This is a genomic window from Rhodococcus sp. 05-340-2 (assembly GCF_002258915.1).
In the GTDB taxonomy this organism is placed as follows: Bacteria; Actinomycetota; Actinomycetes; order Mycobacteriales; family Mycobacteriaceae; genus Rhodococcoides.
On sequence record NZ_NOYU01000005.1, the window covers coordinates 113,778 to 168,187 of the forward strand.

At 64.9% G+C, this 54,410-nt stretch carries 50 protein-coding genes (1 of these 50 only partly in view); 22 read left to right on the forward strand and 28 right to left on the reverse strand.

Features of this window, described 5'->3' with window-relative positions:
• A protein-coding gene (locus CH271_RS01165; protein ID WP_094632172.1) for a CCA tRNA nucleotidyltransferase crosses the window boundary here: on the forward strand, positions 1-1,452 show its 3' portion. 15 nt of this gene lie to the left of the window's left edge; the window shows 1,452 of its 1,467 coding nt (coding positions 16-1,467); its start codon lies off the left edge, out of view; it ends in the stop codon at positions 1,450-1,452.
• Between the two features lie 19 nt (positions 1,453-1,471).
• On the opposite strand, the gene CH271_RS01170 is transcribed toward CH271_RS01165, so the two are convergent.
• The 3 genes from CH271_RS01170 to CH271_RS01180 are packed head-to-tail and all read right to left on the reverse strand — an operon-like array spanning position 1,472 to position 5,097.
• Positions 1,472-2,797, reverse strand: coding sequence for a DUF4185 domain-containing protein (locus tag CH271_RS01170; protein WP_094632174.1), 1,326 nt, complete (start codon positions 2,795-2,797; stop codon positions 1,472-1,474).
• Between the two features lie 59 nt (positions 2,798-2,856).
• Entirely contained in the window at positions 2,857-4,143 is a 1,287-nt protein-coding gene (locus CH271_RS01175) for an MFS transporter (RefSeq protein ID WP_094632176.1), read from the reverse strand.
• Positions 4,144-4,167: 24 nt separating this feature from the next.
• The gene (locus tag CH271_RS01180; protein WP_094632178.1) at positions 4,168-5,097 is read right to left on the reverse strand and encodes an NAD-dependent epimerase/dehydratase family protein; all 930 of its coding nucleotides are present in this window, start codon (positions 5,095-5,097) and stop codon (positions 4,168-4,170) included.
• Between the two features lie 118 nt (positions 5,098-5,215).
• Here CH271_RS01180 and CH271_RS01185 point away from each other — a divergent pair, with 118 nt between their 5' ends.
• Both CH271_RS01185 and CH271_RS01190 read left to right on the forward strand, forming a co-directional pair.
• A complete protein-coding gene (locus CH271_RS01185) occupies positions 5,216-5,908 on the forward strand; it encodes a TetR/AcrR family transcriptional regulator (protein WP_094632180.1) in 693 nt (230 codons plus the stop codon).
• Positions 5,909-5,956: 48 nt separating this feature from the next.
• Entirely contained in the window at positions 5,957-6,574 is a 618-nt protein-coding gene (locus tag CH271_RS01190) for a YqgE/AlgH family protein (RefSeq protein ID WP_037195706.1), read from the forward strand.
• A gap of 109 nt (positions 6,575-6,683) precedes the next feature.
• Here the strand turns inward: CH271_RS01190 and CH271_RS01195 are convergent, their stop codons facing one another.
• The 5 genes from CH271_RS01195 to CH271_RS01215 form a co-directional block, all read right to left on the reverse strand.
• Positions 6,684-7,877: a ferredoxin reductase family protein gene (locus CH271_RS01195; protein WP_373453596.1), complete on the reverse strand. Its 1,194-nt coding sequence runs from the start codon at positions 7,875-7,877 to the stop codon at positions 6,684-6,686.
• 282 nt (positions 7,878-8,159) lie between these two features.
• A complete protein-coding gene (locus CH271_RS01200) occupies positions 8,160-9,521 on the reverse strand; it encodes a glutamate decarboxylase (protein WP_094632182.1) in 1,362 nt (453 codons plus the stop codon).
• Between the two features lie 36 nt (positions 9,522-9,557).
• Entirely contained in the window at positions 9,558-10,559 is a 1,002-nt protein-coding gene (locus tag CH271_RS01205) for a bile acid:sodium symporter family protein (RefSeq protein WP_094632184.1), read from the reverse strand.
• Positions 10,560-10,568: 9 nt separating this feature from the next.
• Complete coding sequence (locus tag CH271_RS01210) at positions 10,569-11,549, reverse strand: DUF1648 domain-containing protein (RefSeq protein ID WP_094632186.1); 981 nt, start codon at positions 11,547-11,549, stop codon at positions 10,569-10,571.
• A gap of 4 nt (positions 11,550-11,553) precedes the next feature.
• On the reverse strand, positions 11,554-11,958 hold the full coding sequence (locus tag CH271_RS01215) for an SdpI family protein (RefSeq protein WP_094632271.1): 405 nt from the start codon (positions 11,956-11,958) through the stop codon (positions 11,554-11,556).
• Between the two features lie 68 nt (positions 11,959-12,026).
• Here CH271_RS01215 and leuS point away from each other — a divergent pair, with 68 nt between their 5' ends.
• Entirely contained in the window at positions 12,027-14,849 is a 2,823-nt protein-coding gene (gene leuS / locus CH271_RS01220) for a leucine--tRNA ligase (protein ID WP_094632188.1), read from the forward strand.
• An 81-nt stretch (positions 14,850-14,930) separates the two neighbouring features.
• Entirely contained in the window at positions 14,931-16,205 is a 1,275-nt protein-coding gene (locus CH271_RS01225) for a lipase family protein (protein WP_094632190.1), read from the forward strand.
• A gap of 20 nt (positions 16,206-16,225) precedes the next feature.
• Here the strand turns inward: CH271_RS01225 and CH271_RS01230 are convergent, their stop codons facing one another.
• The 4 genes from CH271_RS01230 to CH271_RS01245 form a co-directional block, all read right to left on the reverse strand.
• Complete coding sequence (locus CH271_RS01230) at positions 16,226-16,651, reverse strand: pyridoxamine 5'-phosphate oxidase family protein (RefSeq protein WP_094632192.1); 426 nt, start codon at positions 16,649-16,651, stop codon at positions 16,226-16,228.
• A 150-nt stretch (positions 16,652-16,801) separates the two neighbouring features.
• Positions 16,802-18,226, reverse strand: coding sequence for a phenylacetate--CoA ligase family protein (locus CH271_RS01235; protein ID WP_094632194.1), 1,425 nt, complete (start codon positions 18,224-18,226; stop codon positions 16,802-16,804).
• Between the two features lie 128 nt (positions 18,227-18,354).
• On the reverse strand, positions 18,355-20,229 hold the full coding sequence (locus CH271_RS01240; protein WP_143545986.1) for an ATP-binding protein: 1,875 nt from the start codon (positions 20,227-20,229) through the stop codon (positions 18,355-18,357).
• A 46-nt stretch (positions 20,230-20,275) separates the two neighbouring features.
• Positions 20,276-21,463, reverse strand: coding sequence for a TetR family transcriptional regulator (locus tag CH271_RS01245; protein WP_143545987.1), 1,188 nt, complete (start codon positions 21,461-21,463; stop codon positions 20,276-20,278).
• Between the two features lie 283 nt (positions 21,464-21,746).
• Between CH271_RS01245 and CH271_RS28330 the strand changes: the two genes are divergently transcribed.
• Positions 21,747-22,121, forward strand: a complete 375-nt coding sequence (locus CH271_RS28330; protein ID WP_141216638.1) for a LuxR C-terminal-related transcriptional regulator — start codon at positions 21,747-21,749, stop codon at positions 22,119-22,121.
• Between the two features lie 74 nt (positions 22,122-22,195).
• On the opposite strand, the gene CH271_RS01255 is transcribed toward CH271_RS28330, so the two are convergent.
• Positions 22,196-22,867: an SDR family oxidoreductase gene (locus CH271_RS01255; protein ID WP_094632200.1), complete on the reverse strand. Its 672-nt coding sequence runs from the start codon at positions 22,865-22,867 to the stop codon at positions 22,196-22,198.
• Positions 22,868-22,889: 22 nt separating this feature from the next.
• Positions 22,890-23,405 (reverse strand): DinB family protein, encoded by a 516-nt coding sequence (locus tag CH271_RS01260; protein ID WP_094632202.1) that lies wholly within the window; start codon positions 23,403-23,405, stop codon positions 22,890-22,892.
• Positions 23,406-23,513: 108 nt separating this feature from the next.
• Between CH271_RS01260 and ggh the strand changes: the two genes are divergently transcribed.
• A complete protein-coding gene (ggh, locus tag CH271_RS01265) occupies positions 23,514-24,851 on the forward strand; it encodes a glucosylglycerate hydrolase (protein WP_094632204.1) in 1,338 nt (445 codons plus the stop codon).
• A 9-nt stretch (positions 24,852-24,860) separates the two neighbouring features.
• Here ggh and CH271_RS01270 read toward each other — a convergent pair whose 3' ends face one another.
• Positions 24,861-25,547 (reverse strand): thioesterase domain-containing protein, encoded by a 687-nt coding sequence (locus tag CH271_RS01270; RefSeq protein ID WP_037195692.1) that lies wholly within the window; start codon positions 25,545-25,547, stop codon positions 24,861-24,863.
• Between the two features lie 195 nt (positions 25,548-25,742).
• On the opposite strand from CH271_RS01270, the gene CH271_RS01275 reads away from it, so the two are divergent.
• A complete protein-coding gene (locus CH271_RS01275; RefSeq protein ID WP_094632206.1) occupies positions 25,743-26,453 on the forward strand; it encodes a glycoside hydrolase family 25 protein in 711 nt (236 codons plus the stop codon).
• A gap of 114 nt (positions 26,454-26,567) precedes the next feature.
• Here CH271_RS01275 and CH271_RS01280 read toward each other — a convergent pair whose 3' ends face one another.
• The 5 genes from CH271_RS01280 to CH271_RS01300 form a co-directional block, all read right to left on the reverse strand.
• The gene (locus CH271_RS01280) at positions 26,568-28,625 is read right to left on the reverse strand and encodes a PhoX family protein (RefSeq protein WP_094632208.1); all 2,058 of its coding nucleotides are present in this window, start codon (positions 28,623-28,625) and stop codon (positions 26,568-26,570) included.
• A gap of 80 nt (positions 28,626-28,705) precedes the next feature.
• Entirely contained in the window at positions 28,706-29,434 is a 729-nt protein-coding gene (locus tag CH271_RS01285) for an amino acid ABC transporter ATP-binding protein (RefSeq protein ID WP_037195243.1), read from the reverse strand.
• 1 nt (position 29,435) lies between these two features.
• The gene (locus CH271_RS01290) at positions 29,436-31,244 is read right to left on the reverse strand and encodes an ABC transporter substrate-binding protein/permease (protein ID WP_094632210.1); all 1,809 of its coding nucleotides are present in this window, start codon (positions 31,242-31,244) and stop codon (positions 29,436-29,438) included.
• 85 nt (positions 31,245-31,329) lie between these two features.
• Positions 31,330-32,094 (reverse strand): LLM class F420-dependent oxidoreductase, encoded by a 765-nt coding sequence (locus tag CH271_RS01295; RefSeq protein WP_094632212.1) that lies wholly within the window; start codon positions 32,092-32,094, stop codon positions 31,330-31,332.
• A gap of 52 nt (positions 32,095-32,146) precedes the next feature.
• Complete coding sequence (locus CH271_RS01300) at positions 32,147-32,656, reverse strand: TIGR04338 family metallohydrolase (RefSeq protein WP_037195237.1); 510 nt, start codon at positions 32,654-32,656, stop codon at positions 32,147-32,149.
• Positions 32,657-32,754: 98 nt separating this feature from the next.
• On the opposite strand from CH271_RS01300, the gene CH271_RS01305 reads away from it, so the two are divergent.
• Genes CH271_RS01305 through CH271_RS01325 form a run of 5 tightly spaced genes read left to right on the forward strand, consistent with a single transcriptional unit; the run spans position 32,755 to position 38,754 of the window.
• The gene (locus CH271_RS01305; protein WP_094632214.1) at positions 32,755-33,480 is read left to right on the forward strand and encodes an ATP-binding cassette domain-containing protein; all 726 of its coding nucleotides are present in this window, start codon (positions 32,755-32,757) and stop codon (positions 33,478-33,480) included.
• Complete coding sequence (locus CH271_RS01310) at positions 33,477-34,226, forward strand: ABC transporter ATP-binding protein (RefSeq protein WP_094632216.1); 750 nt, start codon at positions 33,477-33,479, stop codon at positions 34,224-34,226. The genes CH271_RS01305 and CH271_RS01310 overlap by 4 nt, the downstream gene beginning before the upstream one ends.
• On the forward strand, positions 34,223-35,737 hold the full coding sequence (locus CH271_RS01315) for an ABC transporter substrate-binding protein (protein WP_094632218.1): 1,515 nt from the start codon (positions 34,223-34,225) through the stop codon (positions 35,735-35,737). Before CH271_RS01310 ends, CH271_RS01315 begins: the two co-directional genes overlap by 4 nt.
• A gap of 3 nt (positions 35,738-35,740) precedes the next feature.
• Entirely contained in the window at positions 35,741-37,492 is a 1,752-nt protein-coding gene (locus CH271_RS01320) for an ABC transporter permease subunit (RefSeq protein ID WP_218828528.1), read from the forward strand.
• Positions 37,489-38,754, forward strand: a complete 1,266-nt coding sequence (locus CH271_RS01325; protein WP_094632220.1) for an MDR family MFS transporter — start codon at positions 37,489-37,491, stop codon at positions 38,752-38,754. The genes CH271_RS01320 and CH271_RS01325 overlap by 4 nt, the downstream gene beginning before the upstream one ends.
• A 156-nt stretch (positions 38,755-38,910) precedes the next feature.
• Here the strand turns inward: CH271_RS01325 and CH271_RS01330 are convergent, their stop codons facing one another.
• Positions 38,911-39,228 carry a nuclear transport factor 2 family protein gene (locus CH271_RS01330; RefSeq protein ID WP_094632222.1) on the reverse strand — a complete coding sequence of 106 codons (318 nt, stop codon included), beginning with the start codon at positions 39,226-39,228 and terminating at the stop codon, positions 38,911-38,913.
• A gap of 70 nt (positions 39,229-39,298) precedes the next feature.
• On the opposite strand from CH271_RS01330, the gene CH271_RS01335 reads away from it, so the two are divergent.
• Positions 39,299-40,111, forward strand: a complete 813-nt coding sequence (locus CH271_RS01335) for a MerR family transcriptional regulator (protein ID WP_094632224.1) — start codon at positions 39,299-39,301, stop codon at positions 40,109-40,111.
• Here the strand turns inward: CH271_RS01335 and CH271_RS01340 are convergent, their stop codons facing one another.
• Positions 40,112-40,930: a DUF2786 domain-containing protein gene (locus CH271_RS01340; RefSeq protein WP_037195659.1), complete on the reverse strand. Its 819-nt coding sequence runs from the start codon at positions 40,928-40,930 to the stop codon at positions 40,112-40,114.
• A gap of 188 nt (positions 40,931-41,118) precedes the next feature.
• Between CH271_RS01340 and CH271_RS01345 the strand changes: the two genes are divergently transcribed.
• From CH271_RS01345 to CH271_RS28655, 4 genes are read left to right on the forward strand one after another with little or no spacing between them, the layout of a single operon-like run.
• Positions 41,119-42,399, forward strand: coding sequence for an ABC transporter substrate-binding protein (locus CH271_RS01345; protein WP_037195231.1), 1,281 nt, complete (start codon positions 41,119-41,121; stop codon positions 42,397-42,399).
• Positions 42,400-42,413: 14 nt separating this feature from the next.
• Entirely contained in the window at positions 42,414-43,460 is a 1,047-nt protein-coding gene (locus tag CH271_RS01350) for a carbohydrate ABC transporter permease (RefSeq protein ID WP_179274771.1), read from the forward strand.
• Positions 43,457-44,278 (forward strand): carbohydrate ABC transporter permease, encoded by an 822-nt coding sequence (locus tag CH271_RS01355; protein ID WP_027495053.1) that lies wholly within the window; start codon positions 43,457-43,459, stop codon positions 44,276-44,278. The genes CH271_RS01350 and CH271_RS01355 overlap by 4 nt, the downstream gene beginning before the upstream one ends.
• Complete coding sequence (locus CH271_RS28655) at positions 44,275-44,448, forward strand: hypothetical protein (protein ID WP_179274772.1); 174 nt, start codon at positions 44,275-44,277, stop codon at positions 44,446-44,448. The genes CH271_RS01355 and CH271_RS28655 overlap by 4 nt, the downstream gene beginning before the upstream one ends.
• On the opposite strand, the gene CH271_RS01360 is transcribed toward CH271_RS28655, so the two are convergent.
• Together CH271_RS01360 and CH271_RS01365 are read right to left on the reverse strand one after the other, a co-directional pair.
• Positions 44,432-45,316, reverse strand: a complete 885-nt coding sequence (locus CH271_RS01360; RefSeq protein ID WP_094632226.1) for a LysR family transcriptional regulator — start codon at positions 45,314-45,316, stop codon at positions 44,432-44,434. The genes CH271_RS28655 and CH271_RS01360 overlap by 17 nt on opposite strands.
• On the reverse strand, positions 45,307-45,726 hold the full coding sequence (locus tag CH271_RS01365) for an MmcQ/YjbR family DNA-binding protein (protein WP_094632228.1): 420 nt from the start codon (positions 45,724-45,726) through the stop codon (positions 45,307-45,309). The genes CH271_RS01360 and CH271_RS01365 overlap by 10 nt, the downstream gene beginning before the upstream one ends.
• 108 nt (positions 45,727-45,834) lie before the next feature.
• Between CH271_RS01365 and CH271_RS01370 the strand changes: the two genes are divergently transcribed.
• Entirely contained in the window at positions 45,835-46,185 is a 351-nt protein-coding gene (locus tag CH271_RS01370) for a nuclear transport factor 2 family protein (RefSeq protein ID WP_094632230.1), read from the forward strand.
• 95 nt (positions 46,186-46,280) lie between these two features.
• On the opposite strand, the gene CH271_RS01375 is transcribed toward CH271_RS01370, so the two are convergent.
• The 3 genes from CH271_RS01375 to CH271_RS01385 form a co-directional block, all read right to left on the reverse strand.
• Positions 46,281-47,363, reverse strand: coding sequence for an inositol-3-phosphate synthase (locus CH271_RS01375; RefSeq protein WP_032396939.1), 1,083 nt, complete (start codon positions 47,361-47,363; stop codon positions 46,281-46,283).
• Complete coding sequence (locus CH271_RS01380; protein ID WP_094632231.1) at positions 47,356-47,946, reverse strand: PadR family transcriptional regulator; 591 nt, start codon at positions 47,944-47,946, stop codon at positions 47,356-47,358. Before CH271_RS01380 ends, CH271_RS01375 begins: the two co-directional genes overlap by 8 nt.
• Before the next feature lie 264 nt (positions 47,947-48,210).
• Entirely contained in the window at positions 48,211-48,741 is a 531-nt protein-coding gene (locus CH271_RS01385) for a GNAT family N-acetyltransferase (RefSeq protein ID WP_094632233.1), read from the reverse strand.
• Positions 48,742-48,911: 170 nt separating this feature from the next.
• Here CH271_RS01385 and CH271_RS01390 point away from each other — a divergent pair, with 170 nt between their 5' ends.
• From CH271_RS01390 to CH271_RS01405, 3 genes are all read left to right on the forward strand, one after another.
• Positions 48,912-49,343 (forward strand): DUF5318 domain-containing protein, encoded by a 432-nt coding sequence (locus CH271_RS01390; protein ID WP_170945834.1) that lies wholly within the window; start codon positions 48,912-48,914, stop codon positions 49,341-49,343.
• Between the two features lie 726 nt (positions 49,344-50,069).
• On the forward strand, positions 50,070-52,178 hold the full coding sequence (locus tag CH271_RS01400) for a transglycosylase domain-containing protein (protein ID WP_094632235.1): 2,109 nt from the start codon (positions 50,070-50,072) through the stop codon (positions 52,176-52,178).
• 113 nt (positions 52,179-52,291) lie between these two features.
• A complete protein-coding gene (locus CH271_RS01405; protein WP_094632277.1) occupies positions 52,292-53,755 on the forward strand; it encodes a glycosyltransferase family 87 protein in 1,464 nt (487 codons plus the stop codon).
• Here CH271_RS01405 and CH271_RS01410 read toward each other — a convergent pair.
• Positions 53,730-54,410, reverse strand: a 681-nt coding sequence (locus CH271_RS01410) for a TerD family protein (protein ID WP_143545988.1), incomplete at its 5' end; no start/stop codon positions are given. The genes CH271_RS01405 and CH271_RS01410 overlap by 26 nt on opposite strands.

Sequence of the window (54,410 nt, forward strand, 5' to 3'; positions counted from 1 at the left end):
CTGTCCTCCGTTTCCGCCGAGCAGACCGATGCCCGCCGGGAGAGGTTGCTGGCGGGAGCTGCTGTGACGCTGCGCGAACTCGCTCCGGTGTTGACGCCGCTGGGTGCACTGTTCGCGGCGGCGGGGCACGAGCTCTTCCTCGTCGGTGGCACGGTGCGCGATGCAGTTCTCGGTCGACTCGGAACCGACTTGGATTTCACCACCGACGCCAGGCCCGAGGACGTGCAGAGGTTGCTGTCGGGCTGGGCGGACCATCAGTGGGACACCGGCATCGCGTTCGGGACCATCAGTGCGGCCAAGGACGGCCAGACGATCGAGATCACCACCTATCGCACCGACTCCTACGATCAGGTCTCCCGCAATCCCGAGGTGCAGTACGGCAACAGCCTCGAAGAAGATCTCGTTCGACGCGATTTCACCGTCAACGCCATGGCAGTACGTCTCGGAGCGGACGGGGCTCAGGAGTTCGTCGATCCACTCGGCGGGATGGATGCGCTGCTCGAGGGCGTTCTCGATACCCCGTCGGCACCGGAGGTGTCGTTCGGAGACGATCCACTGCGGATGCTGCGGGCCGCGCGGTTCGTCTCCCAGTTGGGATTCACGCTGATGCCTCGGGTGCACCGAGCCATCGAGGACATGGCGGAGCAGATCGACCGCATCACCGCCGAGCGAATCCAGGTGGAGTTGGACAAGCTGTTGCTCGGCGCGCACCCGGTCGACGGCATCGACGTGATGTGCGAGACGGGATTGGCGCAGCGGATCGTTCCCGAGGTGCCCAACATGAAGCTCGAGATCGACGAGCACCACCAGCACAAGGACGTGTACACCCACTCGCTGACGGTGCTCGCGCAGGCGATCGATCTCGAGGACGGCGATCCAGACCTCGTATTGCGTTGGGCCGCACTGCTGCACGACATCGGCAAGCCCGATACCAAGCGAAACGAGCCGGGCGGCGGAGTCAGCTTCCATCACCACGAGGTCGTCGGTGCCAAGCTGGTCCGAAAGCGCATGCGCGCCTTGAAGTATTCCAAGAAGATGATCGAGGACGTCTCGCATCTGGTGTTCCTGCATCTGCGTTTCCACGGCTACGGCAAGGGTCAGTGGACCGACTCTGCCGTCCGTCGCTACGCCACCGATGCCGGCGAGCTACTGCCCAAGCTGCACAAGCTGGTTCGGGCCGACTCGACCACGAGGAACAAGCGTCGAGCTGCGGCGCTGCAGGCCACCTACGACGACCTGGAAGAACGTATCGCCCGCATCGCCGAGCAGGAGGACCTGGCGCGGGTGCGGCCGGACCTCGACGGTAACGCCATCATGGAGTTGCTGAACATCCCGGCCGGACCCGACGTGGGCAAGGCATGGAAGTTCCTGAAAGAACTGCGCCTCGATCGAGGACCGCTCTCCCGCGAGGACGCCGAGGCCGCGCTGCTCGAGTGGTGGCCCACGCAGTAGGCGCGTCCCGCGCACGTGCTCAGGACGAGCGAAGCTCGGCCTTGACGAGGTAGACGTTGTAGCTGTCCCACTCGGAGATGGTGAAGTACAGCTCGTTCGAGGTCGACCACGGGTGAATGAAGCCGCCGTACGCCTTCGGATACTCGGCAGTGTCGATCAGCGTGCTGGGCGCGGTCCACTCCCCTTGGGGTGAATTCGCCTCTCGCAGCACGAGATCCCCGCGGATCGGATCGAGATACGTCATCTGCCACAGGCCGCGGGACTCGTCGTGACGGACCGACAGTTCCCCGGCCATACCGTCGGCGATGGGGGTGGCCTCGTTCGATCCGACGGGAGCCCAGGTGCCGTTCACCCAGTACTGGTAAGCGGTCTTGTTCAGTACGTCGGTTCTCGGGACGCGAGCGAGACCGACCTGTCCGACGCGTCCGTTGACGGTGCCGAACATGTAGACGTACTCCCCCGCCGGGACCATTGTGGACACCTGGAACTTGGAGAAGCCGAAGACGTTGTCCCACTTGGCATGCTCGTCCTTGACCCAGGTGGAACCGTTGTCGTCGGAATAGGCGATGCCGCCGTAGTTGGTCCACCACAGGCCAGGAATCGTGCTCCAGCGCCTGATGGACATGTACGACATGTACTGCCGGTCATCGATCGCGAAACCGGAGGTGGGAATGACCGTGGTCTCCCAGTTCTTCACCTTGCGCGAGGGTAGTAATTCTGCTGCGTGACAACGGGAATCCTGCACCACCGAATCCAGGGTCATACCGTCGGACAGGTCGGTGTCGGTGCTGTGGCCGAGCGCGTTGGAGCGCCAGTCGTCGCCGCCGACGACGCCGAACTCCCATCCCTTACCGAAGGAATCGCCGAATGCGACGGCGGGTGCGGGTGGCGGCGTTGCCGGTGCGCCGCCCGGGCCGGGAATCGGGATGGGAATGGTTTCGGGCTGCGGGTCGATCTCGATGCGGGGGAACGGCAGATGATCTGCAGAGCCCGTTGCCGGCGTCGGTGAATCGGTGTCGTCGGTGAGATCGGGGCACGGGTCCGCACACGGGTCGGTCAGCGGTTCGGCCTGCACGCGAGTGTTGTTCGGGGCGGGGTCGGGAACCGGCACGAGTTCGATCGACGGATACGGCACGGGGATCACCACACGATCCGGCAACGGCGGCAGCTGCGGCGGATTGCCCGGCCCGGTGGGCTCGGGTGGGTAGTCCTTGGGGTCGAATCCTGTTTCGCCACAGGAGTTCACCGGCGGAGGCGGTGCTGCGAACGCCGGGGGCGCAGCAAGAACGGCCGTACCTGCGGCAACCGCGAGTATGCACCCGAGCGACGTCGTGCGGCCGTACATGCGGTGCCCCCGTGTTCTCCGACGAAACCTGTCGGTCCGATACGGAAAGGTACACCACGTCAGCGGCGTGTGCGCCCGGTGTTCATCACCGCCGCGGCCAGGCCGAGAGCGTAGATACCGGCCCCGACGAACACCAGGATGTGCGCGGTGGGGTCCTGGCTCAGATCGGTCGTGTCCGGGCCGACCGCGGCCGCCGCAGCAGCGAGGGCAGCGACGAACGCGACGTTGAACACGGTGTCCTGCAACGCGAAAACGCGTCCGCGATGGGCGTCGTCGATCTCGATCTGCATGGCAGCGTCGCCACTGAGTTTGACGGTCTGCCCGGCGATGCCCAGAAGGAAGGCTCCGATCAGCAGACTGGTCTGCGTCAGACCCGATACGGCACCGAGCTGCGCCACGATGGCGAGCACAAGCGCGGCGGCGATCGTGCGGGTGCGCCCGAAACGGGGAACGGCGAAGGGGGTGATCAGGGCGGCGAGGAACATGCCGATCGCCGTGGCACCGACAGCGATGCCGAAGCCGGCGAGGCCGCCGGGCAGTGTGCTGCCCGTAGTCTCGCGAAGAATCAACACCATGATCAGCGTGTTGATGCCGAACACGATGCGGTGCGCACCGATGCCGAGCATCGCGGTCGTGACACCGGCGGAGCGCCAGACGGCCTGTGCGCCTGATTTCAGCCCTGCAGCAACGTCTTTCAGCGGACTGTCGGTGCGGCTCTCGACGCCCGGTCCGAGTGACCGTGGTCGGAAGCGGGCCGCAGCGATCGCTCCGACGATCGATCCGGTGGCGGCGAGACCGACTGCGATGCCCGAACCGAGATCCCCTGCGCCGACGAGACCGATCACCGCGACCGCGAGGCCCGCGCCTGCCGCTGCGAAACCGGATCCGACGGTCGCCAGTACCGAGTTCATCGGCACCAGCCACGATTGCCGAATCACGTGTGGCAAGGACGCCGAGGCGCCGGCCAGTACGAATCTGCTCAGCCCTACAGTGGCCAGCGCCAGCAGCAACAGCGGTGTCGAGTCCACTCCGGCACACAGCAGCAGCGCGGTGGCCATGATCAGGACAATGCGGATCAGATTGGCCCACAGCAGGACCGACCGCCGATCCCATCGATCCAGTAGAGCTCCGGCGAACGGCCCCACGAGCGAATACGGGACGAGCAGCACCGCGAACCCGGCCGCGATCTCGGCAGGATTCGTCGCACGCTCCGGGTTGAACAGAATGGCACCGCTGAGCGCGGCCTGGAACAACCCGTCGCCGAACTGACCGGCGAACCTGATGGTGGTCAGCTTGCCGACCCCCGGAGATTCGCGTAGCCGGGTACGGAAGGAAGCGTCGCTCACCGACGGGACTTTAGCCCCCGCCCGTCATACGGAGACGGCGGGAGTCGCGGCCCACCACGCCATCGTTGCGGCAGTGCCGTCGACGAGTGACGTCGGCTGGTGCCCGAGGATCGCCTCGCTGCTGCCCGAATCGAGAACGTAGGGGTAGCGGAACTGGTAGAGGGTGTCGCCGAGTTCCTTCATCGGTCCGGGCACCGCGCTCAGCAGTCGCAGTGCCCAGGCCGGAATGATGCCGACCTTCGGAGACGGTAATTGTGCTGCAGCCGAGAACATTTCGATCATTTCTCGCTGTGACACCGCAGGCGCGGTGGGCGCATGCAGGACGGTGTTCCACAGCGACGGCGACGCCGCGGCCGTGATCATCGCGGCTGCCAGATCCGGGACGTAGGTGAACGAGTGGGGCAGATCGGCAGAGGCCAAGACGCGGACCGGTTTGCCGGCCAGAATCGGCGCGATCACCCGCTCACCCATGTGCGAGGTCAACACACGCGGCCCGTAGAAATCCGAGGCAGCGACGCTGACGGTGGGTGTCGAGTGCGCGTCGCGTGCGGCCAACAGTTGGGTGCGCACCCCCAGCTTGCGGAACGTCGCGTCTCGGGGCGAATCCTCGCGGATCGGTCCGTCGACCCGGCCGTAGGCGTACAGACTTTCTGGGAACGCGACGACGGTGCCCGCGGCCGCGTCGAGCACGCGGTTCTCCATGGCGACGAGCTTGTTCCGCCACACCGTGTTCTCGTACGCGACGTGGGTGCAGTGGTAGATGGCCGTGGCACCGCTCAGGTGCGGTCGAAGGTCGTCGGATTCGATGTCCACAACGCGGCGTTCGATCATCGGGTGCTCGGGGCCGCTGCCGGATCGAGTGAGGACTCGCGCCGAATGACCCTGTGCAGCAAGCTGTTCGGCGACCGTCCAGCCGACAGGTCCGGCTCCGGTGACGACGTGAAGTTCGGTCATGATCGCTCCATTCGAGGTAAACGAGAGCGGTGCTCTCTGATACGTCGAGTCTGCACCCATGGCTGCACAAAAGCAAGAGCACTGCTCTCTTAAAAGAGCAGGAGTTACTGTGAGGGCCATGGCGAGCACTCCCCGCACCCGAGCCCGCGCTCAGACCCTGGCCGACATCACGCGCATCGGACGCGAACACCTGGCCGCCGACGGCGCCGCGGCCCTGTCGTTGCGCGCCGTCGCGCGGGACCTCGGAGTCGTGTCCTCGGCCGTCTACCGATACGTCGCCAGTCGCGACGAGCTGCTGACCCTGCTCGTCGTCGACGGATACACCGAGCTCGGAGACGCCGTCGACGCAGCGGTGGACGCAGCGGACGGACCCAAGGAGAAATTCCTCGCGCTCGGCCGGACGGTGCGGCAGTGGGGATTGCGGGAGCCGGCGCGCTACGCGTTGCTCTTCGGCAGCCCGGTGCCCGGCTATCACGCCCCCGCGGAGCAGACCACCGGGCCGGGCACCCGAGTGATCACCACGTTGGTGGCCGTCCTGCACTCGGCGTGGCAGACACGTCGACCGGACGTCGAGGCCGATCCGCCCGAGCTGGCGTCACTGCACGGCAGCTTCGAGGACATTCGTGCACAGATGGAGATGGATCTGCCCGACGAGCTGATCGCACTGGGAGTCATGGTGTGGGCGTCACTGTTCGGGGCCATCAGCTTCGATGTGTTCGATCAGTACGGAGCCACGACGTTCGCCAGCAGGGACGATCTGTTCGAGTACCAGTTGGGACTTCTTACCGATATCGCCGGACTCGACTCATGAGGACTGGCCGTATCGCTTGCGCCACATCCGCGGGTGCTCGGTGCCACAATGATGAGCGTGGCATCGCATGCGGAGGAACCCGAGGACCAGACGGCGTCGGCCTTGCGCGATGTTCGTCCCGGCAGTCTGTTGGTGTCGTCCATCGAACTCGTGGAGCCCACGTTCAGGCGCACCGTCATCTACATCATCGAACACAACGATGCGGGCAGCCTCGGTGTCGTGATCAATCGTCCCAGTGAGACGGCGGTGCAGAACGTACTGCCCAACTGGTCCGAGCTGGCAGCCAAGCCGCAGGCGTTGTACGTCGGTGGCCCGGTCAAGCGCGATTCCGCCCTGTGCCTGGCGACGTTGCGGACCGGTGTGTCGATCGACGGCGTTCCCGGTCTGCGCCGCGTCGACGGCCGAGTGGTGATGGTCGATCTCGATTCCGATCCAGCCGATATCGGCCCACTCATCGAGGGTGTACGCATCTTCGCCGGATACTCGGGCTGGACGTTCGGTCAACTCGAAGGCGAACTCGATCGCGAGGACTGGATGGTGGTGTCGGCGTTGGCATCCGACGTGATCGGTCCGCCGCGAATCGACTTGTGGGCGCACGTTCTACGCCGGCAGCCGATGCCGTTGGCACTGCTCGCGTCCCACCCGATCGATGTCGAACGGAACTGATTCTCGATTATTGGGTCGCCAGTCCGAACCAAGCGGCAGCTCCGAGCAACAGCAGCGCGATGACGAAGACGGCGCGGGTCGTATAGACGTGTCTCACGATGGCATCCGATCAGACGAAGGTGAAGCGTTCGGTGTGTACTCGCGGTGCGGGCACGCCGAGGGCTATCAACGAGTCCTCGATCGCGTCGAGCATGGGCCCTGGGCCACAGGCGAAGTACTGCATGGCGTGGCGCCTTTCGGGCAGATGACGAGCGAACATCTCACGATCGAGAAATCCCGATTCGCCGGTCCAGTCCGGCGGTGGATTCTGCAGAATGTGGATGATGGTCAGATCCAGGTGCTCGCGTAGATCGTCGAGTTCGGTCTCGAAGGTGATGTCCTTTTCCGATCTGCTGGCATAGAACAGCACATAGGGTCGGCGATCGTGACGGTCGGCCATGGTGCGCAGGATGCTGATCATCGGCGTGATGCCCACTCCACCGGCTATCAGTACGAAGCCGGGGCCTTCGTGTCGATCCGGACCGAAGGCACCGTGGGGCCCGTCCAGATAGGCCCGCGAACCTGGGGTCAGTGTCGGCACCGTGGAAGTGAAATCCCCGAGATTCTTGATCGTCATCTGCACGGTTGCGGTGTTCTCGGCGCTCGAGGAGAACGAGAACGGATGTGCGGTGACGGCGAAGGGTGATCGCTCGACCATGATCCAGCCGAACTGTCCGGGCTCGAAGCGGAAGCCGTTGTGTCCCACTGGGCTCAGCGTCACGGTACAGGCGTCACCGCGCTCGGGTCGGACAGAATCCACCTGCCAGGGGCGTTGGATACGCCGAATCGGTCGGGCTACCCGTACCCACAGCAGCAACGACACCAGACCGATGGACATGATCAGCCAGAGCGCCTTCTTGACCGTGCTGTCCACGTAGTAGCCGACGAGAAGAACATGCGCCAACGCGAAGGCGACGACCACCACCGAGATCACCCCGTGCACGATCTGCCACACCTCGTAGCGCATCCGTAGCTTGCGCCGCCAGATCGACGTGCCGACGAGGACAAGCAACAACACTGTGGAGGTCACGGCGAACCGGGCCCGCCACGGTGCCTCGACGAGGTTGAGCAGGCCGAGGATGTCCGTTCCTGCGATCTGCAGCAGGATCGGATGAGCGAGGATGAACGCCAGCGCCACGGCCGAGGATGTCCGTTCCTGCGATCTGCAGCAGGATCGGATGAGCGAGTATGAACGCCAGCGCCACGTAGGACACCTGGCGATGGAACTGCACGAGCGCGTCCTCGCCGAATGGGGCTGCGGCAGCCTGGAATCGAGCGACCAGGGCGAACTGCATACCCATCATCGACAACCCGATGAATCCGAGGGCAACGGAGAAGTCGGTCAGGAATCCTCGTCCGGGACCTGGGTGTCCCATCACCGCGAATATCAAGGGCACCACAGCCACAGCGATGTACAGACCGATCCAAGCGATACCGCGAGTCAACAGACCCATGCAGTCCACCCCATCTCCGGGTCCACCATGCTTCGGCGAGGACGCCGACGTCACTGGAGTGGACGCTACTCGGAACCTGCTCCGACGTGGGGTCAGTGGGCAAATGCGGTGGCCGTCGAGTGGCCACCGGATTTCAGTCCGGCGATCACGTCGTCGATGGCGATGCACAGCATTCGGCCCAGGTCCGCACTGAAGCCCTCTCGAACGACGATTCGGAGTACGGCGACGTCGGTGGCGTTGTCGGGCATCGTGTACGCCGGCACCTGCCATCCGCGGGCACGTAGCTCGTGGGAGACGTCGAAGACGGTGAAACCGCAATGGTCCTTCAACATGAACGACAGGACCGGGATGGCCGACCCGTCGGTGATCACCTCGATGTCGGGATGCTTGTCGAGGTGTCGGCTGACGCGAACGGCCGTGTCGCGCAGTGCTTTCATGATGTCGGTGTAGCCGGACCTGCCCAGGCGCAGGAAGTTGTAGTACTGCCCGATCACCTGGTTGCCCGGCCTGGAGAAGTTCAGCGTGAAGGTGGGCATGTCTCCGCCGAGGTAGTTGACGCGGAAGACGAGGTCATCGGGGAGGTCTTCCTTGGTTCGCCAGACGGCGAATCCGATTCCTGGATAGGTCAATCCGTATTTGTGGCCGCTGGCGTTGATGGACTTGACCCGAGGCAACCGGAAGTCCCACACGAGCTCCGGGTACAGAAACGGTACGACGAATCCGCCACTGGCCGCGTCGACATGGACCGGTACGTCCGGCCCGCCGCTACCCGCGATCGCGTCCAGTGCCGCGCAGATCTCCTGTACCGGTTCGAGTTCCCCGGTGAACGTGGTGCCGAGGATCGCGACGACACCGATGGTGTTCTCGTCCACCGCGTCTCGAACCTGCTCGGGGGTGATGACATAGCGACCGCGCTCGACCGGAAGGTACTTCGGCTCCACGTCGAAGTAGCGGCAGAATTTCTCCCACACCACCTGAACGTTGCTGCCCAACACCAGGTTCGGAGTGCCGGTGCCCGTTCCTCTGGCCCGCCAGCGCCACTTGAGCGCCAAGCCGGCCAACATGACGGCCTCACTGGATCCGATCGTCGACACCCCCGTGGCCGACGACGGGTCCTCCCGGTCGAGTCCCGGCGCGTGGAACAGATCGGCAACGATGTTGACGCAGCGTTCCTCGATGGCGGCGGTGGACGGATATTCGTCCTTGTCGATCATGTTCTTGTCGAACGTCTCGGCCATGAGTTTCTCGGCCTGGGGATCCATCCACGTGGTGACGAACGTCGCCAGATTCAGGCGCGAGCTGCCGTCGAGCATCAGTTCGTCGTGGATGTAGCGGTAGGCGGCGTCGGGATCGAGCTGTTCCTCGGGAAGTCGCAGTGCGGGTACGGGATTGGTGGCGAGGCGGCCGGTGTAGGCCGCAGAGACGATACCGTCGGCATGGATTTTCCTGGTCATCGTCTTCTCCCGTGATCGGCTCGAGTGACACCCAATCTAGTCCGCGACGCTGCCCACCGGGCTCTGTTCCGTTTCCGGTCGTCGCGCGAAATGCTGGGCGATCACGGTGCACACCATCAGCTGAATCTGGTGGAAGATCAACAGCGGCAGCACGATCAGTCCGACGGGTTGGCCGACGAACAGCACCGCTGCCATCGGTAGCCCGCTGGCCAGGCTCTTCTTGGATCCGCAGAACAGCAGTACCACCCGATCCTCGAAGGGGAAGCCCAACCACTTGCCTCCGTACCAGGTGATCACCAGCACCAGGGCGAGCAACGCAGCGCACACTGCGACGACGACGCCGATGCGCCACACCGCCACCGAGGACCACACGTTCTGGTTCATGGATTCGCTGAATGCGGCGAAGACGACCAGCAGGATCGAACCGCGGTCGACGAGTTTCGTCGGCGCGCTGTGCCGGGTGAGCCAGCCTGTCACCCAGGGCCGGATGAGCTGACCGACGGCGAACGGAAGCAGTAGTTGCAGGGCGATGTCGAGTACCGAGCTGGGGTCGATGGTCACGGAACCGGTCGTGGTCATCAGGGCGATCACGAGCAGTGGGGTGACGAAGACGCCGATGATGTTGGAGAACGAGGCGCTCACCACGGCACCGGCGACGTTGCCGCGGGCGATGGAGGTGAAGGCGATGGAGGACTGCACGGTCGAGGGGACCAGGCAGAGGAACAGCATTCCGGTGTAGAGGTCGTCGCTGATGACGCCGGGGACGAGGATCCGCAGGGCCAGCCCGAGCGCCGGGAACAGCAGGTACGTACACGCCAGGATCACCGAGTGCAGCCGCCAGTGTTTGACGCCGTTCCAGGCGTCGCGGGGCGAGAGTCGGGCGCCGTAGATCAGGAACAGCAGCGCAATGGCGATGCGCGTCACCCAGCCCAGTACGTCCTCCGCCGTGCCGGTCGCCGGGAAGAGGCTCGCCAGCGCTGCGACCGCGAAGATTCCCAACAGGAAGGGATCCAGCACGGTATCCCGCAACAACTTCACTCGGCTAACTTAATCCACCGTGGCGCTGCGAGTGCGGGCGGTCAATGAGTTGAGAGTGCCTGCGATCTTCTTTGCGTCGGCAGAACCGATGGTGAGCCGGTCCCCGTTGGCGAACGTGACGAAGGCCGCGGGGCCGGCCTCGGTGGCGACGGCGTAGTTTCCGCGTCCCTTGGCCCGCAGACCCCAACCGCCGAACTCCTTCGAGGGATCGACCGCCCGAACCGAGGCACCGGTGATCTCGTCGATTCCGTAATCGAATGCCGCCATGCCCAGGCTCGAGACGAAGAGGCCGTCGCTGTCGATGTGCACGGTGAATCGCAGCAACGACAGAATCAGAATCGTCAGTGGGGCGAACAGGAAGATCGGCCACAGGGAGCTGGACAGATAGCACGTCAGAGCGGCCCCGGCCAGGGATACAGCCACGACGGTGATACCGGCGATGCGACTGGCACCGACGCGGACCACCAGGGGTAGTTCGGGGCTGCACCGCGGGAGATCGGAGTGCGGCGCAGACGTGGCGACGACGCGTTCGCGGTGGTCACGCAGTCGCGACGCGCCGAACAGCCCGGCCGCGAAGCCGACGACGGTCCCCACCGCTATGGCCCAACCGGGGATGGTGACGCTCTGCGCGGTCGCCATGTCCAGTTCGCGAACAAGGGTCGCGATCTGCAGAACACCGATCAGCCCGACGACGGTCAGCCCGATGATCAGCATCGTGCGACGCATGATCAGCAGCACCCGAGCCAACGATGCGACGGCGCTGCACCCGCCGCCCACCAGCACGATCACGATGGCAAGGGTCCAGGCGTTGGAGAGCGGATTGGAGAAGTCGTCCGGTTCGGTGCCGCTGAAGTGAGTGGCGACCTCCTCCGGCAGGCGGCCTTGCCACAGGTATGCCAGGACGAGTCCGAGTGCGGCTACCGCAAGGGGGAAGACGACGCCGAAGACGACTCCGGCCGGGTCGAACGTGCGTAGTGCCTTCGCCTTCATCTGCTCAGCTCGGCTGGCAGGCGTCCTTGAGGCTGCACGAGATGCACGAGCTTCCGCATCCGTCCGCCTCGGCGGGTGGCGGAACGGCCGCTGCTGCGCGGGCCCCGATGGATCCGCCTGCCGCGGCGATGAACAGCGCGGCAACGAGGGCAACGACGACGCCCACGACGGCGGTGATGCCGCTCAGCGCAAGAGCGGCCACGCCGCCGATGGCCAGCACCAGGGCCGATGCGGCGGTGGTGGGACCGGCGACGCGATTGGCGAGGGTGAACGTCTCGTCGTCACGCATGGCCTCGGCGGTGCGGACACCGGCAAAGCGGTTGCGTGGGAGCCGGCCCAGCAGCGACGCGAGGGCGACAGCGCCGACGACGAGGGCGAGCACGAACAACACAACCGAGACGATGACCACCTGGCCAGGATACGGCGCAGCGAGGTCCTGGTACCAGCCGGGCCGCGTCACACTTTAGGCTGGTAGGTGTGACCGATTCCGTTGAAGCACCCACCGAGTCCGCCCCCGAGTACCGCTACACAGCCGAACTCGCCGGGCACATCGAGGAGCAGTGGCAGGACCTGTGGGAGACGCAGGGCACTTTCGACGCTCCCAACCCGGTCGGAACCCTCGCCGGAGACGTCCCGAAGGACAAGCTGTTCGTCCAGGACATGTTCCCGTACCCCTCGGGCAGCGGCCTACATGTCGGCCACCCTCTCGGTTACATCGCCACCGACGTGTTCGCGCGGTATCACCGCATGCAGGGTCGCAACGTGCTCCACGCGCTGGGCTACGACGCGTTCGGTCTGCCGGCCGAGCAGTACGCCGTGCAGACGGGCACGCACCCGCGCAGCACCACCGAGGACAACATCACCAACATGCGACGCCAGTTGCGTCGGCTGGGCCTCGGACACGATCGCCGACGGTCCCTGGCGACGACGGACGTCGACTTCTACCACTGGACACAGTGGATCTTCCTGCAGATCTTCAACTCGTGGTTCGACGCGGACCTCGGCAAAGCGCGGCCCATCTCGGAACTCGAGGCGGCGTTCGCCTCTGGTGAGCGCACGTTGGACGACGGCCGCTCCTGGGACTCGCTGACCGTCGGCGAGCGTCGTGAGGTGATCGACGGCTTCCGCCTGGTGTACGAGTCCAACTCGATGGTCAACTGGTGCCCCGGTCTGGGTACGGTGCTCGCCAACGAGGAGGTCACGGCCGACGGACGCAGTGATCGCGGCAACTTCCCGGTGTTCCGAAAGAACCTGCGGCAGTGGATGATGCGAATCACCGCGTACTCCGACCGCCTGGTAGACGACCTCGAGTACCTGGATTGGCCCGAGAAGGTCAAGACCATGCAGCGCAACTGGATCGGGCGATCCCGTGGTGCACAGGTCTCGTTCTCGAACATCGAGGTGTTCACCACCCGCCCGGACACGCTGTTCGGTGCGACCTACGTGGTGCTCGCCCCCGAGCACGAACTGGTCGACGGGTTGGTTGCTCCCGAGTGGCCTTCCGACGTGTCCGACAAGTGGACGGGCGGAGCCGCCACTCCCGCGGAAGCCGTTGCGGCATATCGCGCGTCGATCGCGGCCAAGTCGGATCTGGAGCGGCAGGAGAACAAGGAGAAGACCGGCGTCTTCATCGGTGCCTACGTGAGCAACCCGGTCAACGGTGAGCAGGTGCCGGTGTTCATCGCCGACTACGTGCTCACGGGCTACGGCACCGGTGCGATCATGGCCGTACCCGGGCACGACGCACGCGACTGGGAGTTCGCCACGGCGTTCGGTCTGCCTGTGCGCGAGGTCATTTCGGGCGGAGACGTCACCGAGGCGGCATATGTCGGCGACGGCGCGTTGGTGAACTCCGACTTCCTCGACGGCCTGCCCGTGGACGAGGCCAAGGCTGCCGTCATCGCGCGGTTGGAGGCCGACGGCACCGGCCGCGGCACCATTCAGTACAAGCTGCGCGACTGGCTGTTCGCTCGCCAGCGCTACTGGGGTGAGCCCTTCCCGATCGTCTGGGACTCCGAGGGCAACCCGCATGGCCTGCCGGATTCCGCTCTGCCGGTGGAACTTCCGGAGGTCGAGAACTACGCACCGGTCTCGTTCGATCCCGACGACGCCGGCTCCGAGCCGTCCCCGCCACTGGCGAAGGCCAGCGAGTGGGTCGACGTCGAACTCGATCTGGGCGACGGGTTGCAGACATACACCCGCGACACCAACGTCATGCCGCAGTGGGCCGGTAGTTCCTGGTACCAGCTGCGCTACATCGACCCCACCAACTCCGAGGCCTTCGCCGACCCCCAGAACGAAAAGTACTGGGTCGGACCGCGTCCGGAGATCCACGGACCGAACGATCCCGGCGGAGTCGATCTCTACGTCGGTGGCGTCGAGCATGCGGTGCTGCACCTGTTGTACTCGCGCTTCTGGCACAAGGTGCTCTTCGATCTGGGCCACGTCAGCTCGAGCGAGCCGTACCGTCGCCTCTACAACCAGGGCTACATCCAGGCCTACGCCTACACCGATGCCCGAGGCGTCTACGTACCCGCGGCCGAGGTGATCGAGCGCGATGGCGGCTACTTCTATCAGGACCAGCCCGTCAACCGTGAATACGGCAAAATGGGTAAGTCCCTGAAGAACTCGGTCTCCCCCGACGAGATCTTCGCCGAGTACGGTGCCGACACCCTTCGCTTCTACGAGATGTCGATGGGGCCGCTGGACACCTCACGGCCGTGGGCGACCAAGGACGTCGTCGGCGCGCAGCGGTTCCTGCAGCGCGTCTGGCGACTGGCGCTCGACGAGGTGACCGGCGAGGTCCGCGTCACCGACGACAAGCCGACCGAGGACACGCTGCGGGTGTTGAACCGTGTGATCGACGGTGTGCACGCGGATTACGCTGCGCTGCGCGACAATACGGCCGGTGCCAAGCTCATCGAGCTGACCAACCACATCACCAAGGCGTACCCCGACGGTGCGCCGCGCGGAGTGGTGGAGCCGCTGATCCTGATGCTCGCTCCGCTGGCCCCGCACCTGTCCGAGGAACTGTGGAGCAAGCTCGGTCACGAGAAGTCGTTGGCGCACGGGCCCTTCCCGCGCGTGGAGAAGAAGTGGCTGGTCGCCGATACCGTCGACTACCCCATCCAGGTCAACGGCAAGGTCCGCAGCCGCATCACCGTCCCCGCCGATGCGACGAAGGACGACGTCGAGAAGACGGCTCTGGCCGACGAGAAAATCGTGGCTCTGCTCGACGGCAAGGCCCCGACCAAGATCATCGTGATCCCGGGTCGAATGGTGAACATCGTCCTGAAGTGACCCTCCGCCGAACTCGAAGTTGTGGATGAAAATCTGGCGATTTCCGTCCATAACTTCGAGGTCGGGGCTTTAATTTGTTCCATGTCACAGGTCGGTAAAGGATTCGCGACGAGGCTGGTGGCCTTCGTCGTCCTGGTTCTCGGGTCCGTCACGCTCGTGAGTGTCCCTGTTGCACAGGCAGATCCGGGGCCCGGCTCACCGATTCCGGCCGACGATCCGTTCTACGATTGGGACGGCGGCCTGGACGTCTCCCCGGGAACGGTGCTTCGGTCGAGGCCCATGACGTTCCGTACCCCCACCCAGCCGACCCCGATCACGGGTAGCCAGGTGCTGTACAGAACTACCGATCAGCAAGGTGACGGAGTCGTCACGGTCGCCACCGTCCTGCGACCCTTGGTCCCCGGGCCGACGCGGATCGTCTCGTACCACATGGCGTACGACGCCCTCGGCTCTCAGTGCAATCCCTCGTACACACTCAGCGGCGGGTCCACGAGTCCCATCGCCGGCGCGGAACAGGCGGTCATTGCAGGCTACCTCGCAGCGGGCTACACCGTCGTCGTGCCGGATTACGAGGGTGAGGAGCTCGAGTGGACGATCGGGCGGCAGTCGGGTTACGCAGCGCTGGACGGCATTCGTGCGGCTCAGTCCTTCCTACAGCTTCCGTCGAGCACACCCGTCGGCATGGTCGGATACTCCGGAGGCTCCGTCCCGACGCAGTGGGGTGCCGAGATTGCCCCCGAGTACGCACCCGAGCTGAACCTCGTCGGAGCGGCTGCCGGCGGACTGCCCGTCGACCTGGCTCACAACCTGCCGTACGTCAGCGGAAGCAAGGAGTGGGCGGGCGTCATCCCGGCGCTGATCGTCGCCTACGAACGCGCCTACGGTCTCGACCTGGACGATTTTATCTCCGACTACGGCCGCCAGGTGATCGATCAGGTCGATCAGGAGTGCATCGCCCAGTTCGCCGACGACTACCCGACACTCACCGACGCGTCGATGGTCAAGGCGCCGTACACCTCCATGCTCGACGTGCCCGAGGTGGTGGCGGCGATCGACGACAACATCATGGGTAGCCAGGGCACTCCGCGGACGCCGATGTTCCTGGCTGTCGGGCACGCCGATCCGATCGGCGATTCCGTCATGATCACCGCGGATGTACAGGGACTGGCGTACGAATACTGCGGCCGGGGCGTCGATGTGCAGTATGCGCAGTACGACGGTTTGACGCACAGCGAAGCCTTCCCGGCATTCGAGGCTCAGAGTCTGCAGTTCTTGACCGAGCGGTTTGCCGGTGGGCCGACGTACAGCAACTGCGCGACCATCCCGCCCGGCAACGCCCTGACACCGACTCCGTAGTACGAACCCGGGTGGTTCTCTCAGATCGCGCCCAGATCGGCCGACAGCCAGTGCTCCGGCTGCAGGTGGAACACCACGTTCTCTTCGTGCTCGCTGTTGGCCATCTCGAGGTAGCCGTCGACCTTCTCCGGCGGTAGGTAGCGGGCAGCCATGGCGCGTAGTAGCTCCGGCGTACTCGGCTCTTCCCGCGCAACCGGTCCCTCGACGGACACGTATCTGATGGTCGGATTCGACTGCTCGATCATGAGCGTGAATCGTCCTGCGGCTCTGATCAATTCGGCTTTTCTGGACGTCTTGCCGGTGAGAACCCAGGCCTGGCCGCCAGGTGTGTAGTCGTACCAGATGGGGACGGTCAACGGACCACGATCCGGGCCCGCGGCCACGGACAGCGCGGCGACGTGAGACTCGGCCAGAAACTCTTCGCGTTCTGCCTTCGACAGTGCCATGACTCAACCGTAGGACTTTCGCAGACCGAGTTCCAGACCTGCGACCATGACCGAGCGTCGCGTGAGGACTCTGAGTGGACGGGTCCTCGGGCAGGTGAGGTGCCCGCACCCGTCGGCAGGACGGGTGCGGGGGGGGCTGAGCGGAGGTGCCTAGTCGATCGACTTCTGCTTACCTCCGGTGACGAAGCCGGCGGAGCGGAACGGCCGCAGGCGTACGACGGGTTCTGCGTCGTGACCCTTCTGGTTGTGCACGATGCGGTATTCCGCGCTCAATTGTCGAAGGCTGGCGATGGACAGCTGCCGGAGTTGTTCGGCAGTATCGGGATCGGATTCCAGTGTGGGCCGAAGCTCGGCGTCGAGCGTCAATGTCTGGCGCTGTTCGCTGTCGGTCTCGCAGCGAGCGATGAACCGTCCCGTCAATCGTGTTGCCAGAGAGATGTGTTCGACGGCCGGCCGCAAGTAGTCCGGATAGATGTTGACGGCACTGTAGATGGCGGCGACGTCGGTTCGTCCGAAAACCAACAGATAGTGCGCATTCGGGTCGATACCGTCCGCCAGAGCAGGATAGCCGGCGTCGGCCAGTCGTTCGCGGACGGCGCTGCCGACGAGGGTTTCACCCCTGTCGTTCACCCGGTACCGCACCAGCGGTAGTACGCCGCCGACCGTGAAGAGTAGGTACCCGTCGGAATCGACTTCGATGTAGGTGAACTCGGGTCGATACTGCACGAATGCGGGTTGCTGCACGACATCTCCTTCGGCGTACTCGGTACCGAACATCGTGCGGTTCAAGACCGAATCCTCAACTGACGCTGAGCGTATGGCGATTGTGGCTGCCGTTTCGTAGCCGACGAATCCGACGTCGGTTGCCCCGTACACCACGCGCACTCGGTCTCCGTCGGGGTCGCCGAGCATGCCGTGGACGAGGGATCGCCATGCTTCGCTGACGGGTTCACCGCCGACGATGATCACGACGTCGTGCCGTCGAAGCAGCTCGCCGTGGGTGTCGAGGAGGTCTCGGGCAATAGGGGGATACGCGAAGATGACGATCTGCTGATATCCATCTGCGGCCTCGGACACCACCTCCGCAATGACGTCGGGATCCATGCCTGGGGTCGCTATCGAGAGCCGGTGACCACGCTTCCGGAGTTCGAGCAACATGGCGTACATGAAGGCACCTCCTATGTACGGACCGAGTGGGAACGTCACGAGGGCGAGAGTCGTGCGCTGTTCCGTGTCGGCACATTCCCGCAGTACGTGCCCGAACATCGCTGCTCCGTGATCGGTGCTCCGCTGGCCACGTGACCAGAAGGTCGGGGTGCCCGAAGATCCGGCGCTGCTTGCGATGGTCTCGACTTCCTCGGGTCCGCCGGCCTGCAGATCGGAGAGGATGTTGGTTCGTCGGTAGTTGTCCTTCGAGGTGGTCGGCAATCGAGCGAGGTCGGTCATCGTGGCGATCGCGTCGATCTCGATTCCGTGCTCGGCCAGGAGACGGCGATACGCGGGCACGGAGAGCGCGATGGACTGGACGAGCCGGAGAGCCGTGTGTGTTGGGTCGTGCCGATCTGCCGGGTTCATGGCCTGACCTTTCGATCATGTCCACCGCCGGACGGGCGGTGAACGGGAATCACGTTGGGGGACGGTGTGATCCGATCGCACGGCGTGCTTGTTCCACTTCTCGAGAAACTCAGAACTGGCGACGAACATCACCGACCTGCGGATCCGCCATGCCTATCCCTGGCATGGCGGGCATCGTCCGCGTCCTGAACCGCGACCACGTAGGCGTCGTGCAACCGCGTGAGGTCGAAGCGCTCGCCGATGGTGTCACCGTGAGCATCTATGTCGGCGCAGAGCTTTTCCCCAGGTGCACTCCAACTCGAACCGGCTTTCAACCGATAGAACGCAGATCGGGAAATGCTGAACAAGATGCGGCCGAGATGATCGTCGTCCTTGCTGCCAGCCGCGCGTCGAATCGCACGGTAGGCCTCATCCGTGGCGCGTTCCAGTTCACCCCGCCGGGCCTCCACGCGCTGCAGGGCACGAACGAGGCGCTCGTGGTACGCGGTGAGTCCGTCTGGCCCCCGCGACTTCGGCGGATGAACCGAGCTGTCGTGGGGCGACAATATTTCGTGAAATGTTCCTGTTCCTGTTCCCCTGGGAATGATGTCGAGTCGGTTGCCGAAATCTCGTGCACGCTGGGCGAATTGCCGTGAGTCCAGCAAGGGCAGCGTCGTCAGGTAATGACGCAGCTGGTCATCGGCGACCGCAGCGAACATGTCAGCGGTGAGCTCGAGTAGTGCCGGGTGATGCGCCCACGCGGTCATGGCAATCGAGATGGGATACGGAAGCCCGGTGCGGATGAGGGTCTGACAGCTCGCGCGGACGGCGGGTCTGGCCAGCCGATCTGCTCCCAGGATGATCAAGGTTTGTTCGACCACGGCACCGACGAACAAATCGTCGGGCGTCTGTGCAACACGAGCTGTCAATCTCGGCAGTTCGTCTTCGGCTCCCCTGTTGGCGAGACCCTTGGCGGCGGCGAACTCGAAGAACGTTTGATGGAGAAACCGGGCACGATTGTCGGTTGTCACCAGCACTCCGCGCCGGGTCAGTGCCCGTACATGTCTGCGTAGGACCACGTCGTCGTACGCATGGTCCGCCGATGCGGCGACCTGCGCCGCGCGTCGAACAAGGACGTCGACGGGTGGTTCGGGTGTGCCCAGAGCGAGCATGGCGATCGCCAGAAACCCAGCACTGGCCGAGAGGTCATCGGAGTCCTCAGCCGGTACCTCCGGTCCGGAGCGGTGATCGCTGACGATACGGCGAGACCAGAACAGGTTGTAGAGGCCGGTGACGTCGAGTTCGAGCTGAGGGAAATGTGGTGCCGACAATGAGAAGAGCAGTCTGAGCAGCAAGGGGCTGGTGCACACGTCGTCGACGAGAGCACCGCGGGCCAGGGCGGACTGGATCGCCGACACCGGATTCGTGGACATCACCGAGTCGTCGGCGATGAATTCGACGGTCAGGGCCTCGATTGCGGTCGGGAGTTCGGAGTTCGAGGAGAACGGCCCGAGGGTGATCTTGTGCCCAAGGTTCGCGGGAAGGCTTTGTCCTTCGAGCGGCCTGGTCGTCAGAACTACGGGGACTGCCGTCCGAGCGAGCACTGTGACCAGGTCGATGATGTCGTGGCGAGCAGAGCGGCTGTGCAGCATCAGGTCCGCGGTGTCGAGCAACAGTATGGCGCCGGGTCGACCGGTGATGGCGGAGATGATCTCGGCGTTCGAGGCTGTACGTATACCGTCGTCTCCAGGATGGAGCCAGGTGGCAGAGACCAGCAGCGGATGGAGCCCCTGCTCCTGTAGCGCTCGGTGCAGCGACCACAGCAGTGTCGATTTTCCGTGCCCGGCCTCACCGACCACGATCTGCGGCTCGGATCCCAGGACAGTGCGTCGAAGCAACGCGGCCTCGATATCGCGACTCACATACCAGGTGCCGTGGTCCCCGGATCCGACTTCGATGTCGTCGAGCAGGTGCTGCGACAGTCGTGCCAATCGATCCCAGTGCATGGGATCCATTTCGGTCACACTCACCTCGCCACGCCGCAGTAATCGGCGCGGTGGTGCGGCACCCTTATGGGGTCCTTGTTGCGATGCCGGGCATGAGCAGTCGGAGAACGCCGTCGGCAACGTCGACTGCCGTTTCGGTCGGCCGCGTCAAGCATCGAAACAGGACGTTGTTGGTCAGCATGATTGCCGCCTCGATCGTCGGTGCTTCATCGCTGAACACGCCCGCTTCGCGTCCCCGTTCCAGGATCGGGATCACCGCAGATGGCAGGTACAGGTTTTCCAGAACTGTGGTGACGGTGTTGGGTTGCTGAAACTGCTCGAAGCTCAAGGCGAGCAGCATCCCGGAACTCATGGCTCGGTTGTCGATCACGAATTCGCCTACTTCGATCAGAGTGCGGCGCAATGCGATAGCGGGTTCGACGCCGAGACGCTCATCGGCTCGCCGCAATCGCAGTACGCGATCGAATTTCGGTTTCAGCGCGGCCACGATGATGTCGACTTTGCTCGGGAACAGCCGTCTAAGGTCGTCGGCTCGGAGGCGTGCGGCCGCCGCGATATCGGCGAGAGTTACGAGAAAGTATCCGTTGTCGACGAACAGAGCTTCCGTTGCGGCGATCACGTCGGCCTCGAGGTCTGGCCGTAGAGCGTCGGAGTCGTCGGAAGGGTATGCCGGTTCAGGGTCGTGTGCCTGCCGATCGGAATGCAGTGGATCGATTGCCCACCGCAGGATCGAGGTGGTCGTTGCGGCAATGTCGTCCCCGGAGAAGGAACCGGGAGTCAGCATCTCTCGTAGTGCGAGTCCGTCGAGCAGAGCTCCGAGGACAGTGGAGAGGGAGGTCAGTGACATCGGTTGGCGGACGGACCCGCCCTGAGCTTGGATAGCCTGACCCACCTTGGTGCGCAGGTCGGCGTCCAGTCGCTCGAATTCGGGGGTGACGGCTTTGCGTGCCCCGTCGTGGTCGGTAGCGAGCAAGGTGGCGACCAGGCGCCGCCGCATCAGGCCGGAGGTCAGGTCTTCGAATAGGGCGGACACGGGTGCGGCCGCGTCTCGTAGCCCGGCAGGCGGGTCGGTCGGTGCAGTTCCGCTGTAATTCACGGTGAGGTTGTCGAGCAGATCCGCCACAAACGCTTCTTTGCCGCCGGAACCTCCGCTGCGGGAGTTCCCTGGGTAGGTGTTGTGGAACGTCTGGTGCGACAGCCCAGCACCGTCGACTACCGCCGAGATGGACAGCGACCGGGCGAGATCGGTCATGTCCACTTCGTTCAGGAGCCGGTATCCGGCGTGGAGAAATTGTTCACGCGGGACAGGCCTAGGGTTCAACGTCAACCGCCTTCACTGGACTTCAGAGCACCTGAGTGGATCACGAACTATAGCAATCCGGTGACCGCGCCCGCACTGTTTAGTTATCACTACATCTCGGTGTAGACCGAACACTCGAATCGATGTTCTTCTCGAATTGGTTTGTGTTGCAGGGGGTTCAGGGCCGTGGTCCGATACACATCGGCCTCAAGGCCGGTATCTCGAGGAGGACCAGATGGTGTTGATCGATCATCGACCCCAAGTCCAGACGCGCGTCGCAGTGCCCGGGACAGTGCGCAAACCCCTCGGCCCGAGGCCGCCCGTCACCCGTTCCACTCTTGCCTCGGGGCGAGATCATGGCCAACGGCCAGCGCCGACGTACACGTCACCCGGACTGACGGAGCGTGAAGTTGTAGTCCTGAAGGTCTGGTTGAACTGCGACACCAAAGTCGAAGTCGGTGCTCGTCTCCACATCGCCCTGGGAACCGTCAACACACACCTGACCCGAATTCGCGACAAATACTCCCGCGTCGGTCGGGCTGCGCCGACGAAGGCGACACTGGTCGCCCGGGCTCTGCAAGACGGCATAGTGAAACTCGACGATCTCTGAGCGCTGTGAGCGGAAACTCGACCCCTACTACGAGGCCGGAGTGGAGCCTGCGCAACGACCGCGGGCATTTCCACTCACCTGGTGCGCAGCACCACTTCCGTGGGATGAGCGTCGGCAGGCGTATCGATCGCATTGCGCACTGCACGGGCAACGGTGCTGGGCTGCAGGAACTTCGAGCCGTCGTACTCCCCACCCTCGTGCGCGACGATCTCCTGCTGCATCTCGGTGTCGATGCGTCCCGGATGCAGTGAGGTCACGCGCAACGACGGCTCTTCCTGCCGCAGTGCATCGCCGAAGGCCCGGAGTGCGAACTTGCTCGCCGCGTAACCGCCCCAACCGGGGTTCGCGCGAATGCCTGCACCCGAATTGATCAGCACCACATGACCGTTCGCCTTTCGCAGCGCCGGCAGCAGCAGCCGGGTCAGCTCGACGACGGCAATGACGTTCACCTCGTACTGTCGCCGCCAATCCTCGGCCGTCGACTCCTCGACCGTCCCCAGCGCCGCGACTCCGGCGTTGTGCACCAACACGTTAAGAGAATCGATGCCCGCCGCGGCGGCCGCCACCGCGTCGGGATCGGTCAGCTCCACCGGCCACGGGGTGGATCCGGCCAGTTCCGACGCGATCGGTGCGAGAGACTCGGTCGATCGTCCGCCGAGCAGGACGTGGTGATCCGGGGCGAGTAGTCGGGCGATGTGGGCCCCGAGGCCACGGCTTGCTCCGGTCACCAACGCAGTACGAGTCATACAGCCACAGTAACCAGAGGGTCTAGAAGCTCATCCCCGCCGCGGCCGCCCAGGTCTGTGTGGTGTTCGCGCCGTCGAGCTCTTCGCGAATGATGTCTGCGTGTCCCGCGTGTTGGGATATCTCGCGCAGGATGTGCAGCACTGTGAATCGCGCACTCTGCCAGATGCGTTCGGGTGCCCAGGGTGCCGTCGGCACCGGGACCGACAGGTCGAGGTCCAACGTCTCCAGCGCAGCCGAGGTGGAGCGTGCCACCTCTTCCCATTCGGCGATCAACCCCGCGACCGTTTCGTTCTCGGCCATGACGTATTCGTCACCGGCGGATTCCATGTCGAACTCGGCCGTGTCGTCGAGTTCGGCGATCACCTTCATCCAGTGCCGTTCGTTGCTGATCACGTGATGCAGCAGTCCGCCGAGGGTGAGCTCGCTGGCGGTCGTTCGGGTGTGCGCCTGTTCTTCGCTGATGCCGCGGACCGTGATGAGGAAGTTCGCGCGCTGTTCGGCGAGCATTTTCTCGATGTCGGTGTTTTCGGTGGCCATTGTTTCCTCCTGGGTGGGCTGGTGAAAACCACTGTAGGAAGGATCGCGGACAGGGTCGGTCCGCAATCGAAACGAGCGGAATCGCGCGCGCGGACGCAAACTGTCTGCATGGGCGATCGAGGTTTCACTTCCACGCAGTTGGCGGCGCGCGCGGCATATCTGCTCAGGGGCAACGACCTGGGTACCATGACCAGCGCGGCCCCGAGGCTGTATCCGCACATGTGGAGCTGGGACGCGGCGTTCGTTTCCGTCGGGCTCGCACCGCTGAGTGTCGAGCGCGCCGTGGTGGAAATGGACACGCTGCTCTCGGCGCAGTGGAAGAACGGGATGATCCCGCACATCGTCTTCGCCAACGGTGTCGACGGCTACTTTCCCGGTCCGGCGCGGTGGGCCACCGGCACGCTCGCCCCGCACGCGCCGATGAACCCGCAGACCTCGGGCATCACCCAGCCACCGGTGCACGCGATTGCCGTGCAGCGCATCCTCGATCATTCCAAGCGCCACGGACGCACGACGCGTGCCGTCGCCGAGGAGTTTCTCGATCGACGCTGGGGTGATCTGGTGCGGTGGCATCGCTGGCTCGCCCAGGCCCGCGACGTCGACGACAACGGAAGAGTCGCCGTCTTCCACGGCTGGGAGTCGGGGATGGACAATTCGCCACGGTGGGATTCGGCCTACGCGAATGTGGTTCCCGGAGAAATGGATCCGTACTTCCGGGAGGACAAGGCGGTCATCTCCGATGCCTCCCAGCGGCCCAGCAATCTCGAGTACGACCGCTACATCTGGCTCGTCGAGGAGATGAAGCAGGTCGGGTACGACGACGATGCATTGAAGACGAAGATGAGCTTTGCCGTCGAAGATGTGTTCGTCAGCGCCATCTTCGCGGTGGCCTGCGATGTGCTCGCGACCATCGGCGAGGACCATTCGCGTCCCCACTCCGATGTTCGGGAGCTGCGGTCGTGGGCGGAGAAGTTCCGCAAGGGAGTCATCGCGACGACGGACGCGCGCTCCGGTGGGGCCCGTGACTTCGATCTGCGGACGGGTCAGTGGATCGGCACCGAGACCATCGCGATGTTCGCTCCGTTGCTGTGCGGCGGACTGCCGCGCGAGCAGGAGCGCAACCTACTGCGGATCTTCGAGGGCACACGATTCTGTGGACATCCGGATCTGCGGTACGCGGTTCCGCCGTCGACGTCGCCGGTGTCGAAGGATTTCCGTGCCCGTGAGTATTGGCGCGGGCCGGTGTGGCCGGTGATGACGTGGCTGTTCTCGTGGGCGTTTGCGCGTCGCGGGTGGTCGGAGCGGTCACTGTCGCTGCGCGACGAAGGCTTGCGCCAGGCCAGCGACGGCAGCTTCGCCGAGTACTACGAGCCGTTCACGGGCAAGCCGCTCGGCAGCATGCAGCAATCCTGGACGGCCGCGGCCGTGCTGGACTGGCTGGGGTAGCGAGCAGGGTCAGTCGAGGTAGCTCTCGACGAGAGGGCCGACGACGTCGAACGAGGTGGCGTCGGGCACGAGGTACTTGGCGACGGTGCCGCAGACGAAGGGATGCCACGCGGAACCGGAGTCGGTGCCCAGGGACGAGACGGCCAGGATGTCGCCGAAGTAGATGCCGGGCAGGTGGCGCTGGACGAGTTCGTCGTTGTGCGACGCGACGGCGAGCAGTTCCTCGACATGGCTGCGATCGATCTCGTCGCCCATGGCTCCGAGGAGATCTGCGCCCTCGGCGCGGGCCAGCACAGGGTCGCTGTCCAGCAGCGTCAGTGCGCCGACGCTGATGCCCCGGTTCTGCAGCTCGACGGCGATGGCGTGGGCGAGAACTCCACCGAACGACATGCCCAGAAGGTGGACGGCGCCGTCGGTCTGGATGCGAGCGATGTCGTCGGCGTACTGCGCCGCCAGTGCTGCGAAGGATTCGGCGCGCTCACCGGACGCGGGTACCTGGACGCCGTAGATGGGGCGGTCGTCGTCGACGTGAGCTGCCAGACCCACGTAGCAGTCGACCAGACCCACCAGGGGATGGATGCAGAACACAGGGTCGAGGTGTCCGGTGCTTCGGATCGGCGCGATGGTCGGCACCGCGTAGTCGGACGGGTCGAGTTCCGTGAGAGCCAGATGCGAGAGATCGTTCACGACAGTCATGGGTGCGCCTCCGAGCCAAGAGATGTAGTTCGTGTTTCCATTGGGTTTGTTCGTGCCGACTCTGGGTATGTCGCTGTCGGCAGCGTGAGTGTTACCCACGTCTCATCAGTGACGACTCAACCACGTCTGTGAACAGAGTGCATTAGTGACTGTTCACCATTGAGTGCCCAGGTCCGGGCCCCTAATCTCACCCGAGTGTTCTTCTCCCGCACGTTGCGTGCCCTGTTCGGATTGTTCTCGGTCGGTGTCATCGCCTGTGCTGCGCCAGGGATAGCGTCCGCCGTTCCGCAGGGACCGGACGTCTCGTCGTGGCAACACATCGACGGCACCTCGATCGATTGGCACGCCGTCAAGGCTGCAGGCCACGGATTCGCGATGGTCAAGGCCACCGAAGGGCTGGATTACGTCAACCCGTTTTTCGTCGAGGATTCCATCGTCATGCGTACGGCGAACGTGGCGCGCGGGGCGTACCACTACGCCGATGTGACGCTCTCGCCAGAGTTGCAGGGCGCGTACTACTCGGCACTGGTGCTGGGCATCAACGGACCTGGCGATCTGCCGCCCGTGCTCGACCTCGAAGATGCGAAGGGCCGGTCGCCAGCCGAGGTGATCGACTGGACGCACCGGTACCTCGACACGGTCCAGACGCTGACCGGCCGTCAGCCGATCATCTACACCTATCCGAACTTCTGGCGGACGGCGATGGCCGACACCCACGAGTTCAACAACTATCCGCTGTGGATCGCCGACTACGGCGACGAGCTGGGGCCGCTCCCCGGCGGCTGGACCGAGTGGCTGTTCTGGCAGTTCACCGATCGCGGCACGATTCCCGGAATCGACGGGCGTACGGACATCAACCACTACGCGGGCACGCCGGAATCGTTGAGGGCACTCGCTCGTTGGTGACGCCCGTCCACCTGTACGTCTCGCAACCACACCAGTAGCGCGAGAACGGAAAAGCGCCCGCAGTCGACTGCTTTCGACTGCGGGCGCTTTCGGTTCACTGCCGATTCCGAACTGCTACGCAGACTTCCACACTGCGACGACGGAGGGCCGCGGCTGGGTGTCGCCGCCGTCGGGCCAATGCGAGATCGGTGCGTCGGCGGTGGCGTCGTCGCTCTCGCCCGGGTGCTGTACGCACACCACGACCCGCTCGTCGGAGACGATGGGACCGCAGGTCTCACCGCCGGCGGGAACCGTCAGGAACTGGCGGGTCTCACCTCGGCGTGGGCCGTCGAGCACTACGGCGAACAGGCCGTCGTTGGAGTCGAGAGCATTGCCGTCGGTGGAGACCCACAGGTTGCCCTTGGCGTCGAACGCCAGGTTGTCGGGGCACGAGATGGGGCTGACCTGGCTCTTGTCGAAGCCGCCGAAGTAGGTGTCGGCCTCGTTCGGGTCACCGCAGACCAGCAGCAGGTTCCAGGTGAAGGACGTGCCCGCGTGGTCGTCGTCGAGCTCGAGCACCTGACCGTTCTTGTTGGTGTTGCGGGGGTTGGCCTCGTCGGCGGCCGCCTTGCCCTCGGTGCCGCGGTTGGAGTTGTTCGTCAGCGCGACGTAGACCTTGCCGGTCACCGGGTTGGGCTCGAAGTCCTCGGGGCGGTCCATCTTGGTTGCGCCCACCTTGTCGCCTGCCTGACGGGTGAACACTGCGACCTCCTCGGCCGACATACCGTCGACGAGGGACGTGCCACGGCCGTTCTCGCCGGTCTCGAGCAGCGGGATCCACGTTCCGGTGCCACGGAATTCACCGTTGGACGGCAGGGTGCCGGATCCGTCGATCTCGTCGGGAGTATCGCCGGTGAGGGTGGCGACGTACAGCGTGCCCGCGTCGAGCAACGTCAGGTTGTTGCGCATCGCGGCCTGGCCGGTGCCGGGCATCATCTTTCGACTGGAGACGAACTTGTACATGTAGTCGAAGCGTTCGTCGTCGCCGCTGTAGGCCACCACGGTGCCGTCATCGGTGACGTGGATCGTTGCGGCCTCGTGCTTGAAACGGCCGAGCGCGGTGTGCTTGATCGGGGCCGACTGCGGATCCCACGGATTGACCTCGACGATGTATCCGAAGCGGTTGACCTCGTTGGGCTCCTGCGCCAGATCGAAGCGCTTGTCGAAGCGCTCCCACTTGCGGTCGCTCGCGGCACCTTCGACTCCGTAGCGCGAGAGACGCTGCGCCATCACGGGATCGGTGACCGACTCGGCGTTGCCGAAGTACTGGTTGAAGTTCTCCTCGCCGGAGAGCACCGTTCCCCACGGTGTCAGGCCGCCCGAGCAGTTGTTGAACGTGCCGAACACCGTGGTGCCGGTGGGGTCGACGCTCGTCTTGAGGAAATCGCTGCCCGCGGCGGGGCCGGTGACGACGAACTCGGTGGTGCCGGTGATGCGGCGGTTGTACTGCCCCATGGCAGGCGTCAGTTTGCCGGTGCCGGATTCCCCCTGCACCTGCACAACCGAAAGTCCGTGTGCGGCAAGGGCGACATCGAACTGCTCGCGGGTGGGGTTCTCCGCGTCGTAGCCCTTGAACATCGCCGGCTCGGTGCTGTATTCGTGGTTGACCACCAGTAGGTGCGCGTTGGGCGTGCCCTCGATCGGCAGCAGGCCGGCGAAGTCGTTGTTGAAGCCGAACTGCTTCTCCTGCGCAGCGGCCGTCTGGTTGTCGAAGTCGAACGCCGGTGCGCCTGCCACCACCGCGTCACCCCAGCGGATGACGACGCCTTGTTCGTAGCCCTCGGGTACCACGACCGCGTCCTCGGTGTTCGGTTCCACCGCAACGAAATCCACACCGTCGACGGGCGGGGTATCGGCACCCGACGTGCTCGAGGTTCCGCTTCCGGTGGTGGCGGGCTCGTCGGTCGAGCATGCCGCGAGAGCACTGCCCGCGCCCACGGCGAGCACTGCCATCGCTCCACCCTTGATGACGCCACGCCGCGACATCGCGGTCTTGACGATGTCGCCGAAGTACTCGCCCTTCGACGTATTGGGAATCTCGTGGAAGCACGCATCGCCGCACTTGTACTTGCACGTCAATGATGAGCGCTTGGAGCTTCCGTCGTGAACCGCGAACAAGGGTAGTGGCTTCATGACACGGCACGCTGTCACCCAAAAGCGAAAGTAAAGGAACGTTCAGGTGAAGTCGCGGACAACGAGGATGCCCTAACGTGCTACAGCACCTGCGAGAGGAAGGTCTTCAGTCGGTCGGTGTGCGGATCGTCGAACAACTGTTCCGGCGTTCCGGTTTCGACGGCGCTGCCGTGATCCATGAACAGCACCCGGTTGGACACCGATCGCGCGAATCCCATTTCGTGGGTCACCACCACCATGGTCATTCCGCCCTTGGCGAGGTCGGCCATCAATGCCAGCACGCCCTTGACCAACTCGGGGTCGAGAGCGGAGGTGGCCTCGTCGAAGAACATGACCTCGGGCTTCATGGCCAGTGCTCGCGCGATGGCGACGCGCTGCTGCTGTCCGCCGGAGAGATTGCCCGGACGCGAATCCGCCTTGTTGGCCAAACCGACCAACTCGAGCTGATCCATCGCGGCCGCGCGAGCCGCCTCCTTGGACAGGCCGAGCAGCTTCTGTGGGCCGAGGGCGATGTTGTCGGCAACGCTCTTGTGCGGGAACAGGTTGAACTGCTGGAACACCATGCCGATGCGTTGCCGCAACTGGTCGGGGTTGTCCTTCAGCACCGATTTACCGTCGAGCAGGATGTCGCCCTGCTCCGGCTCGTGCAGTCGATTGAGAGCACGCAGCAGCGTCGACTTGCCCGAGCCCGACGGTCCGATGACCGTCGTGGTCGTGCCGGCCGGGACGTCGATGCTCACCCCGCGCAGCACCTTGTTGGTACCGAAGGACAGGTGAATGTCCTTGCCCACGAGCGAAACAGAAGTCATGTCAGCCTCTTTCCACGACGACGGCCTGCTCGACCGGGTCCAGCGTCTGCTCGGCCTTGCCGGTGCGCAGTCGCTTGTCGATGTAGTTCACGAGATGGGTGAGCGGCACTGTCAGCACCAGGTAGAACAATCCGGCCGCGACGAGCGGGGACAGGTTTCCGGTCTGCGCGTTGAGATCTCGACCGACCGCGAACAGCTCACGCTGGGTGGCGAGCAATCCGAGGAAGTAGATCAGCGACGAGTCCTTGATCAGTGAGATGAACTGGTTCATCAGCGCAGGCAGGACGCGTCGGACACCCTGCGGGACGACCACCAGGTTCATCGAGCGACGTTGGCTGAAGCCCAGTGCGCGTGCAGCTTCCATCTGTCCGGCTTCGACGCTCTGGATGCCGGATCGGAAGATCTCGCCGATGTACGCGGCGGCGAGCAGCGAGAGTGCCGCAGCGCCGAGCCAGTACGGGTTGCCGCCGGTCACACTCTGCACCACCGGTCCGATGCCGAGTCCGATGATCAGAATGATGACCACCGCGGGCAGTCCGCGGAAAATGTCGGTGTAGACGCGAGCGGGCCAGCGCAGCCAGCGCGTGCGAGAGAGGCCGGCCAGGGCCAGCAGCATGCCCAGGACCGTACCGATGATGCCCGACGCCAACGCCAGAATCAGCGTGTTGGGCAGACCCACCTTGAACAGGTCGGGGATGGCGGACTTGTACAGCGACCAGTCGAAGAACGTATCCCCCAGCTGCGCGAGCGTGGATTTGGGTTGAACGGCAACGGCTTCGGGAGCATTCGCGTCGTTCTGTGCTGCGATGGCGGCGAAGTCGGGTAGCTCCGGCTCGGGGGCGGCCTTGCTTCCCGGCTTGAACCCGTCGGGCAATTCGCGAGGAACCCAGTCGGAGTACAGCGTGGCCCACGTGCCGTCGGCGATGACCGCGTCGAGGCCGGAGTTCAGCGCATCGATCAGCGGCTGATTGTCGCGGGCGACGGCCCAGCCGACGAAGTTGTTCAGCGAGAACGTGTTCTGCGTGATCGCCGTGCCGTCTTCCGGCTTGACCAAGCCCTCCGCCTGCTGGGACGGGGCCACCCATGCGTCGATCTGACCGGTCCGCAGATTGGCGTAGGCGGTGTTGTAATCCGGGAACTTCACCGGATCGAGGCCGAGAGTGTTGACCACGTAGTCGTCCTGCACGGTGCCCTGCACCACGCCGATCCTGCTGCCCGCGTTCAGGTCCTCGAACCTGCTGATCGGGCCGCCGGTCTGAGCAACGAGTGAGAAGTAGCCGAAGTCGTAGCCGTTGGTGAAGCCGACGGTGTTGCGTCGCTCGTCCGTCGTCGTGATCGAGGACGAACCGACGTCGAAACGGCGGCCCGCAACCTGCGCGAGCAGACCCGAGAACTCGGTACCCGAGAAGTTGATCTGCAGGCCGAGCTTGTCGGCGACGGCCTTCAGCAGCTCGTTGTCGTAGCCGGTGTACTGGCCGGCCGACTCCAGGCAGATGCTGGGCGGGGCGTCGGACAGGGTGCCGACGGTGAGCACTCCCGGCGTCGCCAATCCCAGAGCGTTCGTGTCCACTCGGTCCAGCGGAGTGACGTTCTCCGTCGTGTACCTGTCCTCCGTCGCGGCCGCTGCGGCAGCGTCGAAGTTCGTCGGGGTGGACGACGCACTGTCGACTCCGGGAGGGGCACACAGGTCGGTCGGACCTGCAGCCGCCTGATCATCGGAGTTCGACGTGCCACACGCGGCGAGCGTGAGGGCCATCAACAGTCCGAGAACGAGAACCACGAGCGCGCGTGAGGCGCGTACGGCAACCATGTACAAAACCCTAAGCGGACCAGGGCCCACTCACCCAAACGCGGCACGCGCAAGGGTTTCGCTCAACGAACTGGAGTGGGCTGGCTTACTTGTGCGCGTCCCGCCACGCGATGGCCTGGCCCAGCTCGGCCAGGTCGTACTCGGGTCCGTTGACGCCGACGGTGAACAGCGTTGCTCCGGCGTCGACGAAGTCCTGAGCGGTGTCCGCGCCGGGCCACGAGACCGACCGGGTGATCCCCGAGACGTCGCGTCCGACGGTGGTGCCGTGCTCGGCGAGGATCTTCGACTTGCGCTTCAACGCCTCGAGGTCGGCGAAGCTGTGCCAGATGTGTGCGTACTCGGCCACCATCTTCAGCGTCTTCTTCTCCCCGCCGCCGCCGATGAGGATCGGGATGTCGCGGGTTGGGGCCGGATTTCCGACATCGAGGCGGTGGCGGATTCTGGCGAGGCTCTCTTTCAGCAATGCCAGACGCGAACCGGCCGTGCCGAACTCGTAGCCGAAGTTGTCGTAGTCCTTCTCGTTCCAGCCGGCGCCGATTCCGAGGATCAAGCGGCCCCCGCTGATGTGGTCGACGGTGCGCGCCATGTCGGCCAACAGATCCGGGTTGCGGTAACCGCCGCCGGTGACGAGTGCGCCGATCTCGACGTTCGACGTCTGCTCGGCCCAGGCACCCAGCATCGTCCAGCACTCGAAATGAGCACCGTCGAGATCGCCGTACAGCGGGTAGAAGTGGTCCCAGTTGAAAACGATGTCGACGCCCGCATCCTCCGACCGCAACACCGCGTCGCGGATGAGTTGGTAATCGGGAGCGTGCTGGGGCTGAAGCTGAACACCGATCTTGACGGTCATGAAGGTCTCCTCGTCGTGTGGGCTGCGTCTCCCATGATGCACCCGAAAACCACTAGCCGATGCGGACGCCGCTCTCGGCCATCATCGCCCGCAGCACGAACCCGGCCTCGGAGCCGACGATCTCGCTGACGAGCGTGATGTAGCGATCGACGAATGCGCCTCCGTGTTGCTGCTCGTTCTCGTCTGCGAAGTGGTGAGCAAGCTCGTGCAGAACCACCAGTTCTCGCAGCGCCCACGCTCTGTTGCCGTGATGCAAGGGAACGGCGATGGTGGCCGTGTCCGGTTCGTAGTGCGCAGCACCCGATCCCGAGCGGGCTCGGACGGTGATCGTGCGGCCGGCCTCGGGCCACGTGGCCGCCACCCACTCCAGTGCGAGTACTGCGTCGACGTACGCCTGCACCGAGTCGATGGAGGCGAACTTGCGCTCGATCGGCAGCGTGATCTGCGAACCCATCACCTGCACCATGCGAAGGCCCCGCTCCTCGGCGCGATCGAACATGGTGCGGACCAGTTGTTCTGCGTCGTAGACGGCCGCTCGCTGCGCGTCCCTCGCCCTGCTCATCCGGCCAGCCTAATTTGTGTGGTCCGTCCGGCTCGCCTACAGTCTTCTATCGATAACGATTGTCGAATTCGTTCACATGTCTAGGCTGAGGAGATACCGTGCTGGCCGTCGATGACCTCTGCATCGATGCCGGACGTACCCGCATCGCCCGGCACGTGTCCTTCGAGATCCCCGCGGGTCGACGCCTCGGCCTGCTGGGCGCGTCGGGATCGGGAAAGTCGCTGATCGCGTCGGCACTGGTCGGAGCGCTGCCACCGGGCATCACCTGCACCGGCCGCATCACCGTCGACGGCCACGACGTCGCCGGAGTTCCGACGCCCTGCAGGCCGCGCACCGCCCGACCGGCGATGGTCTTCCAGGATTCGGCCACCGCGCTGAACCCGATGGTCACCGTCGGAAGGCAACTACGCACGCCCGACGCCTCCGCACTGCTCGAGCGCGTGGGTCTGCGCGACACCGAACGCATCCTGGCCTCGCACCCCCTCGAGCTGTCCGGCGGCCAACGTCAACGCGTCTGTATCGCAGTCGCATTGGCGCGCGCGAGTTCACTGGTGATTGCCGATGAGCCGACGACGGCGCTCGACGTGATGAGCCAGGCGCGGGTTCTCGACGCTCTGCGGGAGGTGCCATCGCTGCTGATGATCACACACGACATCGCCGTCGCCGCGCGGCTGTGTGATTACCTGATGGTTCTCGATTCGGGGCGCATCGTCGAATCTGGCTCCACGGCAGCGATTCTCGGTAGTCCGGAGTCCGATCTCGTGGTACGCATGCTCGATCGAGCTCGCGCCGCCGACCCATTCCGTCAGCTGGTGGCGCGATGAGTGCGGGCTTGACGGCCACGGGTATCACTCGCACCTACGTTCGGCACGGCTCGTCTCGGACCGCAGTCAACGGTGTCTCGTTCACGCTGCCGCCGGACGGTCGAACAGGAGTGGTCGGCGAATCCGGTTCGGGGAAGACCACGTTGTTGCGCATGCTGCTGGCGTTGGATGTGCCCTCCGAAGGAACAATCGAAGTGGACGGGCGCACAGTACGTCCCGGTTCCGTGCGATCGCTCCGATGGTTTCGCAGACTCGTGCAGTACGTACCCCAAGATCCTGCGACCAGCCTCGACCCACGCCGCAGTGTCCTGGATCTGGTGGCGACGCCGCTGCGACTCCTCGGCGTCGACGGCGATCATCGAGCCAAGGCAGGTGCCGCACTCGCTGCCGTCGGACTGGACGAGCGTTATCTGCAGCGCCGCCCGACGGAACTGTCCGGCGGTCAGAATCAACGCGTCGCGATCGCTCGTGCGGTGGCATGCGAACCGCAGTACCTGCTGGCGGACGAGCCGGTCAGCGGACTGGACCCTGATCTGCGCGAGCAGGTCCTCGCAGTCCTGGCCGGACTGCCCAGCGCAGTGCTGATCGTCAGCCACGACCTGTCGGCGGTCGCTCGACTGTGCAGCGACGTATCGGTCATGCACGAAGGCCGGATCGTCGAAACCGGCAGCGTGCGAGACATTCTCACCGAACCGCAGCACTTCCGCACCCGAGATCTGATCGACGCCGTACCCCGGCTTGCATGATTATCACAGGAGATCCATTGACCACCACTCTGTTGTCTACCAACGTGTTCCGCATCGGCACCCTGGCAGCGGTAGGTGCACTCACGCTCACCGGCTGCTTCTCTTCGGGTGCTGCCGACGACACCGCAGATCGGGCCCGCGTCGCGATGCTGCAACCGCCACGCTCGGGGCTCTCGCAGTTCAGCGACGATGCCTTCAAGCTCTCACGCTGGTCCACCGCCGAAACTCTCGTCACCCTCGACGATCTCGGTGATGCTCAGCCCGGTTTGGCCACCGACTGGAGCCGCGTCGACGAGCGCACCTGGAGTTTCGACCTCCGACCCGACGTGAGGTTCCACAACGGTGCGCCACTCGACTCCGCCGCCGTCGTCACCGCACTGACTGCTGCCACTACCGCCGCGCCGAAGCCGCGCATCCTCGACGGTGTCGAGCTGACGGTGACCGCCACCGACGACGACACGGTGGAGGTGGTCACCGAGGACATCGATCCACTGGTGCCGCAACGCCTCTCGAGCCCGCAGCTCGCCATCCTTGCGCCCGAGGCCTATTCCGCCGGTGGCAGCAACCCCGTCGGAACCGGCACCGGACCGTTCGTGCTCACCGGAGTGAACGGCACATCCAGCGCCACTCTGGACCGCAACGACGACTACTGGGGTGAGCCCGCGAAGCTCGCCGGCATCGACGTCGACTTCGTGCCCGACGGTACGGCCCGCGCAGCAGCGCTACGCAACGGCACCGCCGATGTGGTGGAGGCCATTCCGGTGTCGCAGGCCGGCAACATCGACCCGTCACTGGTGCACGAGGTTCCGATGCCGCGCACCAACACCCTGTACCTGAACACGTCGGCCGGCGTATTCGCGGATCCGGCCATGCGTGCCGCCGCGCGGGAGTCGGTGGACAAGGATCGCCTGGTCGAGCAGGTCTACGAGGGCCGCGCCGACGCCGCGAACGGATTGCTCGGCCCCGCACTGCCGTGGGCGGCGGACCGTCCCGTGCGCACCGAGACACCGGCGGGCGATGCCACCGGAAAGAAGATCACCCTCGCGACCTTCACCGACCGCGCCGAACTCCCCGAGGTTGCCGTACTGCTGCAGCAGGAACTCGAGGCGAAGGGCTTCGTGGTCGAGCAGGTGGTGCGCGAGTACCAGTTCATCGAAACCGACGCTCTCAGTGGCGCATTCGATGCCTTCATCCTCTCCCGCGCGACCGTGCTCGATTCCGGTGATCCGGTGGCATACATGTACTCCGACTTCGCCTGCGAGGGATCGTTCGACATCTCCCAGTTCTGCGACCCGCAGGTCGACGCGGCACTGGCAGACGCATCGGCCACCGAACCAGGAGACGACCGCCGCGCCGCGATCCTGGACGCCGAGAAGCTGATCCTGGAGAAGGATGCGGCTGTACCGATGCTGCACGAACGCGTCATCCAGGGTGAATCCGAAGGCCTGACCGGCGTCGCTCGCGATCCCAGGGAACGCATGCTCATCACCAACCAGACCGCCTTCGAGTAAGCAGTGAGAACAACCGTCTCGCGGCTGGTTGCCGTCGCCGGTGTCGTCATCCTCGTCGGGATGCTGCCGTGGCTGTCGAATCGCGATCCGGCACTGAGCATTCTGCGGGCCCGTTCGGCCGAACAGGAAGCAACCCCCGAGGCCCTGGCGGCCATTCGCGGCGACCTCGGCCTCGACGCCGGGCCGCTGCGGATGTTCTGGGACTGGCTCACCGGCATCGCGTCGGGCAATCCCGGAACATCGTGGAACACAGGGCAGCCGGTGCTGCCAGGGGCGCTCGATGCGCTACTGGTGTCGCTGACGCTGATGGGCTTCGCGATGCTCGTTGCGATCGCCGTCGCCGCCCTCGTGGTCGTCCCCAGCGTGCGGGCCGGACTGCGCGGCACCCCGAAACGTACGGGTGGCGGTGTCGCCGCAGCGCTGACCTCGATGCCGGAGTTTCTGCTCGCGTCGGTACTCGTTGTTCTCGGTGCCGTGTGGTTGTCGTTTCCGGCCTACGGCTGGAGTGGTCCCGAGTACGCGGTGCTACCTGCGCTCGCGCTCGGGTTGCCTGCGGGCGGGCTGATCGGGCGACTGCTCGCCGACGCGATCGCCGTCACCTTCACCGAGGGGTGGGTCATCACGTGGACGGTCGCAGGCTTCTCGCGGTCGCAGATCGCCGGTGCGGTCCTGCGCCGCGCCCTACCCGGCCTCGCGTCGCAGATCGGTCTGGTCATGGTTGCCATGACCGGCGGCGCAGTGGCCGTCGAAAAGGTCTTCGCCATACCGGGATTGGGTCGGACAACGCTCGGTGACACGCAGTCGCAGGATCTACCCGCCCTGCAGATCGACATCGTTCTTCTACTGGCCGTCAGTGCTGCTCTCGGTGTCGCGGCCGAACTGGCCCGACGGCTGCTGCTCGGCAGCGCACTGCACGAGAAGGCGATGCCCATCCCGTCCGGCGTCTTTCATCCGTCGCCGCGACGGTGGTTGGTGCCGATCGCAGCGGCGTCCGTCCTACTGGTCATGGTGCTTGCCGGACTCCCTCGAGACGGCCAGGCGACGACGCGGGAGAAGTTCGCGGCCCCATCAGCGGCCCACCCCTTCGGAACGGACGCGTCGGGTCGAGATCTGTTGGCCCGCGTCGCCGACGGCGCACTGCGGTCGATCGGTCTGTCGCTGGCTGTCACGCTCGGGGCCCTGGTGGTCGGCGTGCTGCTGGGACTGGTTCCGCGGGCATCGCGTGGTCTGGTCGAGGTGACCAATGCGGCACCGCCGGTGGTCACCGGCATTCTGATCGCAGCGATCTGGGGTCCGAGTGCAGGCGGGGCGGCCGTCGCGGTTCTCATCGTCACGTGGGCTCCGCTCGCCGCGCACACTGCCGCTCTCGTCGAGGAGACCCGCGCTCGGCCGTACATCTCCATCCTGCCGACACTCGGGGCAGGGAACGCGCGAATCCTGTTCGGCTCCATCGTGCCCAGCGTCGTTCCGGTAGTGCTGCGGCACGCCATGATTCGGCTGCCCGGCGTGGCTCTCGCTCTCGCGGCCCTCGGATTCCTCGGCCTCGGACCGCAACCCCCCACTGCGGATTGGGGATTGATACTGTCCGACGGGGTCGCGGCCGTCGAGCGAGCACCCTGGGTCACCGCCGCTCCGCTCGCGTCCTTGATCGCACTCGCGGTTCTCGCAGTCTCGCTCGCCGGTGCCACCTCGGGGCGTGTGCGCAAGACCGGTAGCGTCGTCGAGAAAGTCGATGCAGGAGGGCGCGTTACATGAGTTCGAGGACCGACAGGTCGCCGACGCGATGGCGGTGGTCGTTTCTGGTCGATCTGCGGCGCGCCACCCCCACCGTCCGTTTGCTCGTCCTCACCCAAATGACCTTCAACATCGGCTTTTTCATGGTGTTGCCCTATCTGTCGGTGCATCTGACGGGCGACCTCGGGCTCGGTGCAGCACTCGTCGGAGTGGTCCTCGGGATCAGGACCTTCTCGCAGCAGGGACTGTTCTTCGTCGGTGGCACTCTCGCCGATCGATGGGGCATCAAGCCGGTCGTTCTCGTCGGCTGTGCTCTGCGGGTACTGGGATTCGTGGGTCTCGCTTTCGCCGATTCGCTGCCTGCCGTGCTGATCGCCACGGTAGCGATCGGATTTGCGGCCGCATTGTTCTCTCCCGCAGTCGAATCCGCAGTGGCGATCGAGGCGGGCAAGAGTGAACGCGACGGCGGACCGACCCGTGTCGAGAGCTTCGCGCTGATGTCGGTGTGCAGTCAGATCGGCTCGTTCACCGGCCCACTCGTCGGATCGGTACTGCTGCTCGTCGATTTCAGGATCGCGTGCCTCGTGGCTGCGGCGATCTTCGTTCTGGTCATCGCCGCTCACGTGCGGTGGCTGCCGCGTGAGCGCGGCGAACATCGTGACGACCCATGGCTCTCGGGCTGGACCGACGTGGTGCGCAACCGGACCTTCGTGCTGTTCGCGGTGGCGATGAGCGCGCAATTGGTGGCCTACAACCAGCTGTACCTGTTGCTACCACTCGAGGTCGAACGCGCCTGGGGCTCGCAGACCGTGCTGGGCTGGTTCTTCGCGATCTCGGCAGTACTGGTGGTGACAGGCCAACTGCCCATCACCCGACGCGTCGCCGGGGTATCACCGCGGGTCACGTTGCCGATCGGATTCGCCGTCATGGCAGCGTCGTTCGCGCTCGTCGCGGCCACCTCCCCCCTCGAGCTGCAGGGCGTGGTGGGTCTCGTCCCGGCCGCCCTGTTCGTCCTGCTGCTGGCGCTGGGTCAGATGATCGCCATGCCACAGGCCAGGGATCTGGTGCCGCGCATGGCCGCCGAACGTCGCCTGGGCTCGTACTACGGATTCATGGCCTCACTCGGGGGCATCGGCGTGCTCATCGGATCGACCGCACTCGGTGTGGTGATCGACGCCTCCCCCGACACCGGCTGGGGCGCAGCCATCCCGTGGCTGGTCGCGGCCCTGTTCCCCATCGCGAGTGTCATCGGACTTCGCGTGGTGCTCGCGCGCCTCGACTGACTGCCCCCGAGTCCCCGCCGCTGCCCCCAATCCCCGCCCGCCGACTCCAGTCCCCACAAACGCGCGCGCGTTTGCCAAACGCGAGCAGATTCGCCTCCGATTCGACGCGAATCCCCGCGCACCTGGCGAATGCGCGCGCGTTTGCCGAAACCTCGATTACACCCGAATCCGCAGCACCGAGATCCGCCCGTCCTGAGCACACTCGAACCAGTAGGACAGGTTCACCGGACTTCCCGGGAAGTCGCCCGAGATCTGTGCGGTGGTGGTGCTGCCTGCACCGGATTCGACGACGGAGAGTACGTCGTAGTGCACCTGCGGCACCTCGGTTCGCCATCGTCGGATCTCGTCGATGCCGCGATACTCGTGTCCCTCGTCCTCCACGATGGCGTCGGGGGCGAACAGGGCGAAGTAGGGCTCCGAGTCGGCCAGTGTGGCGAGCTCGAAGTAGCGGTCGATGGTCTGTAATTCGGTCATGAACCCAGACTGAGCCCTCCTCCTCGGGGAGAGTCGACTCTCCCCCACCGGGAGGGGTCAGAATGTCGACATGAACGGATTGCTGACGATCGGCGAGTTCTCTCGCATCACGCACCTGTCGGTCAAGACTCTGCGGCGCTATCACGAGTCCGGGTTGCTCGAACCTGCCACCGTCGACGACTTCACCGGCTACCGGTACTACGCCACGGATCAGGTCGCCACGGCACAGATCATCAGACGGTTCCGCAGCATGCAGATGCCCGAGCGTGAGGTGCGGGCGATCGTCACCACGCCGGATCCCGACGCCCGAGCCCGGTTGATCACCGAACACCTCACTCGGCTCGAGCGGCAGTTGGACGACACCCGATCAGCGGTGACGGCGCTGCGTCGGTTGTTGGATCCGACACCGCCCACTATCGAGGTACGACGCATACTCACCGAACAGTGTTCGGTTGCAGCAGTTTCCGAGGTGGTCGACGCGTCCGAGGTGCTCGGCTGGTACAGCACGGCAATGGCCGAGATCGATGCGGCCGGAGTCGAGCCGACGGGTCCTGCGGGTGGGTTGTACGACAACGAGTTGTTCACCGAGGGCCGCGGGATCATGACGGTGTACATTCCCACGCTGAATACGCTGTCTGTCAACAGGATTCGGCCGCTGACGCTGCAGCCCACCGAACTCGCCGTGACGGTACATCACGGGCCTCATGACGATATCGACGTCACCTACGGCGCTCTCGGGGTGTACGTCGAGACCAACGGCCTCGCCATCGCGGGGCCCGTTCGCGAGGTCTACGCCGTCGGGCCACGTGATACCGAGGATTCGACCTCGTGGCGCACCCACATCGGATGGCCGGTATTCGCGGCCTCGGCCCGAACGCAGTAGTCAGCGACCCAACTGCCTGCTTGCTCCGTCGATTTCTGCATGACCACCGATTCTTGCGTTTCGCCCCGCTCGATCCCCGGCCCTTCGGGCACCCTCGGAGTAGCCGGCGTTGGCGCTCTGGCCCCGCCAGTGTCCGCGCGCGGTCGATGTCTGTCGGTAGTAGTCGCGTAGTTCGATCTCTTTGTTGCGCAACACCAGTGCCGTCCCAGCACCCTGTTGTTCCTGCTCGATGGCCTTGGCCTCGGTGTCCTTCTTCACTTCGCCTAGCCGTTGACCGATGCGCGACGCGAACGCGGTCTGAAAGTTCAGCCGTGCCGTCACGGCAGCGACGGGCACTTCCTCGCGCCGGGTGTAGCGTCGACGATTCTTGATTTCGGTGACGGTGCGGATGGCTGTCTCGGATCGGTAGGCACCGGACTTGATGTACGCGTCCGAGGCTCGCACCATCTGAATCAGCAGCGAGGAATAGAGGGCCTCGGTGGTCTCGATGTCGGAGTCGAAACCGTAGGCGAATACCTGCGTCGACGATCGGGACACGTCGCACTGGACGTCGTTGGCGTGGGCGATGGCCACGAACAGTTGCACATAGGTCTTGAGCCCACGCTTGCCCGGCTCTCCGATGGGGACGACCTTCTGGCTGGGCGTCGCCTGCCGCTCCCTGGATGCACTGTGCGAACGAGCAACCGCCAGATCGACCGACGCCGACGTGGCCAAACGTTGAGCTGCCTCCATGAAGGCCTCGGCCTCGTGTGGATTGTCGGTGGACTCGGCCTGGCGTAGCAGTCCGCCGATCCGCGTCAGCATCTTGTCCGAACTCATGAGCGAGAGGCTACCGGCCGACTCCGACACATCCGGGTTGACCGATTCAGGAACGCGATAACGACCACCATTCGGTGCATTGTGTGCCACAGTTCCCATCGACATATGTGTCGGGGGAGCATCACAGCACGATTCTGCGGGTCTATCTCCGGGCGCATACCACCGTGTAGAAGTTAGTGGAGAAAACAATGGCGTCTTTGATCACGAAGGTGGCGGTGGTTGCTACGGCAGCCACGCTGCTGACGCTCACCGGTTGTTCGAGCGACAGCGGTTCGAGCGGCGATTCGGGTGCTGCATCCGAAAACGCCGACGGCCGTGGACCTATCACCTATGTAGAGGGCCAGGACACCACCGAGACCGGTGTCGTCCAGCAGATCATCTCGGAGTGGAACTCCAGCCACCCCGACGAGCAGGTCACCTTCAAGGAACAGTCCGCCGACGCCGATCAGGCTCACGACGACTTCGTGCAGCAGCTGCAGGCTCAGCAGAGCGACTACGACGTGATGGCACTCGACGTCGTCTGGACCGCCGAGTTCGCGGCCAAGGGCTGGCTCGTGCCGCTGGAGGGCGAGTTCGCACTCGACAACGCAGGCGTTCTGCCCGCGACCGTCGCGAGCGCAACCTACAACGGCACGCAGTACGCCGCACCGAAGAACACCAACGGCGGATTGCTCTACTACCGCAGTGATCTGCTCCCCGAGGCGCCCACCACCTGGGCCGAGCTCACCGAGGATTGCCAGGTCGCCCGGGACAACAACATCGATTGCTACGCCGGGCAATTCGCCCCGTACGAAGGTCTGACGGCCAACGCGTCGGAGATCATCAACGCGCACGGCGGATCGATCGTCGCCGAAGACGGCAAGACCCCGACCGTCGACAGCCCGGAGGCCAAGGCCGGACTGCAGACCCTCGTCACCGCGTTCGAGACCGGCGTCATCCCGGCCCAGGACACCACGTTCAAGGAGTCCGAGAGCCAGCAGGCGTTCCAGGACGGTCAGACCTTGTTCCTGCGTAACTGGCCGTACGTCTACGGCACCGCGGCGGAGGAAGGCTCGGCTGTGGCCGGCAAGTACTCGGTCGCACCGCTTCCCGGAGTCACCGGAGTCGGCACCTCGACGCTCGGTGGATACAACGCCGCGATCAGTGCGTACTCCGAGAACAAGGCCACTGCTGCCGACTTCCTGCGGTTCCTGCAGGGTGAGCAGGCTCAGCGCATCATCGCCGAGGGCGCACTGCCGCCGGTGCTCTCGTCGCTGTACGACGATCCCGCACTGATCGCCGCGATGCCGTACCTTCCCGCATTGAAGGCATCCATCGAGAATGCAGTTCCGCGTCCCGTCACCCCGTTCTACCCGGCCGTCTCGAAGGCCGTGCAGGACAACGTTTCTGCCGCCATCAAGGGTGAGAAGAGCGTCGACCAGGCGATCACGGACATGCAGGCCGGTATCGAAACCGCCGGCGCCAACTGATTTCGGGAGAACCAATGGCTGTACCTGCTGGTGTGACCGGTGGGGCCGCCGCAACCACCGCGGCCGGGGGCTCGTCCCCCGGCCGCGGCCGGCATGTGCGGTCCACGAACAAGCGGTTCGGCCTGACGCAGGGTCGGGCTTGGCTGTTGATCGCACCGACGATGGTGATCCTCGCGATCGTCATCGTCTACCCGGTGATCCGTGCGCTGGTGATGTCCTTCTCCAAGGATCCCGGTCTCGATCCCGCCACCGGCATGTTCGTCTCCGGCGGTTCTGCCGGCTTCGACAACTACACGCATTGGCTTCTGCAGCAGTGCACCTCGGCGTCGGGCACATCGGTGCCCTGCCCGCCGGGCACCCTCGGCTCTCAGTTCTGGGGTGCGGTCGGAAACACGGCGTTCTTCACCGTCGTGACGGTGTCCATCGAGGTGGTCATCGGCTTCGCAATGGCAGTGATCATGGGCAAGACCTTCGCCGGACGAGCCCTGCTGCGCGCCGCGATCCTGATTCCCTGGGCGATCCCGACGGCCGTCACGGCCAAGCTCTGGTACTTCATCTTCGCGTACGACGGCATCGCCAATCGCATTCTGGGAACCAACATTCTGTGGACCGGCGACGCCTGGCCCGCTCGTTTCGCCGTCATCATCGCCGACGTGTGGAAGACGACGCCGTTCATGGCGCTGCTGATCCTGGCCGGGTTGCAGATGATTCCCGCCGACGTCTACGAGGCGGCTCGCGTCGACGGCGCGTCGGCGTGGCAACGGTTCACCAAGATCACACTGCCATTGGTCAAGCCCGCGTTGATGGTGGCAATTCTGTTCCGCACCATGGACGCGCTGCGTATGTACGACTTGCCGGCCATCCTCACCGAGGGCAATCCCGCCACGCGGACCATCTCCATACTGGTGGTGGATCAGATTCGGCAGGGATTCAACAGCGCTGCGTCGTTGTCGACCATCTCGTTCATCATGATATTCGTCGTGGCGTTCATCCTGGTGAAGTTCCTCGGTGCCAATGCCGTTGCCACTCAGGACAATCAGCGCAAGGGACCCGGCCGATGAAGCAAGCTCGCATCTACCTCGGTGTCGTCGTCATTCTCGTCTGGGGACTGGCACCGTTCTACTGGATGGTCGTCACCGCATTCCGCGACCCGCGCTACACCTTCGACACGACGCCGTGGCCGACGCACGTCACGTGGGAAAACTTCGAAAACGCGCTCTCGACGGCGAACGGCAACAACTTTCTGCGGGCGGTGGGCAACAGCCTCATCGTCGGCGGCGCGACCACGCTGATCGCGTTGGTCATCGGCATCTTCACGGCATACGCGCTCTCGCGCATCGACTTTCGCTTCAAGTACGTGGTGACGGGCATCATCCTGGGTGCGTCGATGTTCCCCGTGGTCGCTTTGGTGACCCCGCTGTTCCAGTTCTTCACCAACATCGGCTGGATCGGCAGCTACCAGGCGATGGTCATCCCGAACATCTCGTTCGTCCTACCGCTGACGATCTATACGCTGGCGGCGTTCTTCGCCGAATTGCCCTGGGAGCTCGAAGAAGCCGCACGGATCGACGGTGCCGGACGATTCCAAGCGTTTCGACTGGTGATGCTCCCACTCGCAGCACCTGCGTTGTTCACCACCGCGATCCTCGCGTTCATCGCCGCGGTGAACGAGTACCTGCTCGCCAGTCAGCTCTCGAGTGACAGGACCGAACCGGTGACCGTGGCCATCGCGCGGTTCACCGGTAACGATCCGCTCGTGGTGCCGTATGCCGCGATCATGGCCGCGGGCACCATCGTGGCCATTCCCCTGGTGATCATGGTGCTGCTGTTCCAGCGCCGCATCATCTCCGGACTGACGGCGGGCGGCGTCAAGTCGTGACGGCGCAGGACCACCTTCAGTTGCTCGCGGGGATCCTCGGGTTCTTCGCGCTCGTGGCTCTGATCGTTGCCGTCGTCGGGATCATCAGGGGTGATCCCGGTGTGGTGCCGTCGGTGGCGCTGCTGGGTCTGTTGATCGTACTGTGGTTCACCGTCAAGAGGATTCGCTGAAGCTGCGCGTCGCCACCGCAACCAATTCGGTCAGCGCCGGACCCATTCTGGGCCGCCACACCAGTGCCAGTAGCGCGGTGGTGTGCGAGTCCGTGAGCTCGACCGCGACGAGCTTGTCGCCGTAGAACTCCGCCATCGATGCGCTGAGGATCGCCACCCCCAAGCCGCGGGCAGCGAGGTCGGCCACGGCGTCGGGAGCGCTGGCCCGCAACGTGATCTGCGGTGCGAGGCCTTCTCCGTAGCAGTCCCGGTCGAACACGGCACGGATCCCGGTGCCGGGGGGAAGGGCGATGATCGGGTGTTCACACACCTGCGCCAACGTCGCCGTGTCCTGTGCTGCCAGAGGATGCTGCGGTGGAACGGCCGCAACGATCCGCTCCTCGATCACCACCATCGATTCCACTCCGTCCGGCACCCGAGCTGCGACACCGACCAGTGCGATGTCGAGTTCTCCGGCGCGCACATCGGCCACCAGTCGGTCCGAGTTGTCCTCGTGTAGAGCAAGTTCGACGCCAGGGTGCGCCGAATGGAAGCGGGCCAATGCGTCGAACAGTTGTGGGACGGTGCAGGCAGTGACCATCCCGACGCGCAGCGATCCGCGCAGGAGTCCGGCAACGTCGTCGACGGATTGCTTGACCGATCCGGCAGCGGCCAGCGTCGCACGGGCTTGCGTCAGCGCGGCCTGACCTGCGGTGGTCAATGTTGCTGTGCCACCTGATCTGTCGATCAACTCGGCTCCGAGTTCGCGTTCGAGCGCTCGGATCTGGGCGCTGACGCCGGATTGGCTGATGTGCACTCTGGCTGCGGCGCGAGTGAAGTTCGCTTCCTCGGCCACCGCAACAAAATATTCGAGCTGCCTCAGTTCCATTGCTGGACTCCCAGATTCGGGCCCTCGCCGGCGTCGAGTCTGGTGATGTTTCGCTTCGGGGCTGTGACGCGGTAGCTGCAGTCGATCAGTTCGGCGGCCTCGGCCCAGACGTCGTCGTCGGCATCACTGAGGTCGAATCCCACCCAGCCGGCGGGGCCGAGGTAGGCGGGGTGGAAGTAGCGGGGTTCGAGTTCGCAGGCGCGTTGTTCCTCGGCGCTCTCGCATTTGACGAGGATCGAGAGGTCGTATTGGTCGCCGCCCTTGACGCCACCGCCGAAGTAGACGAACACCGAGGCCGTGCGGAAGGTCGGACGTCCGTGGGAGATCTTCTCGGACACCTCTGGATAGGCGAACGCCAGCGCGCGGACGCGTTCGAGGACCGGATGCGTGGAAGTGGGATCGATGGCCACGGGAGAACGATAGCGCGTATGGCCTAGCTGCAGCTATGAGTAGAAGTTCTGATGATCATCGCAACCAACTGTTGGACTTCTGGATCGGGTCGTTCGAGACTCGATGCCATGACACAGACACCGAAAGAAGTTGCAGCGACCTACTTCGAGGCCTGGAGGAGCAAAGATTTCGAGACCCTGGCGTCGATCCTGCACGAGGACGCGACGTTCCGGGGCCCACTGGGCACAGCAGCCAACGGCGCGGAATGTGTGGCCGGATTGAAAGGAATGTCGGAGATCGTCACCGACATCGACATCGCCCACGTCTTCGTCGATGGCCCGAACGTACTGACGTGGTTCGATCTGCACACGTCCATCGCATCCCCGGCGAGCACCGCCAATTGGCAGCGAATCGAGGACGGAAAAATCAAGCAAATCACGGTGACATTCGATCCGCGAGAAATCACCGCAGCCGGATAAGCGAACGCCCGCCGGTACTCAATGTGACATTTGGTGGCCTTTTGGGGGGTCAATGTCACGTTGAGTGGACCGGCGGGCGTCAGTGCCGCTGGGGTTTACGCGTCGATGATGAACGCTTCGAGTTGTTCGCGAGCGACGTCGTCGGCCAGCTGCTTCGGCGGGCTCTTCATCAGGTAGGCCGAAGCCGGGATGACCGGTCCACCGATGCCGCGGTCCTTGGCGATCTTGGCGGCGCGGACTGCGTCGATGATGACGCCGGCAGAGTTGGGCGAGTCCCATACTTCGAGCTTGTACTCGAGGCTCAGGGGAACGTCACCGAAGGCGCGGCCTTCGAGGCGGACGTAGGCCCACTTGCGGTCGTCGAGCCAGCCGACGTGGTCGGACGGTCCGATGTGGACGTCCTTGGCGTTGAATTCCTTCTGGAGGTTCGACGTCACGGCCTGGGTCTTGGAGATCTTCTTCGACTCGAGGCGGGTGCGCTCGAGCATGTTGAGGAAGTCCATGTTGCCGCCGACGTTGAGCTGCATGGTGCGGTCGAGCTGCACGCCGCGGTCTTCGAAGAGCTTCGCCATGACGCGGTGGGTGATGGTGGCACCGACCTGGCTCTTGATGTCGTCGCCGACGATGGGGACGCCTGCGTCCTCGAATTTCTTGGCCCAGACGGGATCCGATGCGATGAAGACGGGCAGCGCGTTGACGAAGGCGACGCCTGCGTCGATGGCGGCCTGTGCGTAGAACTTGTCGGCTTCTTCGGATCCGACGGGGAGGTAGGAGACGAGCACGTCCACCTTGGCGTCGCGCAGGGCCTGCGCCACGTCGACGGCGTCGCCGTCGGCCTCGGTGATGGTCTCGCGGTAGTACTTGCCGAGGCCGTCGAGGGTCGGTCCGCGCAGGACGTGGACGTCCTTCGGGGGCACGTCGGCGATCTTGATGGTGTTGTTCTCACTGGAGAAGATGGCCTCGGAGAGATCGAAGCCGACTTTCTTGGCGTCCACGTCGAACGCGGCGACGAACTCGACGTCGCGGACGTGGTACTTGCCGAACATGACGTGCATGAGGCCGGGGACGGTGGCGTTCTCGTCCGCGTCCTTGTAGTACTCGACACCCTGGACCAGGGATGAGGCGCAGTTGCCCACACCCACAATGGCCACGCGGATTGCGTTGTTGTTCTCACCCATGGTCGGGTTCTCCTTCTGTCTTGACTGTCCTGTTTGGTGCTGTGTGGGACGGTGCTGGGTTGGGTTCGGCCTGCTCGGCTGCGATGACTTCGTTGAGCCAGCGCACCTCGCGTTCGCTCGATTCGAGACCGAGCTGGTGTAGCTGCCTGGTGTAGCGGTCGAGTGTCCCGTTCGCCTTGGCCACAGCGTCGCGGAGGCCTTCTCGGCGCTCCTCGACCTGGCGACGTCTGCCTTCGAGAATGCGGACTCGAGCTTCCGCGGGAGTCCGACTGAAGAAGGCAAGATGTACGCCGAATCCGTCGTCGGTGTAGTTCTGCGGTCCGGTGTCGGCCACCAGTTCGGCAAATCGTTCCCTGCCGAGAGGGGTGAGCTGATACACCCGTTTTGCTCGTCTCTTCACGAGCAAGTCGGGACCGGCGTCCTCGGCGATGAGACCGTCGGTTTGAAGTCGACGGAGTGCCGGGTACAGCGATCCGTACGAAAACGCTCGAAAAGCTCCGAGCAGGCCGGTCAGCCGCTTGCGGAGCTCGTAACCGTGCATGGGTGATTCGAGAAGCAGTCCGAGAATTGCGAGCTCGAGCATGCAACTCCCCCTTCTCGAATCCAAACGATCACATCATGGCGATGCGATTGACCGCACTATCGGAGAATGTATCGCGCCGATACATATTCTGACAACTCGGTGCGGAGTATCGGTAGAACGATCCCGAGCGGACCGGTCGACACCACGACCGCGTGACGACCTCGATGGACGGCGACAAGTCCATAGACGCATCGCCGACGGATGACCCCGCTCGCGACTGCAATCGTGGATGGGCCTGCACCGCGAGACAGACGGATGATCGGTTCAGCGAACCTGTGCCACCATGAGTACTGCGTCGACTCGGTACTCGCCCCACTGCTGCGCAGCCGTCCCGATTCGGTGCCAGCCCCGCCTGCGGTAGAAGCCGAGAGCGGCGCTGCTCGGATCGACGAGCAGCACCGGTGCCCGTCCTTCGTCCCGTGCCGCATTCACTGCATGTGCGAGCAACGTCGTTCCGCTGCCCGGTACGGAGCCGTCGGTCACCAACCGCGACACGACAGCGAGTCGATCGGCAGCGACCCCGGTTGCTCGCTGCCACTGTGCGCTCGCATCGTCCGCACCGGGATCCTGTTCCGGTGATGCCGTCGGATGCAGCGCTACATGTCCGACGACGGCGTTCTCGTATTCGGCGACCCAGGCTGCGAGTTCGTTCGGTGCGGCAAGCCAGTCGGCTCGCACCGCCGCTGCACGCATGGGATAGCGCTGTGTTTCGTGCGTACGTTGCAGGATGGGTAGGAGGGTGCTCAGGTCACTGTCCCGTCGGGGCCGCACGTGGATTCCCGATGTGGCGAACATGCGAGCGAGTGTAGGGACCGGACGGACCTGGGCGCCGCGGATCGAGCCATGCACGCAGCGAACGTCGGCACAGGTGGAGCGCAGTGTCCCGAGGCCGAAACAGGACCTGCTCGCCGCCGAGGCGGGGTTCGCAGGTCCGCATCGGAGGGGCCGCACGTACTCTGGTCCTCGTGCGACTTCAGCGACAGGTGGTGGACTACGCCCTTCAGCGTCGGTCGCTGCTGGCCGAGGTCTACTCCGGTAGGACGGGTGTCGCAGCGGTCTGTGATGCAGATCCGTACCTGCTTCGCGCTGCCAAGTTCCATGGACGTGGCAGCGACGTGGTGTGCCCCATCTGCCGCAAGGAGCAGCTCACGCTGGTGTCCTGGGTGTTCGGCGAGAAGCTCGGGGCCCTGTCCGGGTCGGCGAGAACAGCGGACGAACTCGTCCGCCTCGCGTCGACCCAGGAGGAGTTCTCGGTCCATGTGGTCGAGGTGTGTAGGTCGTGCAGTTGGAACCACCTCGTCCAGTCCTATGTCCTCGGGGCCGTCCCCGCGCCCAAGCAACCCCGTCGTCCGCGGTCGGGTTCCCGTCAACCGAACCGTCGAACAGCGAGTGAGTGACACAATCGCTCTGCCTATCTCGTCCACCGAGAATTCGACGCGGCCGCCGAAATTACTGGAGATTCGTACGTGAGTTCCCCCTACGACAACAACCCGGGTAGCAACGAACCGGGCCGTAGCGACTCCGGACGGCGTCCCGACGTGCCCGGGCCGCCCCGCGGCAGTCGACACTCCGATCCTCCCGGGCGTCGCCCGGTACCCCCTCCCGGCCAGCGTCCGATGCCGCCGCAGGGTCGTCCTCCGATGCCTCCTCCGGGTCAGCGTCCGGTACCCCCTCCCGGTCAACGTCCGGGACCTCCTCCCGGCCAGCGTCCGGGACCCCCGCCCGGTCAGCGTCCGATGCCGCCGCAGGGTCGTCCTCCGATGCCTCCTCCGGGTCAGCGACCGGGGCCGCCTCCCGGCCAGCGTCCGATGCCTCCGCAGGGTCGTCCTCCGATGCCGCCGCAGAGCCGACCCGTTCAGGGCAGGCCGCCGGTGGATCCGGTGAGTGGACGTCCCGCAGGTGAACGTCCCTACGGCGAGCGTCGGTACGGAGAGCCGCCCATCGCGCCTCCGGTTCGATCCGCTGCCCCGACGGGCGTCACTCGGTCCGGCTCTGTGCCACCACCCCACGAACCGAACGATCCATCAGTTCTCTCCTCGGGCAGCGAACCGCCCGAGCCGCCCGAAAGAGGTCCCGCCGCGAAAACGAAGAAGAAGTCCAAGTGGCGGGTCGTTCGACGCACGATGTACGCGTTGATCGCCCTGGGTCTTATCGTGCCGATCCTGGCGTTCATGGTGGCGTACACCGTCGAGGACGTGCCGCGTCCCGGCGACATCAGGACCAACCAGGTCGCCACGATCTTCGCCGCCGACGGCTCGAGTGTGCTCGGCAAGGTGGTGCCACCCGAGGGCAACCGCACCGATGTGACGATCGACCAGATTCCGGAGCATGTGCGTAACGCCGTGCTCTCGGCCGAGGACCGCGATTTCTACTCCAATCCCGGATTCTCGGTGACTGGCTTCGGCCGAGCCGTCCGTGACAATGTGCTCGGACGCGACAGCGCCGGCGGCGGTTCGACCATCACTCAGCAGTACGTGAAGAACGCGTTGGTCGGTAACGATCGGACGCTGACCCGCAAGATGCGTGAGCTGGTCATCTCCTCGAAGATGGCGCGTCAGTGGTCCAAGGACGACATTCTCGCTGCGTATCTCAACACCATCTACTTCGGTCGCGGTGCGTACGGCATCGCAGCGGCGTCGACGGCGTATTTCGGCAAGTCCGTGGATCAGCTCTCCGTCGAAGAGGGTGCGGTCCTGGCGGCGGTCATCCAGCAGCCATCCAATCTCGATCCCGAGTTCAACCCCACCGGCGCGCAAGCTCGTTGGGACTACGTGCTCGACGGCATGGTCTCGCAGGGGCAGCTCGACGCGACCCAGCGGGGAGCGATGATGTTCCCGGCAGTGGTCCCGAGCGCACAGGTCGATACCGGTGACGCCCAGGATGCCGGGCCGGACGGCTTGATCAAGGCCCAGGTGCTGCGCGAGCTGTCCGCTGTCGGTATCAGTGATCAGGACCTCAACACCGAGGGCCTGCAGATCACCACGACCATCGATCCGAAGGCCCAGGCGGCCGCGGTGGATGCCGCGACCAGCAATCTCGAGGGTGAACCGTCCGAGCTGCGGACGGCCTCGGTGTCGATCGATCCGCGCACCGGTGCAGTTCGCTCGTACTACGGCGGCGCGGACGGTCGAGGATTCGACTTCGCCCAGTCCGGCTTGCAGACCGGATCGTCGTTCAAGGTGTTCGGTCTGGCCGCTGCGCTGGATCAGGGCATTCCGCTCTCGAAGATGTACGACAGCTCCCCGCTCGACGTCAACGGCATCGAGATCAGCAACGTCGAGGGCGCCTCCTGTGGAACGTGCACCATCGCCGAAGCGCTGAAGCGTTCTCTGAACACCAGCTTCTATCGAATGATGCTCGGGATGGACAACGGCCCGCAGGCCATCGCGGACATGGCGCACAAGCTCGGTATCCCGCAGGAGATCGAGGGCGTCGGCCCCACCCTGACCGAGCCCGACAACGCAGGCCCCAACTACGGAGTCGTGCTCGGCCAGTACCAATCTCGCGTCATCGACATGGCCTCGGCCTACGCGACACTGGCTGCGTCCGGGGTGTATCACACGCCGCACTTCGTGCAGAAGGTCGTCACCGCCGACGGCACCGTGCTGCTCGACCGTGCTCCCGAAGCCGGCCAGCAGGTCGTCTCGGCCGCGGTCGCGGACAACGTGACCTCGGCGATGCGCCCGATCGCCGGCTACTCCAACGGTCACAACCTCGCAGGCGGTCGCCAGTCGGCAGCCAAGACCGGTACCGCTCAGCTCGGAGACACCGGGCAGAACAAGGACGCCTGGATGGTCGGCTACACGCCGTCGCTGTCCACCGCCGTGTGGGTCGGTACCGAGCAGGGTCTGCCGCTGGAGAACAGCTACGGCGGACCGATCTACGGATCGGGCATACCGTCGGACATCTGGAAAGACACGATGGACGGCACGTTGGAAGGCACCTCGAACGAGACCTTCCCGACGCCCGAGGCCATTGCGGGTCAGGCCGGTGTGCCGCAGTACTCCGCTCCGGCCCCGACGGCCACGGTGGCACCATCGACCGCTCCGCCGCAGGTTACCTTGCCGATTCCGACGGAGATCTCGCCGCCGGTCGTCATCACTCCGCGGCAGGTCGAGATTCTGCCCGGCGTGACCATCCCGCTGCCCGGACTGGCACCGGCGCAGCCCGCAGAACCCGAACCGGCGGCACCTGAACCGGCAGCGCCCGAACCGGCAACGCCCGGGCAGTAGCGACGCCGGCGGTGACGACCGAACCCGACCGCAAGGGTCGAGCAGTGGCGAGCCCGGGTCGCCTCGATTCGGCGAGCGCCGCAGACCGCGACCTGCCCAGTCGGACCGATCCGATGACCGAGGAACTGTCCTCGGTCATCGGCGGTCCGATCGGGAAGCACGCGCTGGTCGGTCGGCAGCGCTGGTTCACCGCGCTACGGGTCGTTCTGCTGCTGGCGGTGGTATTCCTGTGCTTCGGTTGGTTCGCCAAGGCTGCGTGTATCCAGCAGGCGCCGGTGGGACCGGGCGGTGAGCTCGGACTCGATTGGAGTGGCAGTCGTCAGTACGTGGCGATGTGCTACTCCGACACCGTGCCGCTGTACGGGGCGGAGCGACTCGATCAAGGTGCGTTCCCGTACAAGAAGTCCTGGGAAGAAACCAAGGCCGATGGGTCGAGTCAGATTCGGTACATGGAGTACCCGGTTATCGCGGGGCTCTACCAGTACGGCTCCATGGTCGTCGGAAAGGCCTGGAACTCACTGAGTTTCCTCCCGCAGGCGTTGCCGGTCGTCGTCTACTTCAACGTGGTTGCCCTGGGCCTGGCCGTCGCCTGGTTGGTCACCGTGTGGGCTACCGCCATAGCTGCCGGACGCCGTATCTGGGATGCCGCCCTCGTGGCGGTGTCGCCGCTGGTGATCGTGCACGGATTCACCAATTTCGACGCTCTCGCAACGGCTTTCGCGCTCACCGGTTTGCTGGCTTGGGCCAAGAAGCGGCCGGTTCTGGCCGGAGTTCTGATCGGTCTCGGCGGTGCCACCAAGCTCTATCCCCTACTGTTCCTCGGGCCCCTGTTGGTGCTGTGCTGGCGCACCGGAAAGATGCGGGAGTGGGGCATCACTGCCTGCGCCGCGATCGGTGCCTGGCTGGCGGTCAATCTTCCTCTCGCGCTGCTGTATCCGTCGGGGTGGTACGAGTTCTTCCGGCTCAATTCCGAGCGCGGTGCCGACCCGGATTCGCTGTACAACGTCGTCACCTCGTTCACCGGCTGGACCGGTTTCGACGGTCCCCTGTACCCGGGCGACAAACCGTTGGTGCTCAATGCCGTGACGCTCGTGTTGTTCGCCCTCGTGTGTGCGCTCATCGCGTACATCGGCACGACGGCACCGACGCGGCCGCGGCTCGCGCAACTGGTGTTCCTCGTGGTCGCCGGGTTCCTGCTCACCAACAAGGTATGGAGTCCGCAGTATTCGCTGTGGCTGGTTCCGCTGGCCGTACTGGCACTGCCGCATCGTCGAATTCTGTTGGCGTGGATGACGATCGACGCATTCGTCTGGTTCCCGCGGATGTACTACTACTTGGGTGTGGAGAACAAGGGCCTCCCCGAACAGTGGTTCACCGCGACCGTCGTGGTGCGCGATGTTGCCGTGATCGGGTTGTGCGCGTTGATCGTTCGGCAGATCTACCGTCCGGCCGAGGATCTGATTCGAAACGGCAGCGCCGTCGATCCGCTCGGTGGCGTGCTCGACGGCGCTGCAGATCGGACCGCTTCGGATCGGACCGCCCGGCGACCGGTCACATATAGCGGCCGAGCTGTTTGACGGCTTCACCGGCGTGCTTGGCCTGAATGCCGTCGCCGATGGCCTGGAGCTTCCATTCACTGCCCTGGCGGTACACCTTGGCCATCACCAGACCGGTGAACGGCATGCCACCCTGCAGGGTGAAGCGGGCCAGTTCGGTGTTGGTGGTGTTGTCGACCAGACGGCAGAAGGCGTTCGCGACCTGCTCGAACGTCTGACCGCGGTACGAGGTCACCGTGAAGACGATGCCGGTCACGTGCTTGGGTACCCGCGTCAGGTCGACCACGATCACCTCGTCGTCGCCCTCGCCCTCGCCGGTGAGGTTGTCGCCCTGGTGCACGATCGAGCCGTCCTTGGCATTGAGCTGCCCGTAGTAGACGACATCGTTGACGTTGCGGTCGGCGAGCATGATCGCCGACGCGTCGAGGTCGATGTTCGCGGCTCGACCTCCGCCGCCGAACAATCCGCCCTTCTTCGGAGTGGTCACCGGGTCCCAGCCGAGGCCCATTCGGATGACCGTCAGAGCCACGCCGCCGTCCTTGCGCAGGGTGACCTTCTGGCCCTTCGTGAGGCTGACGGGCCTGGCCTTGGTGAGGCTGACTTCCGGAGCCTCGGTGCGGACCGGGGCGGCGGGTGGTGCGGGCGGCGCAGCAGGCGGCGGTGGAGTGGCGGGGGC

What these genes read in the sequence shown, in the direction of transcription:
- ggh (WP_094632204.1), top strand. Translation starts at nt 23,514, where the DNA reads ATGGGCGATCGAGGTTTCACTTCCACGCAGTTGGCGGCGCGCGCGGCA.
- CH271_RS01200 (WP_094632182.1), bottom strand. Translation starts at nt 9,521, where the DNA reads ATGACCAGGAAAATCCATGCCGACGGTATCGTCTCTGCGGCCTACACC.
- CH271_RS01290 (WP_094632210.1), bottom strand. Translation starts at nt 31,244, where the DNA reads ATGGTTGCCGTACGCGCCTCACGCGCGCTCGTGGTTCTCGTTCTCGGA.
- CH271_RS01355 (WP_027495053.1), top strand. Translation starts at nt 43,457, where the DNA reads ATGAAGCAAGCTCGCATCTACCTCGGTGTCGTCGTCATTCTCGTCTGG.
- CH271_RS01310 (WP_094632216.1), top strand. Translation starts at nt 33,477, where the DNA reads ATGAGTGCGGGCTTGACGGCCACGGGTATCACTCGCACCTACGTTCGG.
- CH271_RS01325 (WP_094632220.1), top strand. Translation starts at nt 37,489, where the DNA reads ATGAGTTCGAGGACCGACAGGTCGCCGACGCGATGGCGGTGGTCGTTT.
- CH271_RS01350 (WP_179274771.1), top strand. Translation starts at nt 42,414, where the DNA reads ATGGCTGTACCTGCTGGTGTGACCGGTGGGGCCGCCGCAACCACCGCG.
- CH271_RS01375 (WP_032396939.1), bottom strand. Translation starts at nt 47,363, where the DNA reads ATGGGTGAGAACAACAACGCAATCCGCGTGGCCATTGTGGGTGTGGGC.
- CH271_RS01260 (WP_094632202.1), bottom strand. Translation starts at nt 23,405, where the DNA reads ATGGCCACCGAAAACACCGACATCGAGAAAATGCTCGCCGAACAGCGC.
- CH271_RS28330 (WP_141216638.1), top strand. Translation starts at nt 21,747, where the DNA reads ATGGTGTTGATCGATCATCGACCCCAAGTCCAGACGCGCGTCGCAGTG.
- CH271_RS01335 (WP_094632224.1), top strand. Translation starts at nt 39,299, where the DNA reads ATGAACGGATTGCTGACGATCGGCGAGTTCTCTCGCATCACGCACCTG.
- CH271_RS01180 (WP_094632178.1), bottom strand. Translation starts at nt 5,097, where the DNA reads ATGACCGAACTTCACGTCGTCACCGGAGCCGGACCTGTCGGCTGGACG.
- CH271_RS01380 (WP_094632231.1), bottom strand. Translation starts at nt 47,946, where the DNA reads ATGCTCGAGCTCGCAATTCTCGGACTGCTTCTCGAATCACCCATGCAC.
- CH271_RS01385 (WP_094632233.1), bottom strand. Translation starts at nt 48,741, where the DNA reads ATGTTCGCCACATCGGGAATCCACGTGCGGCCCCGACGGGACAGTGAC.
- CH271_RS01360 (WP_094632226.1), bottom strand. Translation starts at nt 45,316, where the DNA reads ATGGAACTGAGGCAGCTCGAATATTTTGTTGCGGTGGCCGAGGAAGCG.
- CH271_RS01330 (WP_094632222.1), bottom strand. Translation starts at nt 39,228, where the DNA reads ATGACCGAATTACAGACCATCGACCGCTACTTCGAGCTCGCCACACTG.
- CH271_RS01170 (WP_094632174.1), bottom strand. Translation starts at nt 2,797, where the DNA reads ATGTACGGCCGCACGACGTCGCTCGGGTGCATACTCGCGGTTGCCGCA.
- CH271_RS01245 (WP_143545987.1), bottom strand. Translation starts at nt 21,463, where the DNA reads ATGACCGATCTCGCCCGGTCGCTGTCCATCTCGGCGGTAGTCGACGGT.
- CH271_RS01280 (WP_094632208.1), bottom strand. Translation starts at nt 28,625, where the DNA reads ATGAAGCCACTACCCTTGTTCGCGGTTCACGACGGAAGCTCCAAGCGC.
- CH271_RS01400 (WP_094632235.1), top strand. Translation starts at nt 50,070, where the DNA reads ATGTACGCGTTGATCGCCCTGGGTCTTATCGTGCCGATCCTGGCGTTC.
- CH271_RS01235 (WP_094632194.1), bottom strand. Translation starts at nt 18,226, where the DNA reads ATGAACCCGGCAGATCGGCACGACCCAACACACACGGCTCTCCGGCTC.
- CH271_RS01315 (WP_094632218.1), top strand. Translation starts at nt 34,223, where the DNA reads ATGATTATCACAGGAGATCCATTGACCACCACTCTGTTGTCTACCAAC.
- CH271_RS01300 (WP_037195237.1), bottom strand. Translation starts at nt 32,656, where the DNA reads ATGAGCAGGGCGAGGGACGCGCAGCGAGCGGCCGTCTACGACGCAGAA.
- CH271_RS01340 (WP_037195659.1), bottom strand. Translation starts at nt 40,930, where the DNA reads ATGAGTTCGGACAAGATGCTGACGCGGATCGGCGGACTGCTACGCCAG.
- CH271_RS01185 (WP_094632180.1), top strand. Translation starts at nt 5,216, where the DNA reads ATGGCGAGCACTCCCCGCACCCGAGCCCGCGCTCAGACCCTGGCCGAC.
- CH271_RS01225 (WP_094632190.1), top strand. Translation starts at nt 14,931, where the DNA reads ATGTCACAGGTCGGTAAAGGATTCGCGACGAGGCTGGTGGCCTTCGTC.
- CH271_RS01255 (WP_094632200.1), bottom strand. Translation starts at nt 22,867, where the DNA reads ATGACTCGTACTGCGTTGGTGACCGGAGCAAGCCGTGGCCTCGGGGCC.
- CH271_RS01270 (WP_037195692.1), bottom strand. Translation starts at nt 25,547, where the DNA reads ATGACTGTCGTGAACGATCTCTCGCATCTGGCTCTCACGGAACTCGAC.
- CH271_RS01370 (WP_094632230.1), top strand. Translation starts at nt 45,835, where the DNA reads ATGACACAGACACCGAAAGAAGTTGCAGCGACCTACTTCGAGGCCTGG.
- CH271_RS01295 (WP_094632212.1), bottom strand. Translation starts at nt 32,094, where the DNA reads ATGACCGTCAAGATCGGTGTTCAGCTTCAGCCCCAGCACGCTCCCGAT.
- CH271_RS01285 (WP_037195243.1), bottom strand. Translation starts at nt 29,434, where the DNA reads ATGACTTCTGTTTCGCTCGTGGGCAAGGACATTCACCTGTCCTTCGGT.
- CH271_RS01345 (WP_037195231.1), top strand. Translation starts at nt 41,119, where the DNA reads ATGGCGTCTTTGATCACGAAGGTGGCGGTGGTTGCTACGGCAGCCACG.
- CH271_RS01405 (WP_094632277.1), top strand. Translation starts at nt 52,292, where the DNA reads ATGACCGAGGAACTGTCCTCGGTCATCGGCGGTCCGATCGGGAAGCAC.
- CH271_RS01190 (WP_037195706.1), top strand. Translation starts at nt 5,957, where the DNA reads ATGATGAGCGTGGCATCGCATGCGGAGGAACCCGAGGACCAGACGGCG.
- CH271_RS01230 (WP_094632192.1), bottom strand. Translation starts at nt 16,651, where the DNA reads ATGGCACTGTCGAAGGCAGAACGCGAAGAGTTTCTGGCCGAGTCTCAC.
- CH271_RS01210 (WP_094632186.1), bottom strand. Translation starts at nt 11,549, where the DNA reads ATGAAGGCGAAGGCACTACGCACGTTCGACCCGGCCGGAGTCGTCTTC.